Raw genomic sequence first — 57,671 nt, forward strand, 5'->3', positions numbered from 1 at the left:
ATAACCGTATATGTATTATCCATTAAATTTTCTTTACTCATTAAATTTCCTTTGTTTATTATTAATAGTGACCCTACTGTTAAGATAGCTAAAGAGCATAATATAAAGGATTGATTAACGCTCATTAAAGTTTTATTTAAGAATATTGATTTTAAAATAAGTTTCTTCTAAAATAACTTTAGATAGAATTACATAAAAATAATATTATTAACGTGAGGTAAAGGAAACCATGAAGAAAACGTTTAAATTTCTTTGTTCTTTAATTTTTATGCTATTTATCGCAGGATGTGCAAAAGATCTTATCATAAGCAACACTCCAAATTCAAACCTAAACTACCACGGTGACAACGTTCCAGTGACTATCATCGCTTATAAACTAAGAGATGTGGCAAAATTTCAGCAAGCTAACATAGTTGATCTAGCTGAGAAAAATGGTGACATACTTGGTCAAGACAAGATAGACTCGATAAAAACGCAAATTCAGCCAAACACAAACAGATATGCTTTTACAAATGTCGATCCAGACGAAGTTCCATACGTAGGCATTTTGGTGCTTTATGCTGATCAAAGCAAGACAAATATCAAAGCTTACAAATCAACAAAAGAAGCAAAAGAGAAAAATATAGTTTTTGAGATAACTAAAAATGGCATAAATACCATAGACGCTAGCAGCTCTAAGATCCAAGCAAGCAAATAAAATGTCTGATAAACTAAAAGTTGTCTGGTACAACGGAATGAATGTTGATAAGGTTCATTTCGAGCAGCAAGAGAGGTATTTTGAGAGAAATTTAAATCTAAAAACCATCTCGTCTTTATCAAATTTATATGGAGTTTTGGAGCTTGAAATTTCAAGCGAGCTTTTGCTTCAAGGCAAGATAGGGCTAAATAAAATTTCTTGCATCTCACAAGATGGTACGATATTTAACGCCCCAGATCAAGACGACCTACCAGAGCCTCTTGAGATAAGCCCTAGCGAGCTAAATTCTGCTGTCATAGTGCTAAAGCTGCCAGTTAGCTCAGGGCTTGTTGATGTTAGCTTGCAAAACAACCTGCCAAATCTAAAATTTACAGCTAAACAAGCGCTCATTAGCTCAAGAGTGCATGATGAAGCTAGCAACGATATCTTGAACGAGCTAGATGACAAAGACGACTTTGAGCTTTCGTCTGCTTTTACGCAGGATAAAGAAAATTTGATCCTAGCAAGCCAAAGATCGGCTCTAGGAGTGCTTGGCTCAAAGACGCCTTATGAGCTTAGCGTGCCTATTTGCAGGATAAAAAACATTGACCTCAACAAGCAAATAACGCTTGATGAGAAATTTATCCCAACCTGCATCGATATCAGTAAAAATTCTTTCATCACTAGCTTTATAGATGAGTTTAGCTTTGCTACAAAGCAGCACCAAGAGAGCTATACTGGGCTTTTAGGTGGCATAGATCAGGCGAAAAATAGGCTTGATATTTCAACATATTTGACGCTAAATATGCTGAAAAAATGGCACTTGATATTCTCATATCTTTTCAAAAGAGACAAAATTCATCCAGAGTATCTATATGAAAAGCTAGTTGATTTTCAAGCTGATCTGCTAGCCCTAAGTCACGATGATAGTTTTAGCGAATTTATAGCTTATGATCACAACAACTTAAGTCAAACTTTTGTACCGTTAATAAACAATCTTAGGCTTTTATTCTCGCATATCTTGTCGCCAAAATACGTCATGGCACAGATCGTCAAAAACAATCACGGCTTTTTTGACTGCGTCTTTGATAACCCAAGCATCATAGAAAACTCAGAAATTTACTTTGCTATCCATAGCGATACAAAAAATGAGTACCTGCTTAAAAATTTCAAAGAGCAGTGCAAAATCCACACCCAATCAAACATCAAAAGTATCGTCTCATCGCAGCTTCGCGGCATAAACGTAGAGCAAATTTCAGCTATACCTAGCACATTGCCAAAGCTAAATGACTATATCTACTACAAGATCGATAAAAAAGATGAAATTTTCAAAAGCTTCGCAAATCAAAGCGTTATTAGCGTCTATATAACAGCAAATTTATCAAACGCTGACATTAAGATGTGGGCTTTATTATAAGGACAAAAAATGAGCGAAAATCAAAATGACATTTCAGTTTTAAGCCAGACAAAGCTTCTAGGACTTGGCGCAAATCCTGCCCTAGATCACGTGCTACCACTGCTTCTTTTGGCAAACAGAGTATCAAAACTACAAAATTTTTCACAAAGTGAGATGCAAAATTTACGTGAAAAGCTGATAAATGATATATTAAGCACCACTTCAAAGATCTCAAATTTGGGCATTTATGAAGAGGATGACATCATTAGGCTTAGATATTGCCTTTGCGTTTTCATCGATGAGAGCTTGCTTAAAAATGAAATTTTTATGAACAGTTTTTGGGCGAACAACACCTTAACAACAAGATTTTTCAACGAAAATTTAGGTGGCAACAAATTCTTTGGCATCATGGATAAATGGTTTGAAAACGTTGGCAAAAACAAGGACTTTTTAGAGTTTATCTACGCTTGTTTGGTGCTTGGCTACAAGGGCAAGTACGAAGCGCAGGAAGATTGCAACGAGAAAATTTCATACCTTTGTGAAAATATAGCCTCAGCCGTTTCACCACTTATCAAAGCTGATGAAAATGTATTTGAAAAGAGCTATTTAAAAACTAAAAAGAGAAGCTTTTTTGAGATATTTTCACTAAGACATTTGAAATTTTATTTTATCCTTATAGCGCTTGCAGCTATCGCGGCTGCGTTTTTATATAGCACCTACTCGATGGATCAAAACAACGTTAAAAACGACAGCGTTCTAAACAATAAAATAGAAAATTTTATGGACAAAAAGTAAGTGCAAGATAAGTTTTTCAACAAATTTAGCGAAAACTTTTCAGAAAACGAACTCTACATCAGCCTTATAGACGAGATGTCAAAGTATAAGACTTTGACTCACGATACGATAAAATGGGACTTTGTTTTTAGCTCGTCTTTAAAGGCATTAAGCGAATTTAGCCTCGATGTAAAGCTTTTAAATTTCTTAGCGATCTCTGCTATAAATTTAAACGACAAAGATGCTTTTAAAAGTTTAATCAGTGCTTTTTCATTTTTTCTAACTACCCTAAAACAAGAGCCAAGTTTATTAGCCAAAAATGAAAAGCAAGTGCCTGCTAAAAAAAAGATATTTGCCCAAACGATAGAGCTTTTTACGCAAGCCCATAGGGAGGGCTTAAATTTAGACGAAGCGGATGCAAGAGCTTTTAATGAGCTTGTACCTGAGCTCTCACGTGAGCTTAGCACGCACTTTGACACGCTTTATATAGAAGAAAAAAGTGAGCAAACTCAAAAAGTAGAGGAGCCAAAGCAGCAACCGCAAAAGACTGAGCCAAGCTACTCACAAAGTGTCTCTTTTGGCAGTAGCGATATTAGTACATTTAGTGATAGAGAGTTTAGAGAGTATTTTGTAAATTTATCAATTTCGCTTTTAAAAAATGATATAAAAAATTTGACCGCCTACTCGCTTATTTTTGAGGCGATGTGGGGCAGGATCAAGGCTTTGCCAGTTAGCAGCGAGCAAGTGACGCAGATACGCTATCCTGATGAAAATTTGATCTTACTTTTTAAAAATATGAAAGAAGCAAACCTTGGTAATTTAGAGAAATTTATAAGAAATTTAGCTCTTAATCCATTTTGGATAGATGGTGTTAGGATATTTTGTGAGTTTTTAAGATCATCTGGACTAAGCGAGCAAAGCGAGCTAGTTTCTAGTATGACTTTAAATTTCATAGAAAAATTTTCAGATATGAAAAAGCTTAAATTTCAAAGCGAAGAGGCATTTTTCAGTGAAGAGAGTGCTAAATTTTTTAGTAAAAAAGAGAGTGCAAATTTTATCTCTAGTGACGAAATGAAAAAAGATATGAGCTTTGAAGAGCTGATAAAAGCCCTTGATAGAAGCAAATATACAACAAATTCGCAAAGTGAGCTTAGCTTTTTATTAGAGCTTTCTAAAATTTTTACAAGCCAAGGCATGGACAACAATGCAAAAGTTGTATATTCGCAAATAGTTAAATTTATAGAAAACACTGAGCTTAAGGATTATTTGTCAGATATTTATATAAAAGCAAAAACATTTTTGTGATAAAATATGTTTTTTTAAAACTTCTTTAATTTTATTTAATTATAATTCTTAAATCATTTACTCAAAAAAAGGATGTTATTATGGCAGAGAATTCAATCCCACCAAAAGAACGTATAAACATTGTTTATAGAACCAAAACAAACAACCAAGAAGCAGATGTCGAGCTTCCATTAAAGCTGATGGTAGTTTCAAATTTAACCGGTGAAAACCAAACTCCACTTGAAGATCGCGAAGTTGTCTCTATAAATAAGATAAATTTCGATCAAGTTATGAAAAGTTTAGACATTCATACTGAATTTTCAGTGAAAAATAGACTAAATTCTGGTAGCGAAGATCTAAATATCGATCTTAATTTCGAAAGCATTCAAGACTTCAATCCAGACAATATCATCAATCAAGTCCCTGAGCTAAAAAAGCTATTGCAGCTTAGAAAAGCTTTAGTTGCGTTAAAAGGACCTATGGGCAATATGCCTGATTTTAGAAAAGCAGTTTTAGAGGCTATTAAGGATGAAGATAGTAGAAAACAGCTTCTTTTAGAGCTTAAAGACGAAAAAGATAAGGAATAAAGATGTCTGAAACTAAAGTAAAAACTCCTATCATTGAAAGCATAATGCAAAGGAGCAAATATACAAAAGAGGATGAAAGTTATAGCGTAGTAAAGCAAGGAGTTGCTGAGTTTATCTCAAATATCATCACAACAAACAACGCTGAAGAGAAGATAAATAAGCTTGCACTTGATGAGATGATAGCTCATATAGACACGCTTTTATCAGCTCAGATGGATGAAATTTTACACAATAAATCTTTTCAAGAGCTAGAATCTACTTGGCGTGGCATTAGATTTTTAGTTGAGAGAACAAATTTCAACGAAAACGTAAAGATCGATCTTTTAGATGCAACAAAAGAAGAAATTTTAGACGACTTTGAAAACAACCTAGATATAACTCAAAGCACACTTTATAAGCAAATTTACTCAGCTGAGTATGGCCAATTTGGTGGTGAGCCAGTTGGCGCGATAGTTGCTGATTATGAGCTAGATAAGTCAAATCAAGACATGACTTTCTTAAACAAAATGTCATCAATCGCAGCGATGAGCCACTCTCCGCTTCTAACTTCGCTATCTTCTAAATTCTTCGGACTTGATAACTTTGGCGAGCTTGAAAACATAAAAGATCTAAAGAGCCTACTTGAAGGTCCTCAATACACAAGATGGAGAACTTTTAGAGAGAACGAAGATGCAAAATATACAGGTTGTATGGTAAATAGATTTCTTACCAGATCTCCATATATCCCAGAAGATAACCCTATAAAAAGCTTTAACTACCGCGAAAGCGTTGATAAGCACGATGATATGCTTTGGGGCAACGGCGCTTATGCGTTTGCTACAAGACTTACAGAGAGTTTTGCGGACTATAGATGGTGCGGAAACATCATCGGACCAAAAGGTGGTGGCGCTGTAAAAGACCTACCAACTTACACTTATGAAAACTACGGAAGCGTTCAGACAAAAATTCCAACCGAAGTCTTGATCACAGATAGAAGAGAATTTGAGCTTGCAGAAAATGGCTTTATCACGCTTACGCTAAGACGTGATAGCAACAACGCAGCATTTTTCTCTGCAAACTCAGTGCTAAAACCTAAAGTTTTCCCAAATACTCCAGAAGGTAAAGCTGCCGAGACAAATTTTAGACTTGGCACACAGCTTCCATATGTATTTTTGATCTCTCGTTTGGCTCACTATCTAAAAGTACTTCAAAGAGAAGAGATCGGTACTTGGAAAGAGCGCAGTGACGTTGAACGTGGCTTAAATGAGTGGCTAAGACAGTACATCTCAGACCAGGAAAATCCACCAGCTGATGTAAGAAGCAGAAGACCATTTAGAAGCGCAAAAGTCATCGTTAGCGATATAGCTGGCGAGCCAGGCTGGTACAAGATAGAGCTTCTAGCTAGACCTCACTTTAAATTTATGGGGGCAAATTTCGAGCTTTCTTTGGTTGGTAAGCTGGATAAAGAGTAAATTTAAGCATGTCGCTGATAGATAAAATTTTATATGAATTTAGTGATGAGTCAAAATTTCGTCCCTACTTCAAAGACCTAGACAGCGACATCAAAGATCATATCGATACTATCTTAAATTCAAGGCTTGGAAACTACGGCCGTTTAAATGATAGTATCATCGATCTTTGGTCGGTTGGGGTCGAGATAAACGAGCTTGGCCATAGACTTGGTATGGCGATATATGAGCTAATCACCTCAAACGAAAATAGAATAGAGATAACTTCTATCGGCTATGATGACTCGCTAAAGCCTTGGCGTATCATCTTTAACATAAACTATAAGCATAAAAACGACAATTTCAAAGAGTATTTGCTAAAGGTTATTTTTAAGAACAATAGATATTGTGAGATTTTATAATGGATTATAATGAAAATAATTTAGCTTATTTTCAAAAAGAGATGGCGTATCTTGATGAAACAAGAGCACTTTTTATAAAGAATTTCCCTAAAGTTGCACCATTTTTAGATACTAAGAGCAAAGATCCTGATGTTGAGAGTATCATAGAAAATATGGCTATTTTGACATCAAGGATTAGACAAGAGCTAGATGAAAATATCCCCTTAATAGCTGAGTCTTTGATAAATATCTTAATGCCAAGCTACACAAATCCTTTTCCCTCAGTTTGCATGCAAGAATTTGCTCTAAGAGATGACTTTTCAGAAAAAAAAGAATTTATACCAAAGGGCAGCATCATAGAGTCAAAACCAATAAACGGCGTGGCTTGTAAATTTCAGACGATATATGACGTAAATTTGCTTCCTTTAAAGATATCAAAAGCTTTCATGTCAAACAACAAAAGTGACTATCTTTTAAATTTAAACATATCTATCACCAAAGATGAACTTAGTACCAAAGAGCTTGATATAGACTTTTTAAATTTATATCTTGGCGATAACATATACTTCTCTTCAACTCTTTTGATGTGGCTAAAAAACTACTTAAAATTTATAGTCATAAGCTTTGAGGATAGCGATGAGGAGATAAAACTTGGAGCTGATAAGCTTAGCTTGGATGAATTTGATGAAGCTTTGATAAAGAGCGATGAGTTTGGTTTTGAGGCATTTGAGCTTATAAAAGAGCTTTCATATTTTTCATCTAAACTAAATTTCATCCGTATAAATGGACTTGGTTTTTTAAAAAGATTTGACACAAAAAGCTTTAACATCAAATTTGTCTTTTCAAAAGATATGCCAAATGGCTATGTGCCAAGGCTAGAGTATTTTTCTCTCTTTGCCACGCCAGCGATAAATTTGTTTGCAAAAGGCGCTGAGCCTATACAAAATAACAACAAACGCAGCGAGTATAGAATTTTCATAGACCGCTCAAACATAAATGCTTACGAGATAGTATCTATCACAAAGGTCGTCGCTCACAGCAGCAATAATGAAAAAAGGATACTTAAAAACTACAAAAGCTTTGAGAGGTTTGAGTTTTTAAATAGCCAAAGATCAAAGGATTATTACTTTGTAAGCAACAAAATAGATATGAAGCTAAACTCTTACAAAGAAATTTCATTTTTTAAAAATGACACCAAAGAGCAGACCGTGAGCATCGAGACGCTTTGCTGCAACGGCGATCTACCAACAAATCTAAAACTTGGCGAGATAAACAAAATCCAAAATCACCAAGGTGTAGTAACTAAAAATTTAACTATCCCAACTAGCGTAAAACGTGTAAATGTAGATGGAAATTTACTCTGGAGGCTAGTTAGTATCTTGTCATTTAGCTATCAAAGCATACTAAACAAAGGCTCTTTTCTAGCACTGCTTAATGCCTTTATGCTACCTGATGATGAGTTTTTGAAGAAATTTTCTAGCTCACTTCATGAGATAAAGACAAAACAGATACATAGGGTCGATGGCGGCTTTGCAAAAAGAGGAGTGCTTTGTATATTTTATATAGATGAGAGCGAGTTTGAAAGCCTTGGAAATGTCTATGTTTTAGGTATAAATTTGGCTAAGTTTTTATCAAAATTTGCTTCTATCAACTCATTTTGCGAGCTTAAGATAAAGTGCGTAAAGAGTAAAATTTTATTTGATTATGGGTTTTTAAGCGGCACGAAAGAGCTAGTATGAGCGAAGAGATAAGCCAAGCTTCTTTTTTTAAACTGATAAAGAATATCCTAAAAAATAGGGATAGGAGCGAGATATTTTTAAAAAATAGCTCGAGTTTTGCCTATCCGATCAAAGAGCTTGAGAGCTTAGATGAGCAGGAGCTTACAAAGATAATTGTAAATTTTATGGGTCTTTTAGGAAGCGGCTCGCACCTAACAAGCTACATTTTAGAGAAAATTTCAAAGACTAATGACAATAGCTATGAGCTATTTTTTGATTTTTTTGACAACTACTTGCTTTGGCTATTCTTTGACAGCATTAGCCTGAAAAACTACGCAAGATCCTTTGAAGATGAGCTTGATGATAAAATTTCAAAGATCTTACTTGATATGCTTAACATAAAAGAAAAGCAGCTGGCAAAGAAATTTCTGCCATTTTCGCCACTTGCAGTTAGCCAAAGAAGGCCAAAAAAAGAGGTTGAATTTGCGCTTCAGAGCCATTTTGGGCTAAAAGACAAGCTTTTTATACTTGAAAATTTACCAAATCAAATTTTCATAGCTCCATCAAATTTAAACTCTTTAGGCCATAAAAATAGGACACTTGGTAAAAATTTCATCCTTGGCAAAAAGCTTTTTGAAAAACAAACTAAGATCGCAGTCTTTATAAACGGCATAGAGTACGAAGAGGCTGTGAATTTCTTCCCCAAAAAAGATAAATTTAAAGAGCTTCAAGAGACTCTTTCTTATTTTACTAATGATGAATTTGTTTCTGATTTATATTTGAAGATAAATTACTCTCACAAGATGCAGTTTAAGCTCGGGTCAAAATATACAAGTAGTCAAATCGGCTTTGGTTCAAGGCTTAAGAATGATAAAAAAATGTCAAATTTTATAAAATTTAGACTTTGTTCATAAAATTTAACTACAAAATCAAAAAAATCTGATATAATTACATAAAAGAAATATATTTATTTGTAAAAGGATTTGCAGCTATGGCATTTATCGACTACTTACGCAGATTTTTCACATTTTTTAGGTTTAAACACAGTGTTGTTTTAGTAACTTCTATCGCTCTTAGTGTTTTGTTTTGGCTCTATGCCCCGCTTGTAGCATTTAACGATATATACAGCTTTGCTAGTGTCAGCTCACGAGTTAGCGTGCTGGTTGCTTTTTGGGCAGTTATATTGTTTTTTGTCTTGCTTAGACCGCTGATGAACTATTTTGCATCACGCAAAGATGATAAAAACGACAAACTAAAAGAGATCAAAAAAGAGTCATTGGATAGTTTTGGCAAGGCAAAGAGAAATTTCTTACTTTCGCTAAAAGACGCCAAAACGACTTGGAAGAAAGATATAAATTTCAAAAAATTGCCATTAATAATGATAATAGGCAACGAGGGCGCTGGCAAAAGTGCTTTTATAAACTATTCAAATATCGAATTTCCTCTATCTGATAGCCTAGATACTTATAAAAAGATACACCAAAGTACGACAAATTTTAACCTTTATGTATCAAAATTTGGAGCACTATTAGATACTGAGGGCATTCATTTTGCGCAAGAGAGCCTCTATCAGCCAACTGCAACAGAGGAGCTTCCTGAAGATGATGTAGAGAAAAACAGAGACTATCTACTTAAAAAAGGCGTTTGGAACGAGTTTTTACACTTTTTAAAGAGAAATGACTTTAACTCAAGGCTAAGCGGCGCCGTGCTTATCATCGATACTAAAAAATTCCTAGAAGGCACTCAAGAGTATTTTGACGAGCTTATAAGATATATGGTAAAGAGGATAAATGACTGCGAGAAGCACCTTGGTATTAAATTTCCTATTTACGTAGTCTTTAGCAAGCTTGATCTTATAGATGGTATGGGTGATTATTTCAAATTATTTAATGAAGACGTGGCAAATAAAGCTCTTGGTATAAATTTAGACTCAAATTTCACCGCCCAAACACTTGAGACGGAGCTTAAGGGCTTAAGCGACTCACTATTTAAACACCTAATGAGCAAAAACTCGATCTCGCACATGCTAGAAGATAAAAAACGCTCATATTTGTTCTTAAAACAGCTTGAAAATTTCTTCGTGCTGGTAAAAGACTTTGTTACAAAGCTAAGCTCTCAAAATGCTCTTAAAAACACATCTGTTATAAACGGAGTTTATTTTGTAAGTGCATATCAAGAAAATATCCCTATAAACTACCTTACAAATACAATTTGTGATAAATATAGCATCAAAAAACCACTTCTTAGAGCGGTAAATAATTACAGCAAACAAAGCTACTTTGTAAAATCATTTTTAAAAGAGATCGCTTTTAAAGCAAATGTAACTAAATTTGGCGCTCAAAATAGATTTATTAAATTTATAAATTTCGCCCTAGTGGCTGCACTTTGTGTGGGAGTTTATTTTGGCTCTAGTTATATTTTAAATATCAAAAATACAAAAGAGCAAATTGCGGCTAACAACGTAGATAAAATTTCTAACTATCTTGATAACAAAAAGTATAAAGACCTTACCGCTACACAAAAGATCAAGCTTTTAAATCTGCTAAAACAAAGTCTAAACGACTATCCAAGGATCTTTAGCGGTGATACTAAATTTGAGTACATCACCCTTGATACCTCTTATAAGGGTTTTGCACCTGTTAAAGCGCTTTATTATGACCTTAGCGCTGACTTTTTCAAAAATACAGTTTTAACTGAGATGGAAAATATCCTAAAAACAGAGAGCGACCCAGATAAGCTTATAAAAGCCTTTTATATGTATGATTCACTTTTTGATAAAAACTATACAAACGTAGATCTATTTAAAATTTGGATAGCTGCAAACTGGGATAAATTTGAAAAATATGGCGTTGCTAAGGACGAGTTTTTAGCACACATCGAAGCTATTTTAAATGCTAAAAATTTAAGCATTTCAGCAGATCAGAGCGCCCAAAGTGCTGCAAATACTAAACTAACACCTGTTCAAAGAGCAAAAAGGCTCTACTCGATACTTGAGTTTATCTCATTTAAAGATGAAAAATCATTCTACGATATCAAAAAAGAGGTTGAAAATTTAAACCAAGTAGTTCAAGAAAAAGAGGCGTTTAATCCATTTAATAAAATTTATACAAAAGAAAATTTAAGAGACTTCTTGGCAAAACTTAGCTCAAACATCGATGAGACTGCAGGCATAGAGTCATGGCTGATGGATACCAACTCATCTTTAAAAGATATCAGCTCAAATGAGAAAAAAGAGCTAAGTATCGCAGTTGTAGAGCTTTACTTGCAAAACTATGCTGATAAATGGAACCAAATTTTAAGAGCGATCGAGCCAAATGAATTTGCTACTAAAAAAGAGGTCATAGATGAACTTGAAATTTTGTCAAAAAGAGAAAACCCACTAAATTCTCTTATAAAATTAACTAATCAAAATACAAATTTAAATGATGAAAATTTGCTAAAATACATCTACTCTCTAGGGTTTGCTTCAAGCGAGATAAAACGTGTATTTACAGACTTTAGCACTAAATTTACAAACTATCATGCGCTAAATTCTGACGGATCGCTAGATCTTATCAGCAATGACGTCACAAATGTATATAAAAAAGTTAGCGACTATAACTTTGAGATGCTTCAAAGCAGTGACGATAAGATCGTTTATGCGATAAATGGCATAAAAAATGAGAATGATCCATTTATCGTGCTAAACAATGACGCTAAAAAGCTTCCAGATGAGCTAAATGAGTACTATCAAAAGCTATCAAAGCTTGCTTGGAAACAGGTAGAAAACGGAGCTTCATCGCTTTTAGCAACAGCTTATAAAGATGATGTTCTTGATGACTTTGAAAGTCTTATAAAACCTTATTATCCATTTAATGAAAACTCAGCAAAAGCTGTTAGTATCGAAGAATTTAAGAGATTTTTTGGCAAAGATGGAACTTGGAATAGCTTTTATGATAAATATCTAAAACAAATTTTAAGCAAAACTGGCAGTGGCTACAAAGTAAGACCAAAATATGCAAAAGAGCTAAGATTTAATAAAAGTTTCCTTGAAAATATCGCTTATATCGATAGAATTTCAAATTTGATGCTTGACTCAAATGATGAGCTAAAACTAAACTATAACTTAAAAGCAGTTGATCTATCGGCAAATTTCAGCCACATAAATATAGGCTACGGAAATAACTCTTTGGCGTATGATCATACTATCCCATCAAATTTACTTGTCTCAAGTAAAAGCTTTGATATCTCAACACAGTTTAAATTTAATGCAGTTTCAAATGCAGGTAGCGACAAAAAAGAGATCAGCTTTGATGGTGAGTGGGGCTGGTACAAGCTCTTAAAGGCTTCAAATTTCAGTAGCATTGGCGTTAGCACGCTTAACTTTGATGGTAAAAAAGAGTCATATTTTGGCTTTGAAGTTACTCCAAATGGTGGAGAGCTTTTGGAGCTTATGAATATCATACCAACTATTGATTTACCAAGAAAGATGCTTTATTAAGGAAAAGATATGCAAGAGATAGCAGCGGTTATACAAAATTTCGATAAAGCTTCGAGCTTTTTGGCGCAGTATGTCATTTTTGATGAAAACGGCGGAGACATAGGCTCGCTAGATACGGTTAAATTTCCGTGCAGCGATACAAGTGGCTCTATAGCTTCAAAGCACGCTCATATAGGCTTTGAAGAGGGTGTTTTTACCATTTGCGGATACGAAGGATGCGAGATATTTTATAGCGATTCTTATTCGAAGTTGCCTGATGATTATGAAAGCGTGATAAATCCAGGAGATATTTTTAGGATAGGCGAGCTTAAATTTATATTTATAGATCCTTCTAGGATAGACGAATATGTCGGTAAAGCTCACAAGATCATAGAAAATACCAAAAACTTTGATGAGCTTGATAATAAAGAATTTGAGCCAGTTGGAAAAATCTCAAATGTTGATTTTAAAGAAGAGCCAAAGATAAATTCTCTCATAGATGAAGAAAAAGATATCACTTTAAATGAGAATGTTAATGATGTGCCTTTAAATTTAAATGAGAGCGCTCAAAATTTCGATGAAGAAGATATAAATAGTCAAAGGATGCTAACAGCAAAGAGTATGGATGAGCTTTTGATGAATTTGGTTGAGAGCATAAAAGTGCAGCCAAACATGAGCCCTATAAGCGAGCAGAGCAGGACGTTAAATACAAAAGATATGGAAACTATTATAAAAACGCTGCCTCTAAGCGACAACACGACGCTTGTTAATGCTGTTTTGCTTAAGCTTATATGCAAAGAGCTATATAGTCAAATGTACGATATAGTCGAGAATAATTCATTTTTCAAGTATCTCTCTGGTGCTGTAACAAAAAGCACCAGAGAAGATAAAGAGGCGTTTAATTATTTATTGCATAAAGCACTTGAAAGCTATATGTTAAAAAAGTAATGTTTTTAATAAAATAGAAAGTTAATAAAAGTTAAAATAACCAAATTTTTTAATAGGAGTAAATATGTCACAACCAGTGTATATTAAGGTGAAAGGTTCTACTCAAGGACTTATCTCAAGTGGTGCTTCAACAGAAGCTAGTATCGGTAATCGCTATCAATCAGGTCACGAAGATGAGATCATGGCACAAGAGGTTTCTCACATTGTAACTGTTCCAGTAGATCCACAAAGTGGCCAACCATCAGGACAAAGAGTACATAAGCCATTTAGCTTTACAACATCTTTAAACAAAGCTGTTCCACTTCTTTACAACGCATTAACTCAAGGTGAGAGACTTCCAGAGGTTGAGATCCACTGGTATAGAACATCAACTAGCGGTGGCGCTGAGCACTTCTTTACTACAAAACTAGAAGATGCAACTATAACAGATATCACTCTAGTAAGCCCAAATGCTCAAGATAAGCTAAATAGCGACAAAACTGAGCTTTTTAAAGTTTCAATGAACTATAGAAAGATAGTTTGGGAGCACGTAGCTGCAGGTACAAGCGGAAGCGATGACTGGAGAGAAGCTACTAAAAAAGCTTAAAAAATAACCTAGGGATCCTCCCTAGGGATATCAATCTTCTCGTTGGAAGGACACAAATGAGCCCTTTTTATCATTATCTTTTAAAACACCATGATATGTGAAATGCGATATGAAACACTTAGCTATGATCATATTTCTCATAACATCTTTATATTCACACGAAGCAAACTGTACGGATATGTTTGGACTCATTTATAATAAAAATTTAAGCGATATTGAAACGGCTAAGTATATAAAATACTACATAGATGATCTTGGATGCGATGCTAATATGACTATTGAAATTCCAGATCTTTCAATAAGACCAAATTTATTAGAGTATGCTTATGATACAAATAAAACAAAAACTTTTGATACTCTTTTGGCAAAAGGTACAGCCGCTAATGCAAGCTTAGCAACGTCTATAGGTATGAGCTTTGCATTTTTCTTTAGAGAAAATGGTGTCGGTATAGACAACAAAAAAGTAAGCCCTGAGCTACTAGAATTTATAAAAACTCAAAAATATAAAGAATTTAAAGAAGAGAAATTTAAGCTAATCAAAAAGCTTTTAGAACATGGTCAAGATCCGAAAGATTATAAAGTTTTAAAGATTATTCTGAAAATTATAAATGATGAAAAAGATTTAGAGAATTTATTAAATGATAGATCTAAAAGGGAATTAGCACAATGAGGCAATTAGCAATAATCATATTTCTCATAACATCTTTATATTCACATGAAGCAAATTGTTTAAATATGTTTGCTGTGATATTTGATAAAAATACAACCGATGAAAATACTGCTAAATGTATAGAATATTACATAGATGAGCTTGGGTGTGATGCTAATATAGTCCCAAGTTTCGCTAATGATGGCTCCAATTTACTAGATGTTGCTTATGAAAATAATAAGACTAAAACGTTTGACTTACTTTTGAATAAAGATATTACGCCAGATAAATGGCTAACTGCAATTATAGCAACAGAATTCCTAGTCTTTTTTAGAGAAAATAGCGATGGCATAAAAGACAAAAAAGCAAGCCCTGAGCTATTAGAATTTATAAAAACACCGAAATATAAAGAATTTAAAGAAGAGAAATTTAAATTAATCAAAAAACTATTAGATCATGGGCAAGATCCTTATTATTATGGTTATTTGAGAGTTATATTAAAGATAGTAGGAGATGAAAAAGATTTAGATAGGTTGCTAGAGCAATATAAAAAGGATAATAAATGAGCATATTGATTTCATTTATTATTAATATAGCAATCATCAATTTACATTATCTTGGATGCGTAAATTCATTAAACATTGTAGCAAACAAAGATATAAGCGATGAAAAAACAGCAATGTATATGAAAACATATATAGAAGATTTTAAATGTAGCCCAGATATCGGTGTAAAATCAACAAAACTGACATCCACTTGGATTGATTTATTGTATCTTTCTTATGTAGTTGATAAGCCAAAAACTTTTGATTATATTTTGTCTAAAAAACCTACTATAACAAGAGAATTAATCGGTGAAATAATTTCAGATTATATAATTTATTTGGCAAAAAATGGCATTTCAGTGTCTAAGAAAACACCGAATACTTTAAAGTCTTTAGAATTTCTAGAAACAGAGCAATATAAAAGATATAAAGAAGAAAAAATGACTTTAATCAAAAAAATATTAGATAATGGAGCTAAATTGGATCTATTTAAATATTTGCTTGAGACATTAGAATATATAAATGATGAAAAAGATTTAGAGAATTTATTAAATAATGGGAATAAAAAGGAACTAGCACAATGAGACAATTAGCAATAATCATATTTCTCATAACATCTTTATATTCACACGAAGCAAATTGCACGGATATGTTTGGACTTATTTATAATAAAAATTTAAGTGATGTTGAAACGGCTAAGTATATAAAATACTACATAGATGATCTCGGATGTGATGCTAATGCTGGTATAAATTTACCAAATTTAACGATGAAAGCTAGCTTGTTAGAATTTGCTTATAGTGCAAATAAACCAAAAAGCATTGACAAACTTTTAGAAAAAGGTGCGGTACCTAATGCGTGGTTAGCTGGCTCAATAGGATTAGACTTTTTGCTTTTTTTTGAAGAAAATGGCGTTAAGCTAGAAGGGCAGTCGCCAAGTCCTGAGCTACTAGAATTTATAAAAACTCAAAAATATAAAGAATTTAAAGAAGAGAAATTTAAGCTAATAAAAAAACTCCTAGAACATGGACAAGATCCAAAAGGCTATATCCTTTTACAGAAAGTATTAATGCTTGTAAATGATGAAAAAGATTTATTAGAATTGTTAAAAAGAGAGAATAAATAATGGATTTATTTAATATAAGCAAGAAGAAACTAGATATAAAAGATAAAATTTCTAATCCAATAGAAATTGACGATGAAACTACAGCAAATAAAGCTAAAAAAGTTATGGATGATTTCAATAGTTTTTATCCTAAACCACCAATAGTAGGAAAAATTTTTGATGTTGTAACAGAAGTGGCTAAAACAGGAGTTGATAATGATGAAGAAAGAAAATTTAGAATTTACAAGGAAATTAAAGATAAAGGAATATTAGAGGAAACAAAATCGGTATATAAAATTACCGATGCTGATATTAAAGAATTTGAAAAAAGATTACAAGAAGAAGAAAACGAAAAAAGATTGAAAGAGCAACAAATGGACAAAAACATAACATCACCAACATCATCACTAACTAAGCCAGTCATGCTAGCATCTGGCAACTCGGTGGCGACAGACGGCTTTGTAGACTACGGCATATCTAACGATGCCTTCTCTACTCTTCAGATAGCAAACGATAAATTTATAGTCACAAGGGCTGATATAAATGAGAGTTTAGAAGATATATTTAGCATAGAGTGCTTTGCCTATATAAATTTAGTCAAAAACCCGCTTTATGAAAATTTAGAGAGCATATATAATGATAACGCTCAAACTGGTATATATAGGTACCTTGATAAAGGCATGAAGCTAAGCATAAAGAGACCATCTTCTACAAACAAAAGTATCATCCCAAGCAATAATGGCAGCGACTATATCTACTTTAGCGGCATAGTAAGCGATGTCGAGTATCTAGGCGTTGATGACGATAGCAGTACAAATATAGACAAAAAATATTTCTTCAAATTTAAACTCACATCTTCGCTATATAGACTAAGTATAAATAGAGCAAATAGAATTTACACAGACCAAAGCGTGCTTGAAGTAGTAAAAGAAATTTTGTCTTTTAACAAGCAAAGGCTAACCAAAGAGCTAGACTTCTCAAATATCAAAAATAGCTACAATAAAAAAGAATTTATAGCGCAGTACAACGAAAGTGACCTAGCCTTTATAACAAGACTTTGCCATGATAGTGGTATATATTTTTATGAAGATAATGAGAAAATTTACTTTCATGATACCTTTATCCTAGCTTATAGCAACCAAGCTAAAGGTCTAACGCAAAGCGAACCGAGCAAAGGTAAAGAGGCTAAAAAAGTAAGCTTTAATGTAAATTTAAATAACAATCTCGCAAGCGAACACATAAATAAAATCACAAAGAGCGAAACTCTAAAAGCAAACAGCTTCACCCACTCATTTCAAAACACAGCCTATCCAAACGTGCTAGAGAGCAAAAATGAGAAGATATTTGACGAGCAGGTAAATATCTATGATAAGCATATAAATTTAGATGAGTATTCATTTAGTGATACGAGGTTGCTTGAGGTCAGCACCTATCTTAAAAAGCTAAGAAGCGATATGCTTTTGAAAGAATTTGTCGCTAGTTCAAATGTCTTTGCTCTAAATTTAAACGACAATATCTCAGTCGCCATAGATCAAAGTAGCGGCGAGTATGAGTTTAAAATAATAGCTATAAAACACACTTATATAGACGAAAGTGTCTTAGAAAATACTCTAAATTTAGGTGACAATGTCCCTTTAAAAGATAAGAAATTTATAAGCTCATATACAAATGAACTAAGCATCATCCCAAGCAGCGTGAAATTTGTGCCAAGCTATAAACAAAAGCCAAAAGCGCCTGACATCACTCTAGGCCTTGTCGTAGGACAAGATGGGCTAAATAGCCAAACAAACACCATCCATACGGATAGTTACGGCAGAGTAAAGGTAAGACTAAACGCCTTTAGCACGCAAGAGCAGATAGATAAAGACGACACCATAAACGCAAGCTATCATAAAAGTGCCTATCTAAGAGTGATCACACCTATCGCAAGCAACAGCTCTGGCTTCTTTGCGATACCTAGGGTCGGCGATGAGGTGATCATCTCATTTTTGCAAAACGACATAGATAACCCAGTGGTAAGCGGTAGCCTCTATAATGCCTCAAATATGCCACTAGTAAATGTAGATAATAACTACCACCAAACATCGCTTAGCTCAAAAACGATCGGTGCAAACGAGACTGGCATAAACGAGATCACTTTGTCAAACTTAAAAAACAAAGAGCAAATTTATGTAAAAGCCGAGAAAGACTACGACGAGTTAGTAAATAACGATTTTTCTCAAACGATACTAAACGACAAAAGCTCTCAAGTGCATGGTAGCTACACTGAAAGGGTCAAAAAAGCACACATCCAAACGATAGATCTTGCTAAAAACGTAAATGTCGGTGGTGAATATCTAACGACAGTTGGTCTTTCAAAAGATACGGTAGTAGGCGTCTCAAATACACTAAATGTAGCTGTTGATGATACAACTAGAGTTGGTCAAGATAGACACGAGTTTGTCGGCAATGATAAATTTGTCGAGATAAAATCAAACCTCAACACAACCATACACAACGATGAGACTAAAGAGATAAAAGGCACCAAAGAGCAAAACATAGATGGTAGCTACAAGCTAAATTCTCAAAAGGGCATAAATGAGTTTAGTAACGAGCATATCGTGCTTCAGGCAAACAACTACATCGACATAAATGCTAAGTCGAATTTCACAACAAAAACAGCCGCGCAGCACACCGAGATGGCAGACTCAAAGTATAGCGAGATCGAGACGACATACGAGGTTAATGCTAAAAATGAGATCATCCACCAAGTAGGCAGCACCAAAGTAACCATAAATGGCGCAAGTGTTGTGATAGAAGTTGGCGGCATAAAAGCGATATTTGACAGCATGGGACTAAGAGTTATCGGCGGAGATATCAAGGCACTGTAAAATACATAAAACCCGTCAGTAATCGGCGGGTTTTTACAAATTTATTAAAAACGATTTAGCTTTTACATAGAGCTTATATAAAAACTATCAAAATTTTAATAGTATTTATGATTGTTATAAACACTAAAAATTTAACCCAAAACTACAAACAAATTTACATAAAATTTTACCTTTACAATATTTTGTAAATGTCACACGTTTTTGCTAAAATCGCCCCTTTTAATTTACCTAAAAGGGAGAAAATGAAGAGATATTTAGCCGAGTTTTTTGGCACATTTTGGTTAGTTTTTGGAGGTTGCGGTAGCGCGATATTTGCAGCAGCTTTTCCAGAGCTTGGTATTGGATTTGTAGGTGTTGCGTTTGCTTTTGGTCTTACAGTTCTTACGATGGCTTACGCAGTTGGTCACATCAGTGGCGGACACTTCAATCCTGCTGTCTCAGTTGGCTTGCTAGTTGGCGGAAGATTTGATAAAAAAGATCTAGTGCCTTACGTCATCGCACAAGTTATCGGAGCGATCGCAGCTGCTGCTGTGCTATATCTTATCGCTTCAGGCAAGGCTGGATTTGACGCTGCTGCAAGCGGTTTTGCTAGCAACGGATACGGAGAGCACTCACCAAATGGCTACAGTCTAGTCTCAGCGCTTGTTGCAGAGATAGTTCTAACTGCGTTTTTCCTTATCATCATCCTAGGTGCTACTGATGAGCGTGCGCCAAAGGGCTTTGCACCGATCGCTATTGGCCTTGGTTTGACACTTATCCACCTTATCTCGATACCTATCACAAACACATCGGTTAATCCAGCTCGCTCAACTGGTGTTGCGATATTTCAAGGCACTTGGGCGTTAGAGCAGCTTTGGCTTTTCTGGGTTGCACCTATCGTTGGAGCAATCATCGGAGCCATCATCTATAAAATCGTTGGTGGTTCATGCAACTGCTGCAAAAGCGCAAAATAATCAAATTTTATACTTCAAGGGGCGATCTTCGCCCTTTCTACTCTTGCAAATTTAAATAAGTAAAAAGAAATTTATAAGATATTTTTGAGGGGTCATCTAAGAAATTTAATTCTTAGATGAAAAGAGGATTTAGGCCTTTTTTGTCATCGCCCTAATAGGTATAACAAATATCGCTGCGATAAGGTAAAAAACGATACCAAAGACAGCTGCCATCATAAATATCTCGCCGATATCATAAAAGCTTGACTCAAGCCTAATAGTATCCACGTAATTTATCGCAAACCATAATGCTACGCCAAGAGCGATAGCAAAAACAAAAAATCCCCAAGAAAATAAAAAATTTAAAATCTTAGTCATCAACTTTTCTCCTTTTTGAGTTTATTTATCTATCTTAAATCCGCCGCCAAAAGCCCTGTAAACTTCAACCGCGCTATCTACCTCATCAAGCTTTGCCGAGATGTCTTGAAGCTTTGCTGAGAGTAAATTTCTCTGCGCATCAAGAAGCTCTAGGTGTCCGATGTAGCCAGCGTCATACTGATCTTTGGCGAGCGAATAAATTTTTTGCTGCGATTGTAGCAAATTTTTCACCTGATCCAAAGAGAGCTTTGCATTTTGCCTTGATATAAGGGCGTCTCTGACCTCTCCAAGTGCAGTTTTTACCGTGCCTTCATAGGTGATGGCTGCGATTTGTTCGTTTGTCTCTGCGATGCGGACATTGTTTTTTGTTCTGCCGTAGTCAAAGATCTTCTGAACTAAAGAGCCACCTATGCTCCAAGTGTTGGCGTTTCCTACAAATATATTTTCAAAATCAACACTCGTAAAGCCTAAAAGTCCAGTGAGTGAGATCGTAGGAAAATAATCAGCCTTTGCCACGCCCACAAGGGCATTTGTAGCTTTTAGATCTGCTAGCGCCTTTGCCACGTCACTTCTTCTAAGCAAAACATCTGAGCTGATGCCAGCCTTTATCTCAGGCGAGCTTGGTAAATTTTGCGCACTAGCAACGGCTCCTTTTAAAATTTCATCATTGCTCTTGCCAGTTAGGATGGCTAGCGAAGTAAGCGCTTGCGACTTTGAGTTTAGCACTGAAGTTAGGCTAGTTTTTGCCCTTTCAACCTCAGCTTTGCTTTGTAGATAGGTCATCTCATTTATGCCACCAAGATCAAGCTGCGTCTTGCGAAGCGCAAGTGTCGCCTCGTAAGTCTTTAGCGTCTCTTGAAGTACGGCCTCTTGCATATTTAGCGAGACTAGCGTAAAGTAGCTTTTCGCCACACCTGAGCTAAGGCTTAGCCTTGCGCTATCGTAGTCAAATTTGCTAGCATTTAAGCTTTCATTAGCTGCAAGTACGCTATTTCGCACTCTACCCCAAAGATCTATCTCGTAGTTTAGCCCTAAATTTATGCTCGATGTTCGGTAGCGTGTTTGAGGCTGCTTAGTGTATGTTTCGCCACTGCTTTTTGCTTTTGTGTAGCCTACGTTTAAATTTACCCCAGGGAGCAAGCTAGCCTCAGCAACGCCAAGGCTCGCCTTTGCCTTCTCTAAATTTAAATATGCAATGCGTAAATTTGTATTTTTCTCAAGCGCACTTTCAACAAGAATATTTAAATTTTCATCTTTAAATTCCTTCCACCAAAGATCTCTTATATCGCTTGTTTCAAAACTATATGTTGAGGTGAAATTTGTATCCACATTTGGCATATCTGGACGAAACGAGCAACCAGCCAAAAACGCCGCTGTTATAAGTATAAACGCCTTATTTTTCATCTTTTTTTGCTCCCTTTTTCCAGTATTTTTCATTTAAATTTTCAAGCAAATAGTAAAACAACGGCACGAAAAATATCGCTATCGTTGTTGATGCGATCATACCGCCAACCACGCCAGTTCCTAGTGAGTGGCGAGATGCAGCGCCTGCGCCTGTGCTTATAACCATCGGGAAAACACCAAGCGTAAATGCGATCGAGGTCATTACGATAGGTCTAAAGCGAAGTTTGGCCGCGTTTATCGCTGCGTCAAATATACTCTTTCCACTCTCGCGCTCTTGCATCGCAAATTCTACGATCAAAATGGCGTTTTTGGCCGCCAGACCGATAAGTAGCAAGAGTCCGATCTCAAAGTAGATATCATTTGTTAGCCCTCTTATCCAAACAGCTAGCAACGAGCCAAATACCGCAAACGGCACGGCTGTGATAACAGCAAGTGGGATGAGCCATCTTTCGTACTGAGCGGCAAGGATCAAAAAGACAAAGATCATACCAAAGATAAAGGCAGTTGTGCCTGTTCCTTGAGAATTTACCTCTTGATACGCAGTTCCTGCCCAGCTTATAGCGTAGTCGTCGCTACTTAGCGTGTCATTTACGACCTCTTGGATCGCCCTTATCGCATCACCTGATGTGTAGCCAGGTTTTGGATCGCCCATGATCTTAGCCGCTGGAAAGAGGTTAAATCTATCAACGATATCAGGTCCGATCGATCTTGTAAGCGTCGCTACTGAATTTAATGGCACCATCTCGCCCTTATTTGAACGGACGAAAATTTTTCTTAGATCCTCAGGGTTGTTTCTAAAGTTATCGCTCGCCCTTGCGTATACGCGGTAAGATTTACCAGCAAGGTTGAAGTCGTTTATGTAGTAAGAGCCAAAAGTAGCGGCTATCGTGCTAAAAATTTCACTCTCACTTACGCCAAATAGCTTTGCTTTTTCTTTATCAACCGTGATCTTAAACTGGCGGTAGTTTGTCTCAAGCGTCGTTCTTACGCCAGTTAGCTCAGGTCTTGCATTTGCTGCCGCAGTTACCTTTCTAGCGTCCGCTTCTATCTCGTTGTAGCTTTTTCCACTTTTGTTTTGTAGATACATTTCAAAGCCACCAGTCATCGATAAGCCCATTATAGGAGGTAAATTTACAACAAAGGTCATTGAGTTTTTAGAGCCCCAAAGCATGCCGTTAAATTGCCCAGCCAAAGCATCTGCGCTATCTGCAGCGCCTTTTCTCTCGCTCCAGTCTTTTAGTTTAATAAAGCTAATGGCCGAGTTTTCTCTAAGTGAGCCAGCTAGCATATCGTATCCTGCAAAACCCATGTTAAATTCGACATTTGGATTGCTCAAAATGGCATTGCTGATAGAATTTACCTCTTCTTTGGTCTTTAGCATATTTGTTGAAGGTGGAAGTGAGGTGATAACCATCAAAGCGCCTTTGTCCTCTGAAGGCACAAGTCCTTTTGGCACTTTCTGAAATAGCCCATACGTTGCAAATCCCATGATACCAATGACAATAAAGCTAATAAATACATGTTTTAAAATTTTTGCCACGCCTGCTGTGAAAATTTTAGTACTAAAATCAAAGAAGTCGTTAAATTTCTGAACTATCCAAAATGGCTTGCTCTCTTGCCTTTTAAGCATAACACCACAAAGTGCTGGCGTAAGAGTAAGAGCAACAAAGCCAGAGATACAAACAGAGACGACAAGTGTTAGCGCAAACTGCTTTTGTATAACGCCTACAAAGCCCTCCATAAAAGATACTGGCACGAAAACAGCACAAAGTACTAGCACGATAGAGATGACTGGAGTTTGCACCTCCTCCATCGCCTTAAATGTCGCGTCTTTTACGCTTATATTTTTATCTTCGTGCAAAATTCTCTCAACGTTTTCTATAACGATGATGGCGTCATCCACGACGATACCGATGGCAAGAACTAGGGCGAAAAGCGTGATCAAATTTATACTAAAGCCCATGATATAAAGTCCGCCAAATGTACCTATGATAGAGACTGGCACGGCGAGCATCGGTATGATGGTGGCTCTAAAGCTCTTTAAGAAAAAGTACATTACGATAAGAACAAGTAGCATCGCCTCGATGAAAGTTTTGATAACCTCGTTGATAGAGACGGTGATAAATTCAGTTGGGTTGTAGGCTATGGTGTGCTCTAAGCCAACTGGGTAGGTTTTCTTTAGCTCTTCAAGCTTTGCTTTGACCGCTTCAGCAGTTGCAAGTGCGTTTGCGTCGTTTTGCAAAAATAGCAAAAGTGGCACTGCTGGCTTGCCATTTAGCATAGCTTCAGATGCGTAGCTAGCAGCTCCAAGCTCGACTGTGGCGACCTCTTTTAGCTTGACGACTGTGCCGTCATCACTTTTTATCAAAATTTCGCCAAACTGCTTTGGATCTTTAAAACGTCCTTCAGAAACTACCGAATAAACATAAGGATTTTCACCCTTTGATGGCTGCTCGCCGATCTTGCCAGCGGCGTATTGTGAGTTTTGAATTTTTACTTGTGAGATGACGTCGCTTGGAGTTAGTTTAAACTGAGCAAGCTTGTCTGGCTTTAGCCAAATTCTCATCGAATACTCTTTGTTGCCAATTAGCACTGTATCGCCGATGCCATTTACCCTTTTGATCGCGTCAGCGATGTTTAAATTTACGTAGTTATATAGCTCAACTTGGTTCATATTTGGATTTGTAAAGCCAACTACTTGAAGGATCGAGCCGCTTCTTTCACGCACCGTTACGCCCATGCTTTGCACCTCTTGAGGCAATCTTGAAAGGGCAGCTTGCACGCGGTTATTTACATCTATCGTAGCTTGCTTTGCTGATGAGCCGATCTTAAAATATACACTTATATTCATAGTACCAGCTGAGCTTGAGGTGCTTTGCATATAGAGCATATTTTCAACACCGTTTATCTGATCCTCAATAGCATTTGCGACCGAGTCAGCGATAGTCTGCGCATCAGCGCCGCTATATGTCGCAGTTACAGAGACAGTAGGCGGTGTAAGACTTGGATACTCCTCTATTGGAAGCCCTTTGATACCCATAAAACCTGCTATAACTATGATGATAGATATAACAGTTGCAAATATCGGGCGGTTTATGAAAAATCTTGAAAACATCTATCTGCCTTTACTTGCTACTTGTAGCGTTTGCGTCTTTGTTTAAGAAATTTGCGCTTAGGTCTTTGTCAGTTTCAACTGGTGCGCCAACTCCGATTTTAAGGAAGTTATTAACTATTATCTTATCGCCCTCTTCAAGACCCTCAGTCACTACGACCATATCTTTTGTTTGATATCCTGTTTTTACATTTTTTTGGCCTACTTTGCCATCTTTTACGACCAAGACATAAGTGTTTGTAGCGCTTTGTTGAAGGGCAACTTGTGGGATGTTAAAGGCATTTTTTTGAACAAAACCGCTCATCTTTATATGACCAAACGCACCTGGTAAAATTTTACCCTCGCTGTTATCAAAGCTAGCCTTTGCTAAAACGCTGCCAGTTGCAGTATTTACGACATTATCTATAAATGTCACTTTGCCAGTGAAATTTTCATTGTTTAAATTTAAGACAGCCTCGCTATTTAGTTGCTGCCAAGCGCCACTATCTAAATTTGCTTTTCTGCTTAGATTATCCACGTCTGCGATGTAAAAGTCAGCCTCGATCGGATTTATCTTAGTTAGTCTTACAAGCTGAGTTTGGCTTGCTACTACAAGTGAGCCAACATCGACTTTATTATCGCCCACTACACCGTCAAATGGAGCTACTATACTTGTGTAGCCTAGATCTATTTTTGCGCTTTTTAAATTTGCTTTTGCGCTTACTAAATTTGCATTTGCGATATCGTAAGCTGCAACGGCTGCGTCGTAGTCTTTTTGAGAGACTGCATTTTTCTTATAAAGGGCAGAAATTCTTTTAAACTCAGTCTCGGCATTTTTTAAATTTGCATTTGCAACGCCAACAGCTGCATCAAGTGAGTCGTAGCTGGCTTGATATTTCTCTGGATCTATGAGAAATAGCTTCTCTCCAGCCTTGACCTTGTCGCCAGGCTTAAAAAACTGCTTTATGATCGTGCCGCCAACCTTTGGATAGATGATGACATCTTGGTTACTTGTAACTGTGGCTGTGTAGTCAAAGCTAATAGGCACATCCGTCTTTTTAGCCACAAATATATCAACATGAGATGTTGGCATCTGGCGGCCTGCGGCAGCCTTTTTGTCGCCACTTTCAAAGCAGCCAGAAAGCAAAAAAACGGCAGCTGAAAGCACAAGAAAACTTTTAAATTTCAACATAAAAACCCCTCTTAATTTTAAATTTTAATCCCGAATTTAGTTTTGTAATTTTCATTACAAATTATAAAAGTCACTGACTATAACTAAATATAAATTAAAAGTCAAATCAACTTTTAACAATGCCATTTAAAAATAGCTCCACACACAAGGCAACGTGCTCTTCACGCTCCTTTTTGCTTAGTTTTGGCTCCTCGTTTAACATAAGCGAATCATAGTAGCAAAGCCCGATAACACATTGTTTAAAACACTTCGTGATAAATTTGGCTGGGAATTTTGGATTTAGCTGTGATTTTATCTCATCTCTTTCAAAGAAATTTATAAGCACAAGGTCGATCTTGTTTAAAATTTGATCTAAAAATACCCTGCCAAGTTTGCCGCCATTTTTAGGGCCCTCACTCATCATTATCCTGCCAAGTGAGATATTTTTCTTGGTGCAGATGATAGAAAAAATAATGGTTGCAAATTTGGTTAAAAACTCCTCCAAGCTGTGAGAAATTTTAAGATCTATCCTCTCATCGACCTCTTTTATAAGCGCATCTATCTCTTGCTCGATGATCGCTTGAAAAAGCCCCTCTTTGCTCTCAAAAAATGTGTAAATGCTTGCAAGCGAGCCGCCACTTATCGCCACGATATCGCTAAGGCTTGTCTTTTCGTAGCCATTTTTTAAAAATAGCTCAAGCGCTGTTTTTACGATGAGTTCGTATCGTTTTTTGCCTTTTTCTGAGATCGCCATTTCACTTCCCGCTAAATTTTCGCCATTTTATCATCTTTTAGGATAGATAAAGGTGCTAGCCCTTTGCACGCTGATAGTTGGCTCGTCAGTGGCGTAAGCTCTTATATTTATATGTTTTAAAAGATCTTTTTCGCTTGTGTTTTCATTTTTTGATTTTAGCGTGACGATGACCTTTTGCTTTGCGCCAGCTTTTAGCGTAAATGGCTTATTTGGACGAGAAATTTCTATGCTTTTATCATCTATCTCAAAGTAAAATTTATGATCCTTGCTTTGGGTATTTTGCACTAAAAAAACGTAAGAATTTTCAACCTCACCTTGATCTAAAACCTTGTAAAGTTCGCTAGTTCTATTTATATTTAAAAGCATGCTCTCTTTTTTGCCGCTCATCAGCGCTGTAGCTACCAAAACTACGCACAAAATGACAAGATAAGCAACCGTTCTAAATCTAAAAATTTTCACCTTTTTGTTTTCATTTTGAGAATTTATACTTCTCCACTCGATGAGTGAGCTTTCGTTAAAATGCCCCATCACTTTAGTGCACGCGTCACTGCACTCAAGGCAGTTTATGCACTCAAGCTGCATGCCCTTTCTTATATCTATATGCGTCGGACATATCCTCACGCAGGCCTCACATCCAGTGCAAAGTGCGCCTTCTTCTTTTGGCTTTTTAAATTTCTCTTTGCCATCATATATGACGCCACCTCGTTTTTGATTATAAATAACTTGGATCGTGTCGCTATCAAACATAACTGACTGCACCCTCGCATACGGGCAGACATAGACACAGAAATTCTCTTTTAAAATGACCACGTCATAGACTAGCCAAGCCGCTATGCTAAGCCAAAATGCAAGTAAAATTTTATGTTCGCTTGCATCATTTAGATAAGCAAAAAAATCAAGTGGCGGTACAAAATACCACAAGAAATTTGCCGCTATGATAAGTGCTAAAACGCACCAAATTCCAACAGCTAATGCACGCTTAAAAATTTGACCTTGTGGCTCATTTTGTTTGTTTTGGATGTTTTTTCTGATCTTTAAAATTTTAGTCTGCAAGAGGTCACGAAAGAGCGTTCTAAAAATTGTCTGCGGACAGCTCCAACCGCACCAGACACGCCCTGCTAGCGTCGTTAGGAAAAATATGCTTAAAAACAAAGTGATAAACAAAAACGGCATCAAATATAGCTCTTGCATATCAAATTTTGTAAAAAATAGATCGACCCTGCTCTTATCAAAGCTCAGCAAAAATAGCTGCGCGTCATCTATCCTGATAAATGGCAAAACAAAGACAAATATCGTAATACAGGCAAAAAAAATGTAACGCCTCTTGGCGTAGCTAAGATGAGATTCTTTTGACATAAGAGACCTTTTTTCGAAATTTTAAGATTATAAATTTTGGGTTATTAAAAAAGTATTAAATATTTTAAATTTGCCTAAAAGCTTAAATTTATGAAAGTTAAACTATACTCACGGCTTATTTTAATCTGAAAGGTGGTGAGGACGTTGCCTGGTATTAAGGTACATCCTAACGAGTCATTTGACGAGGGTTACAGAAAGTTTAAAAAACAAACAGACCGTAACTTAGTCGTTACTGAAGCAAGAGCTAGACGCTTCTTTGAGCCTAAAACTGAGATCCGCAAGAAACAAAAAATTGCAGCTCGCAAGAAAATGCTTAAACGTCTTTATATGCTTAGACGCTACGAGTCAAGACTCTAAAACCAAGACAAAGAGGGCTTTGCTCTCTTTGTTTAACTCTTCTTTTAGCCTTATTTTTTTATAATCAAAGCAATTTTTTTATTTTATTTTAAACGGAAATCCGATGCAAAAGCTAGCTGTAAATGAAGCTGCAGAAATTTTAGGCATAACAAAAGAAGCAGTCTATAATAGAATTCGCCGAGGCTCGTTAAAAACGGTCATTGAAAATGGCACAAAATTTGTCATCCTTGACGAGGAGCCAACTAGCGAAAAACCTACAAAAACCGCCCCAAAAAGCACAAAAACTAAATCCCAAAACGACGAGTTTGTAAGCTATTTGCTAAATGAGCTAAATGAGCTAAAGAGCTTAAATTTAAATTTGCAAGCTGACAAAGATAGACTTTTTAAAGAAAAAGAGCAGATGCTCATCGAGCGCAAAAATGAAATTTTGCAAATTTACAAGGACAGAGACGAGAAGCTCATGCAGTTTCTAAATGCTATGCAAAGACCACTTTTAGCACCTAAAAACGAAAGTGCCGCAAGCGAAGTGGCGATAGATGCGCAGATAGAGGACGAGTCAAAATGGATAAATTTAAGCGAATATCTAAAGGAGTTAAATTTAAAACCAAAAGCGACAAAAAAGATCAGTGAAAAGATAATAAAAGCGATACATCACTCCAAATTTATCAAATTTAAACGCGGCGTGATACTTGTTAGAAGATATAAAAATTTAAAAGAGTTGATAGGAGAGATATGAAACACATTAAAAAGATAGCTACTTATGCTGCGGTTGGGGGATTTGGTGCCATTATCATGGCTGGACTTGCTGGTTGTGGAAGCGACGATGGCGGTAACGAAAACGCACTAAACGAAGTTGCACAAAAAAACGGTGCCTTTGTCATCATCGAAGAGAGCGCGCCTGGCGTTTATAAAATCTTAGAAGAGTACCCAAGCACCGAAACTAGGGTCGTGCTAAAAGATATGAACGGCACTGAGCGTGTGCTTAGCAAAGATGAGATCGATAAGCTTCTAGCGCAAGCAAACGCAAAGATCGATAATAACACTTCAAATTTGACAAGAACTAGCGACGCACAGCTAAGTAGTGGGGGTCTAAGCCTTGGTGAGACGATCCTTGCCTCAGCAGCTGGCGCGATACTTGGTAGCTGGATAGGCAGTAAGCTCTTTGGTAACCAAAATTTCCAAGCAAATCGCCAAAGCACATATAAAAATCCAAGTGCCTACACAAGAAGTGTGGATAGCTTTAATAAGCAAAAAGCGGCAAATTCTGCTGCAAGAAGCAGCGGCGGTAAGAGCGGATTTTTTGGTGGTGGCTCAAAGTCAGGCTCTAGCTCATCAAGCTTTGGAGGATAAAAATGATAAATTTAAGAAAAATCACCCCGTTAAATAACGAATTTATGGAGAAGATCGGCTTTGCATGGCATACAGATAACGACAACAGCTCGTATATCGCAGATGAGATCGTGCAAGTAAGCGAAAAAGAGGCAAATGCCTACTATGAGGCGGCAAACGAGCTATATGATATGTATGTAAATGCCGCTCAACACGTGATCGACAACAACCTTTTTCACGAGATAGGCATACCATTTAACCTTGTCGATATCATAAAAAATAGCTGGGAAAATGACGTTCATTGGCACCTTTACGGCAGGTTTGACCTGGCGGGCGGGCTTGATGGTAAGCCTATAAAGCTCATTGAGTTTAACGCCGACACGCCAACGGCAGTTTTTGAGACGGCGATCATCCAGTGGGCGATGCTAAAGCTAAATCACATGGACGAAGCAGCCCAGTTTAACGACCTTTACGAGTCGCTAAAGCAAAATTTCAAACGCCTTATCACGCTTGGTGACGAGGATGCGGACTTTGACGAGCTTTACGAGGGCTGGGGGATACTCTTTAGCAGCATCGCTGGCAGTATCGAGGACGAGCAAACCGTAAAACTACTGCAATACATCGCAAAAGAGGTTGGCTTTTTAACAGACTTTGCCTACGTTGATGAGGTCGTTTTTAACGATGATGAGGGCATTTTTAAAGGCGATGCAAATTTTGAGTACTGGTTCAAGCTTGTTCCTTGGGAGAGCATAGCGATCGATGAGGGTGAGCTGGCACTCATACTTTCAAACATCGTCAAAAATCAAAAAGCTATCATCATAAATCCAGCCTACACGCTACTTTTTCAAAGCAAAGGGATCTTAAAAATCCTTTGGGATCTATATCCTAATCACCCGCTCTTGCTTGAAACCTCAAATGAGCCACTAAAAGGCAAAAAATATGTGAAAAAACCAGTATTTGGCAGAGAAGGTGCAAACGTCTCGATATACGATGAAAATGGCGCACAAATAGCTAGCAGTGATGGCGAATACGACTCAAACAAAGCCATCTATCAAGAATTTTACGAGTTTAACCAAGATGAGAGGGGCGAGAGCTACCAAGCAGGGGTATTTTACGCTTATGAGGCGTGCGCGCTTGGATATAGAAAGGGCGGCAAAATTCTAAATAACTACTCTAAATTTGTAGGACATTTCATTAAGGACTAAAGATGAAGATTGTTTGTTTAGACGCGGCAACGCTTGGAGAAAACGTTGATCTTAGTGTTTTTAAGAAATTTGGCGAATTTATAAGCTACCAAAAAACCAAAAGCGATGAGGTCGTGCCTCGTCTAAAGGGCGTTGATGTCGTCATCACAAACAAGGTTGTCATCGATAAAGCCGTGATGGACGCGCTAAATTTAAAGCTTATCTGCATAAGCGCAACTGGGATGAATAATGTCGATCTAGAGCACGCAAAAGCTAAAAACATAGCTGTTAAAAACGTCGCTGGCTACTCAACAGCAAGCGTCGTGCAGCACACATTTGCCTTGCTTTTTGAGCTAACAAATCGCATCAAATTTTATGATCGCTACGTAAAAAGTGGCGAGTGGGTGAAGAGTGAAATTTTCACCTATCTTGGCGCAGATATAAGCGAGATCGCTGGCAAAGAATTTGGCATCATCGGACTTGGCGAGATAGGACGCGGCGTGGCGGCAGTAGCACGTGCATTTGGCGCAAACGTGAGCTACTACTCGACAAGCGGAGCAAATAAAAATAGCGAGTTTGCGCAAAAAAACCTAGACGAGCTACTAAGAAGCAGCGACATCATCAGCATCCATGCACCGCTAAATGAAAAGACTAGAAATTTACTGGGTACAAACGAGATAAATTTGCTAAAAGATGATGCGATAGTGCTAAATTTAGGGCGTGGCGGCATAGTGGATGAAGCTGCTATGGCAAGGGCGATAGATGAGAGAAATTTACGCTTTGGCACCGACGTTTTAGAAAGCGAGCCAATGAGCAAAAATAGCCTATTTTTAAATGTAAAAAACAAAGAAAATTTACTCATCACGCCACACGTGGCATGGGGCAGCTTGGAGGCTAGAAAACGGCTGATCTCACTCATAGTTAAAAATATAGAAGAATTTATAAAAGGATAGAAAATGGCAAGCGAACATAGCTTTGATATAAGCGCAGAGGTCGATATGATGGAGGTTAAAAACGCTCTTGAGACGGCTAAAAAAGAGATCGCTGCGAGGTATGACTTTAAGGGGCTTGCGGCTGAAGTTGAGCTAAATGAAAAGGAGAAATTTATCACGCTTCTTAGCTCAAGTGACAACAAGATCGACGCGCTAAAAGACATCGTGATCTCAAAGCTCATCAAGCGCAACATCCCACCAGTAGCGATCACAGAGACAAAAAGAGAGCCAGCAAGCGGGGGAAATTTAAAGGCGATGCTAAAGCTAAACGACACGCTTGACGGCGAAAACTCAAAAAAGATCACCAAGGCTATCAAAGACTCAAAGATAAAAGTAAGCGCGCAGATCAGGGGTGAAGAGATCAGAGTGACAAGCAAAAGCATAGACGATCTGCAGGAGTGTATAAAGCTGGTTAGGGGGTTAAATTTAGAGCTTCCGATAAGCTTTAAAAACCTAAAATAATGGCTTCTCGTGAGCGCCTTTAAATGGGCTAGAAAAATTCTCGCTCCGCAGGCTATATCGCATATTTTCGCTTTATTATGCGTCGTTGATTTAAATTTTTGCTCGGTCATTACCAACTCGGTAACTCCCGTCACAAAAATTTAAATCGCCTCGCCTAATTTTGCGAAATAATCGTATGGTTTTTATAGTGAAATAGCTGCGTGACTTTTACATTTAAAATTTCGCAGGGTTTTGGGCTAAATTTGCGAAATTTTGCATGGTTTTTGTATCTAAAATTTGGTGTATTCGTGGATGAAATTTCGCCTTATCATTTGATCTATCTAAATTCTAAAAAGGGGTAAAAATGGGCTTTTTTGAGAAAATACTTGGCAAACAAATAGACCTTGGCGAGCAGATGCCGATCTATTTTGTAAGTAGCGACGAAGACTATATGCAGCGCGCATTTGAGCAAGCTCGTGAGAGCTTTAAGTATTTTTGGCGTGAGCTTTACTGGGAGCGCCGCAGGATCGCACCTATGCTTGATTATGCGATGGTAAAAATTTGCTTTTTAGACGTCATAAACGGCGAAGAGGTGGGCGAGCACATGTGGGTAAATGATGTTGAATTTGACGGAGAGACGATATATGGCACGCTCGTAAATGAGCCTGATAGCGTGCAAAACGTCAAAGTTGGTGATCAAATAAGTGCAAAATTTACCGATATGAGCGACTGGCTTTTTGCCATTGGCGGACGTGCTTATGGCGGCTTTAGCGTGCAGGCGATGCGCTCACGCATGCAAAAAGATGAGCTAGCCGAGCATGATGCGGCTTGGGGGCTTGATTTTGGCGATTTTAAAGATATTTTGGTGGTTTTCGAGCAAAAAGAGCATCCAGAAAATTTGATAGAGCATCCGATGAGCAAAAATATGCGCGGCCAGGTGGAGCAGTATATAAAAGCGCATCCAAGCATGGTCGCAGACACCGACGAGCTTGGTTTTACGCAGCTTCACCATGAGGCACTTGCTGGGAATTTAACGATCGTAAATCTCTTGCTAGAAAACGGCGCTAGCAAAAACGCCCGCACAAAAAGTGGCAAAACCGCAGCTGAACTTGCTGGGCAAATAGGCTGGATCGAAATCGCAAAGGTGCTTAAATAGCATTTCGTGTAAATTTTTAGGATTTAAATTTGAGTTATCAAGACATTTTGGATGAAAAAGATGAGAGCGTAAAAGAGGCTAGTAAATTTATAAATTTTATTAAGGCTAGGTTTTTAAACTCTCATATCATAAGCAGCAAACAAGGTAGGCTAATAGCACTTTTAGAAAGCGAGTGTGAGCTTTATTTAAAGCTAAATAGGACAAATTTTGCTGAAGTTTCAAAAAGGCTCGGCGAGATAAAAGAGCAGATCACTCTTGTCATTTTGGATATCAAAGATGAGATTATAAAGGACTTTGGCAAGCAAAACTATGAAATTTACAAAAAGGCGCTCTCAAGAGATCCAGAGGAGCTTGAAAAGGTCAAAAATGAGCTGCTTTTTAATTCGTATTTTGAGAGCCGTCTTGGCGAGCACTCGGCAAATTTAAAGGCAAATTTTATAAAAGAGTGCGCTACAAATTTCTTTAAGCACTCAAATTTCATCGTCCCAGTCGTCAGCATGCTTTGCTACTTTTTGTATTTTGGCTTTGAGATCGGCTATTTTCCGAGTTTAGATAGCTCAGAGATGATATTTACAGGCATCTTGCTATTTTGTGCGACCGCGATCGTGACGGCTTTTGAGATCGCTATCTTGGTCTTTGTCTCCTACCTTTACCAAAATGACGATAAAAAATATAAATTTAAAAAGCCGAAATTTCTATTTTTTTATAGCTCAAATTTCATCTATTTTTTAACGCTCATCTCATTTGCCATTTTAGCCTTTGCAGCATTCAAGCTAAACTACAGCTGGGGCGCCATTTTATCGCTACTTTTGCTCTCTTATGCTGGGGTAAATTTGGCAGTTTTCTTTAAAGATAGATCAAATTTCATCATCTATCTTTTATCGCTTATCATGCTTTTGCTCTTTATCATTTCGGTTGTCGTCTCAGAAAATGGCGGATTTTTGGCACTTTGGATACTCTTTTGCTCGTTTATGCTCTCTTTTATGCTGGGCGTTGCGAGCATCAAAGAGACAAAGGACTTTTCATTTGTTTTTTACGCTGCGCTTTCGCTTATGATCGTTTCAAACTCGCTTTTGTTTATCAAATACACAGCAAAAACCTTTAACATAGGCGATGTGGATTATAAATTTTTGCTTGTGGATAAAAGTGCGTTAAAGGCGCTACCTAGCTCACTTTGCGAGGCAAAAGACAAAGAGCAAACGCCTTGCGAGATAGATGAAAAGGCGGTTAAAATTTATGACGTGAAGTCACTTTGCAATATCGGTAAATTTTACTACTTGCAGACAAAAGACGGAGTGAAATTTGAGCTTGACTCAAGCAAGGTCATTTCAAGAAAAAAATATGAAAGATAAAAACTTAGACAATAAGATCCTTTTAATTAAGAAAAGATGAGAAGATAAAAATGTTAAGAAATTGTAAATTTATTAAAGGTAAATTTTTAAACTGAGATTAATAAATATAAATTGTTTGAAAGAGTGCATAAATTATTGTAAGGGCAAGTAAGCCCAAAATACTTAATAGGCTTGAGAGATTTTAAGTAGATTTTAAAAGTTATTTTCTAACTTTAGCAGCTAAATTTAATTAAAAAAGGCTTTTTATGAGTAATCAAAATGTAAGTTCTAGCGATATAAAACTAAAATTTTTAAAAGAATTATATAGCGTTTGTTTAAAACACGTTAAAATTATAATTCCAACAATTTCTATCTGTGCCTTTATATTATTTGCAGCTACACATGAGGTAGAAATTGCAAGTATTAGTGATGCTTTGAATTTGGGTGGTTTAGTTTTAGCGGTAACTGCTTCTATAATGGTAATAATTTCTCTGCTTATAATTGGTCTTGGTGTTCTTTTTGATGATGAGGATAAAAATGGTCTTTTGCAAAAAAAATACCCAGGATTTTATTGTACGTTTTTTAGCGTATCTGCTAGCATGACATTATTTACATTATCTTTACCGCTTTTAAAAATTTTTGTTATTCGTTTTTCAAATTTACGATATTTTTTATTAGCGGATATATTGCTAAGCTTTATAATTATCAATTTCCTTATATACTTTAGAAAAAATGAACGAGTGCAGATTATATTTATGATATTGTTTGTATCATTTTCTTTTATACTATGTAATATTTTTTTAGATACAGCCATAAAAGGCTTGGCTGCCTGGTTTTTTATAATGTCACTCTTAATAATATTTTTATTAACTATTTCAAATGTAAAAAGCATTAAAGATATTAAATGGATATTTTATTTTTCCTTAATTTTATTTTTTTCTTGTGGTTTTATTGTTTTTGCTGACTTTGGTGTAAAACTACTTAATATTGGCAACATAGACTACAAACAAATTATTCTGAGTTATGAAGCAAAGTTTACATTGCCTGAAGATATAACCTGCGATATAAATAATAAATTTGATGAGAATAAAACAACTTGCCAGTTTTTTGACAACAAAGTTATAAAAATTTATAATGTTAAAACAAATTTTATATCAAGCAAGACATATTTTTTAGAAACTAAAAATGGTAAAAAATTTCAAATAAGCAACGAGTTTTACAAGGGTTCTGAAAAATTTTAGTGAAAAGTAAATTAATTTTAAGAATGCTTTGAAATTTATTAGTTTGCAATTTCTAGCATTACGGCAAAGATAAAATTTATCAAATTTTAGCTATCCTAGTGCATTATTTTAAGACCAACTTACAAAAGGCGATTAATTATGATTTTTAAAAATATTGTTGAGAGTTTTGCTGTAAATTACGCTCATAATTCTATACAAAAATCGCTATATAACGAATTTAACATAGACATTTTAAACACGACTTACACCAAAACTCCAAAAAAAGACAAAAAATATATGCTCTACGCGCACGTGCCATTTTGTCACACATTTTGCCCGTATTGCTCGTTTCACAAGTACCACTACGAGCAGGAGCTTGCGAAAATTTACTTTGAAAATTTACGCGAGGAGATGAGGCAGATAAAAGAGGCTGGCTTTGACTTTACATCGCTTTATGTGGGTGGCGGCACGACGCTTATAAACGAGCCAGAGCTTGAAAAAACGCTAAAACTCGCAAAAGATCTCTTTAGCATCGAAGAAATTTCAGCAGAGAGCGACCCAAATCACATCTCGCCAGAGAGCCTAAGCCGTTTTGATGGGCTCATCAACCGCTTAAGCGTAGGCGTGCAAAGCTTTGATGATGAGACTTTAAAAAGAGTTGGTAGATATGATAAATTTGGCTCGGCCGAGGAGACAAAAAGAAAGATAGAGCAGGCTCTTGGCAAGATCCCAGTTATCAGCCTAGATCTCATCTTTAACCTGCCAAATCAAACAAAAGAGCAGTTAATAAACGACATAAACGTCGCAAAATCAATATCTCCGCAGCAGATCACCTTCTATCCGCTCATGAAATCAGAGCTAACAAGAGAGAACATCGCTCGCGCACTTGGCGTCTCAAACGTTGATAATGAGCGCGAATTTTACGAGATCATCGTGAGCGAATTTGCTAAGGGTGGCTACAGGCAAAGCAATGCCTGGGCATTTTCAAATGAAAAAAGCGCAGACCTTCGCGACGAATATGTAGGCTCAAATTTAGAGTACGTGGGCGTTGGTAGTGGCGCGTTTAGCTTCCTTGACGGTGAGCTTGTGATAAATGCCTTTAACCTACTTGACTACGGCAGAAAGGTCAAAGAAAGACAAAGCCCAGTCATCGCAAAATGCGCATTTAGCAAAAAAGAGAGACTAAAATATACATTTTTAACAAGGCTTTTTGACGGTGCTGTGGATATCAAAACCTACAACGAGCAAAACGATGCAAACATCAACAAAGACCTATTTGTCGAGCTTAGCTTGCTAAAACTTGTAAATGCGATCTACGAAGAAAATGGCGTTATCAAGCCAACATTTTTTGGCAAATACATCTGCGTCGTGCTCATGCGTGACTTCTACGCTGGCATGGACAAGGTGCGCGCGATATTTAAGGATGACGCGAAGATCAAACGCAGCAAGGTGCTTCACATCATGAGTGAAAATACCGAGCAAAAATTTGATCAAAACATCATCCAGCCACGTGCTGCCATGTAATGCTTGCAAATTTAATAAAAAGCAATCTTTTTTCAATAATCAAAATAGTGATCCTGACGCTTGCCTTTAGCGGGCTTGGCGTCTGGACGCTCTCTTTTATCAACAATGAACTTGTAAATTTAAAAGAATTTGACGCCTTTGTGGCGGTTAAATTTATAGCTATCTTGGTCTTATTTTTCATAAGCGCCATCGCTGCAAACATCTCACTCACAAATTTTGGACATAAATTTATCTATGAGCTTAGATATCAAAGCGTAAAGCAAATTTTAGACACGCCAAATAGCGTGATAAACGAGATCGGCAAGGCAAAGATTATAGCAAGTCTAAACAACGACATAAAAACGATCACATTTGCCTTTATGAGCGCTACTGGCTTTATACAAAGCCTAGTTTTCATCATCTGCGCAAGCATCTATCTTTGCGTGATCGCGCCAAAAGTTTTTATATTTCTAGCCGTTTGGATCGGCGCAACACTCGTTATAAACACGCTTTTGATGAAAAAGATCCACTTTTACTTCAAAGAGTCCAGGACGCAAGATGACGCGCTGCAAAAGCACTATGACGACATCGTCGAGGGGCACAGAGAGCTAAGTCTAAATAGAGTAAGAGCAAGTGTCTGCTTTGATGAACTAAATTTGACAGGCGACAAAAAGCGCCAAAGCATGGTAAAAGCTGACGTATTTCACGCGCTAAGTGATAATTTCACAAATGTGATGCTCCTTGGTTCAGTCGGACTTTGCGTATTTTTGTGCGTGGCATTTGGCTGGGCGAGCCTGCAAACGGCGCTTAGCATAAGCCTTACGATACTATTTTTAAGAGGCTCATTTATGAGTATGGTTGGCTCCATACCAGCCGCACTTAGCGCAAAAGTGAGCTTAGAGAAGATAATGAACTTAAATTTAAATGAATTTAAAGAAGGCTTTAAATTTGATGATAGCCTAAGCGATGAGTGGCAAAGTATCAGGCTAAAGGATATAAATTTTAGCTACGACCACGGCAAATTTAGCTTAAATGATGTAAATTTAGAGATCAAACGCGGCGAGATAACATTTATCATCGGTAAAAATGGCAGTGGTAAAAGCACGCTTATAAACATTCTTTGCGGACTTATCCGCCCAAGTAGCGGTGAAATTTACCTTGATAGCACAAAGATAGATGAGGCAAATTTACAAAGCTATCAGGCAAAGATAAGCGCTATTTTTGCTGATTTTTATCTATTTTCGCAAACACTCTCTCGTGATGGCTTTGCCAGCCAAAGCGATATAGAGGAGCTCTTGGCTCTGCTTGAGATCGATAAAAAGGTAAGTGTTGTTGATAATAAGCTTAGCACCACGCAGCTCTCAACCGGCCAGCGAAAGCGCCTAAGCCTGCTAATAGCCATCTTAGAGCACCGCTCTATCCTTATCCTTGATGAGTGGGCGGCCGATCAAGAGCCGCTATTTAAGCGTAAATTTTACAAAGAAATTTTGCCATTTTTGCAAAGCAAGGGCATAAGCGTTATTGCCGTGAGCCACGATGATAGCTACTTTGACGTGGCAACTAGGATCATTTTAGTAAAAGATGGCTTTGTGTGCGAGCTTGATGAGGCAGAGCGTGCCAGCGCCGCAAAAGATGCCGTCGAAAAGATAAAATAAAGAGTAATTTTTACACAAAAATATAATACCTTCGTCACTCTTGAGCTATTTCAAGCTCAAATAAATTTAAATTTAGTAGAATTTTGAAAATTTCATAAAGGCAGAGGCATGTCACACTCAGAGCTTGGTAGCAGTTATCTTGGCGCTTTCATCATACTTTTGCTAGCTACTTGTTCGTTTAGTTTGATAACATTTTTATCTTCAAAGATAGGCAAAAAGCTAGCCAACCGCAACACCGAGCGCCTAAAAGTGGGCTTTTACGAGTGCGGACCGACAACCGTAAAACAGCCAAATAAGATAAATATTCACTATTTTTTTTATGGAATTTTATTTATTTTATTTGACGTTGAGGTCATTTTTATGTATCCGTGGGCGGTGGATTTTAGGCTGCTTGGGCTATTTGGGCTCATTGAGATGCTGCTTTTTGTGGCGATCTTACTTATCGGCTTTGCTTACGCTTGGCAAAAAGGGGTCTTTAAATGGCAAAGCATCAGATAAACTACGCTGCAAATGGCGGTCTGCCAGTGGTTTTGACAACCGTTGATAAGCTCGTGCAGTGGGGCAGGAGCAACTCGCTATGGGCTCTTAGCTATGGGCTTGCTTGCTGTGCGATCGAGATGATGGCAAGTGGCGCTAGTAGGTATGATTTTGATAGATTTGGCACCATTTTTAGGGCTAGCCCAAGGCACTCGGAGGTGATGATCATAGCTGGCACACTAACTAAAAAGCACGCTGAATTTACAAGGCGCCTTTATGATCAGATGCCTGAGCCAAAGTGGGTCATCTCGATGGGTAGCTGTGCAAACACTGGAGGCATGTTTAACACCTACTCAACCGTTCAAGGCGTAGATCGCATAATACCTGTTGATATCTACATCCCAGGCTGTGCCCCGCGTCCAGAGACGCTTCAGTACGCACTTATGATGCTTCAAAAAAAGATAAGAAAACAAAGTGCATTTAGGGCGCAAAAGCCAAGAAAGCTTGAGATATGAGAGAGTATAAGCCAAAAAACGACTTGCAAAAAAAGCAGTATTACAGCGAGAAATTTTATATCGCCAAGCAGACGCCAAAAGAGGCAGCAAGTGGCTCTAAATTTGACGAAGAGCTAGCTGTTTTAGAGCAAAGCGGAGTGGAAATTTTATCTAGCTACGTGGAGTTTGAGCAGCTTGTTCTCTACGTAAATTCAAGTGAAAATTTTAAAGCACTTGAAACGTTAAAGAAATTCGGATATGAACAGCTTTGCGAGCTTGCGGCGGTTGATCTTATAGCACAAAAAGGTGGATATGAGGTCTTTTATCAGCTTCTTAGCATCACTAAAAATAGGCGCACACGAGTAAAGTGCTTTGTTAAAAAGGACGAAATGCTAAAAAGCGTTTGCGAGCTTTATAAAAGCGCAAACTGGGCGGAGCGCGAGATGTATGATCTAAGTGGCGTTCTTATCAAAGATCATCCAAATTTAAAGCGCCTCATCATGCCAGATGACTGGCATTCGCACCCACTACTAAAAAGCTATCCGCTAGTTGGCGACGAGGCTGCTAAATGGTACGAGGTGGATAAAATTTTTGGGCGTGAATTTAGAGAGCAGATCGGCGAAGAGAACCGTGATCCAGCCTTTGTGGACGAGAAAGATACCTTCGGATTTTCACGTGTGTTTGATGAAAATGAAGACTACGAGTATCAAGAAGAAGGCGGTGTGAAATTTGTCAAAAAGGCTAAATTTAACCAAAGCCAGATAGTAAAGGAACGACCTTGAGCCAAGCACCAAACCGCTTAAAACCATTTTTTGAAAATTTAGAATTTGAGCAAAATGACGGCAAGATGATACTAAATTTTGGCCCGCAGCACCCAAGCGCACATGGACAGCTAAAGCTCGTGCTTGAGCTTGACGGAGAAAAGGTCGTGCGCGCTATGCCAGAGGTTGGCTTTATGCACCGAGGCGTTGAAAAGATGGCTGAAAATATGACCTATCAGGAGTTTATCCCAGTAACTGACAGGGTGGATTACATCGCCTCAAGTGCGAATAACTACGCATTTTGCGCGGCTGTGGAGAAGCTTTGCGCCATAGAAGTGCCTCGCCGTGCGCAGATCATTAGAGTGATGCTTTTGGAGCTAAACCGCATCAGCTCGCACCTTTTGTTTTTAGCCACACACGCCCTTGACGTGGGGGCAATGAGCGTCTTTTTATACGCATTTAGAGAGCGCGAATACGTCCTTGATCTCATAGAAAAATACTGCGGCGCAAGGCTAACTCATAGCTCCATAAGGATCGGTGGCGTGCCGCTTGATCTGCCTGATGGCTGGTGCGAGGAGCTACTTAAATTTTGCGAGAAATTTCCAAGCGACATCACGCTTTATGAAGATCTGCTAAGTGAAAATAGAATTTGGCAAGCAAGACTTATTGACGTGGGCGTAGTTAGCAAAGAACTAGCCCTTAGTAGCGGCTGCTCTGGCGTCATGCTAAGAGCAAGTGGCATCGCGCGCGACATCAGAAAAGAAGAGCCATATCTCATCTATGACGAGCTAGAATTTGACGTGCCTTACGCCACCAAGGGCGACTGCTACGCGAGATACCTACTTTATATGAAAGAGATGCGAGAATGCGTGAAAATTTTAAAGCAGTGCGTTAGTAAGTATCAGACAAGTAGCCCCGCTATCATCGCCGACGCGCCAGAGTATGTTAGCGCCTCAAAAGAGCAGATAATGAGCCAAAATTACTCATTAATGCAGCATTTTGTGCTGATAACTCAGGGGCTAAAGCCACCAAAGGGTGAAATTTACTTTGCTAGTGAGTCGCCAAAGGGCGAGCTTGGAATTTATATAAACTCAGACGGCAGCGCAAGCCCGTACCGCCTAAAAATTCGCACTCCAAGCTTTTGGCACTGCGCTATTTATGAAGATATGCTAGTTGGGCAGTATGTGGCAGATGTCGCTGCGATAATAGGCAGCACAAATATCATCTTAGGCGAGGTTGATAGATGAGAAGGGTCGATCTTAGGCATCTAAAGGGCGAGTTTTTGAGCACTCTTGGGCAGCAGATAAAGGCTAGCGAGCCAGGCGAAGTGGTGATATTTTTGTTTGAGATAGGCGATTACAGCGGCGTGGAGAAGGCTGTAAATTTGGCTTATAACCTAAACTGTGAGGTGATGAACTCGCTTAAATTTAACCAAGTTGATTGGGCATTAACGATAAAAAAGGGCAAGATATGAAATTTAATGATCTAATAGCAGGCAAGAGCCTAAGTATCGCAAATTTACTAAGTTTGAGCGACGAAAATTTAGCAAAAAAGATAAAAGAACACGAGTTTAAATACATCTCATGCTTTGAAGATAACGAGCTTGGCGGCGAAAATTTGATCCGCTGCGAGATAGGATCGATCAGCTACGTCTTAGCGCTTCTTTGTAAGTATGCAAATTTGGTGCAAAATGAGTTTTTTGACGAGCTTGATGATGGGCTGATAAGTGGCGAGTGCAACGTGGGCGAGGAGGAGTTTGAGGAGCTTGGCGAGTGGATAAAGGACGTTAAAAACGTGATCATCGATGACTCGCTCTTTACTCATCCAGATAAAGATGCGATATTTTGGTTACTTGAAATTTTAGGTAAAAATGTCGTCTTAGCAGGCAGCGAGGTCAAAGAATTTGTGAGCGTCAAAGAAGTAAGCGAGCTAAGAGAGCTTGAAAATTTTGACGGAGCGGTCGTTTATCTAAACAAAAACGCAAGCGATGAGATCATTGGTGGCGTGCAGTTTGGCATCGTGGCAAAGGCAAAGGATGGCGAAACCTTAAATTTAAAGGCAAAAGACTTTAGGGTGAGTGCTAAATTTAGGCTTAATCCGTCGCTAAAAGGCACGGTTGCCCTGCTTGGCGCAAAAGAGTTTGATGGATATGCATTTAAACAAGTAGTAGTTAGCAAATGAAAATCACCATAAACGATCAAATTTTAGAGGCAAACGAGGGCGAGAGCATCCTAAACATCGCAAGGGCAAATGGCATCTACATCCCTGCGCTTTGCTACCTTAGCGGCTGTTCGCCAACGCTTGCTTGCAGGCTTTGCATGGTCGAAGCAAACGGCAAAGTGGTCTATAGCTGCAACGCCAAAGCCAAAGAGGATATGCAAATTTACACAAATACGCCAGAGATCGCTGCCGAGCGAAATGCGATCATGCAGACCTACTGCGTCAATCACCCCCTTCAATGCGGCGTTTGCGATAAAAGTGGCGAGTGTGAGCTGCAAAATTTGACAACGCATTTAAATGTAAATGAGCAAAAATTTGCCATAGAGGACACGCATAAACCGCACAAAAAATGGGGGCTCATAAACTACGACCCAGCCCTTTGCGTGGTCTGCGAGAGGTGCGTGACGGTTTGCAAAGATAAGATCGGAGAAAGTGCGCTAAAAACGGTGCCAAGAGGCGTTGAAGTGCCAAAAGAGCTAAAAGATAGCATGCCAAAAGATGCCTACGCCGTATTTAGCAAGATGCAAAAGAGCCTAATTGGCCCAAGCGTTGGCGCAAATTTGGACTGCTCGTTTTGTGGCGAATGTATAAGCGTTTGCCCTGTTGGAGCGCTTGTTAGCTCAAATTTTCAGTACAGCTCAAACATCTGGGAGCTAAGCCGTGTCCCAGCGGCAAATCCGCACCAAAGCGACTGCGAGCTCATTTTTTATGACGTAAAAGAAAAAAGCACTAGCGATAGAAGCAAGCAAATTTACCGCGTTAGCAACGACTTTCACTTTGGCGAGATAAGTGGGGCTGCTAGGTTTGCCTACGACTTTCACAACGAAAATGCCCGTAAAAATGAGACGAAATTTAACGAGCTCATCTCAAATTTTAAAAACGGCAATATAAAAAATATAAAATTTAATAGCTTCATAACAAACGAAGAGGCACTTATTTTGGAGCGCTTGAGGGAGAAATTTGACCTAAATTTACTAAACGATGAGGCTTTTAAATTTCAAAATTTCTTAAATATTTTTAGCGAATTTAGCGGTCTTAGCTCATATAACGCAGACTATGAGAGCCTAAAAAATAGCGACTTTATCATTTCTGCTGGTAGCTTCTTACGCCACGAGAGCCCAGTAACAAGCTATAAGCTAAATAACGCCCTTAAGATGAATAAAGCTAGTGGAATTTACTTTCATCACATCGCTGATGAGGTCGTGAAGAAATTTTCAAAGAATTTCGCCTGTGTGAGTCATGAGGCTGGGGATTTGGAGCAAATTTTACTCTTTGTGCTTAAAAACTGGGGCAAAAATTTACCAGCAGCACTTCAGACTAGACTTGAAAATTTTGAAGAGTGCTTTGGCTTAGAGATAGCCGCCTTGATCGAGGGCAAGACTAAATTTACGCTCATTTTGGGTAGCGACTTTTACGCTCATGAAAATACAAATTTACTTGCAGCCCTTGCTGGAGTGATCGCAAGAGCTACGCCTTTTGCTGTGATGCTCATACCACCTCGCACAAATTCGCTTGGCGTGGCTAAAATTTGTACGCTCTCAAGCGAGAAAAAGCCTGGCAAGACGCTAGGATACAATGAAATGGGTGAGTTTAAATTTAGCATTTTTGAGGGCGACCTTGACGCTGGTGCGCTAAATCAGCAAGAGGGCACATTTACAAGCATAAATAACGAAGTAGTGCCGACAAATGCGGCTTTGGCTCATAATGGCTACTTCTTAAACGATATCGCAAATGCGCTTGGGCTAGTGGCTAAAAATACGATCGACTATACAGCCCAGCTACCAAAAGAGAAGGGTTACAATGGCGTTAAATTTGATGTTTTAGAAAATTTTTACGCAAATGACGGCGCAAGCCACAGAGGCTACAAGCTTGAAATTTCAAATTTCACGCCAAAAGATGATGTAGAGCTACTTTTTAAAGAGCAAAGTGAGCTAAATTTAAAAGAAGACGAGGCGCTAATAAGCTTTGCAAATCCTATAAATTTGCCTTCATTTTTTTCAAACTATGCCAGTCAGACCGCAAAGCGCGCGAAACTTTACGCAAGTAGCGAGTTTATGGCTAAATTTGAAATTTCACAAAACGAAGCTGTCATTTTAGAAAAAAATGGGCAAAAGCTTGCCATTTGCGTGGAGCTTGATAGCGAGCTAGGAGGCGTGGCAGCCTATCTTGGCGACTACGACGAGAAGCTTGATGTAAGCGCCATTTTTGAGAGCAATTGCTACGCAAGCGTAAAAATAATAAAGGCAGAGAATGAGTGAAATGCTATTTTTTGTGATAACAACTATTGTTAAAGCAGTCGTCATCTTGGCCGTCATGGCTAGCCTCGCTGGGCTTGCGACCTACGCCGAAAGAAAGGTGCTAGCCTACATGCAGCGCCGTGTGGGACCTGATATGGTGGGACCTGCTGGCGTGCTTCAGATCGTGGCTGACATGATAAAGCTCTTTACAAAAGAGGACATCGTCCCAGCAAATGCAAATAAATTTATATTTCTTATCGCCCCTCTAATCTCTGCTATCGCGGCATTTGCAGCGCTTGCGCCTGTGCCATTTTTGCCGGAGTTTGAGGTTTTTGGGCATACGATTAGACCGATACTTGCAGATATAAACGTGGGCGTTTTATATATCGCTGGCGTGGCAGCAGTTTGTGTCTTTTCGCCACTTGCAGCAGGTCTTGCAAGCTATAATAAATTTGCACTAATCAGCGCCGCTCGTGCAGTCGTGGCGCTGATTAGCTTCGAAGTGGTCGCTGGCATGGCACTTTTAAGCGTTGTCATGGTGACTAGCTCACTCTCGCTAGTTGATATAAATAACTACCAAAAAGGCATCTTTAACTGGCTCATCTTCAAGCAACCCCTTGCTTTCGTGCTTTTTGTGATGGCAAGCTTTGTTGAGTGCAACAGAACGCCATTTTGCCTAACAGAAAACGAGACCGAGATCGTAGCAGGCTATGGCACTGAGTATAGCGGCATGAGATGGGCGATGTTTTTTATCGGCGAATACACCAACATGATCGCAGCAAGCATCATTATCACGCTTTTGTTTTTGGGCGGTTTTAATGAGTTTTTATTTATCCCAGGTGCTTTGATGATCATCTTAAAATCAAGCCTAGTATTTTTCTTTTTTCTTTGGACGAGGGCGTCGTGGCCGCATCTAAGGGTCGATCAGCTTAGCATGCTTTGCTGGAAAATTTTACTTCCGCTTGGCATCTTAAATGTCGTAATCACCGGCTTTGCACTACTTATCTAAGGCGTAAAATGAGCGAGAAAAGATATATTTTGATAGACGAAAAGATAGAGCCAAAAGGGGCATTTGATAAATTTAAGCACTTCATCGCCGCTACTTTTAAGCTTGATCTTTTGGTGGGGCTAAAGATCACGCTAAAGCAGATGCTCTTTAGCAAGTCGCACACTCTAAAGTACCCTATGCAAAAGATGGAGCTAAACGCCAGATATAGGGGGATTCACAGGCTTTTAAAATTTGTTGAAAGCGAAAATGAGCGCTGCATAGGCTGTGGATTATGTGAGAAAATTTGCGTTAGCAACTGCATCTCGATGAAGACTTCGCTTGGCGAGGATGGTCGTAAAAAGGTCGCAAGCTACACGATAAATTTAAGCAGGTGTGTCTATTGCGGATTTTGCGCTGATGTCTGCCCTGAGCTTGCCATAGTTTGCGGGCAAGAGTATGAGGTCGCAAGTAAAAATAAAATCCTTTTTGGCACAAAGGCTGAGTTTTTAACAGATGATAAATTTTTAAAAGATCAAACCGAGTTTGAGGGCTATGGCGCACTACCTAAAAATGCCAATAGTCTAGTGAAAAAGACGCCAAATGCGCTTACAAATGAAGATAAGGCAGAAGTGATGGATATAAATTTAAAAGGGTCAAGCGATGTATGAGAGCTTTGCATTTTATCTTTTTAGCGCCCTTATATTAGTTAGTTTTTCTTTTAGCGTGCTTTGCAAGAACGCCCTAAATGCGGTCTCTGCGCTAGCTGCTGGCATGGTTTTTATCTCGGCTATATTTTTCTTGCTTGGGGCTGAGTTTTTAGGCGTGGTGCAAATCGTCGTCTATACAGGTGCGGTGGTCGTTTTATACGCATTTGCGATGATGTTTTTTGACACCAGCAAGGAGTGCGAGCCAAAAAGTAGCAAAAAAGCAAAGATCATCGTCTATCTTCTAAGCAGCTTCATAGCGCTTCTTTTGATATTTATCTTTTTAGCGCCGATCTATAGCGCTAAGCAAGAGGTGGTAAATTCTACCCTCGCTAATCTTGGCAACATCGAAGCGGTTGGAATTTTACTCTTTAGCAAGTATCTGCTGGCCTTTGAGATGTGCGCTATCATGCTACTTGTGGCGATGGTGGCTGGCATCATCTTGATACATAAAGACCTAGACGCGCAAAGCAAATTTGAGGAGATGCTATGATAGGCCTTACTCACTACCTCATCCTAGCAAGTCTAGTCTTTGTCATAGGGCTTGTTGGCATAATGAGAAGAAGAAATTTGATAATGCTATTTTTCTCAAGCGAAATTTTACTAAACTCAGCAAACATCGCACTTGCAGCCATCTCAAAATACTACTTTGACCTAACTGGGCAGATCATCGCTTTTTTCATAGTAGCTATCGCCGCTAGCGAGGTCGCTGTTGGACTAGGTCTTCTCGTGCTTTGGTATAAAAAGACTGGCAGTATCAGTTTAGATTCGATGACAAATATGAAAGGCTAAGAGATGATTTTATTTTGTATTTCGCTATTTTTCCCGCTTCTTAGCTTCATCATAGCTGGTATCTTTTCGCATAATAGTAGTAAAAATTTATTTATCGGTCTTTTTTGCTCGCTTCTCATGATCGTTAGCGCCACAGCTTCACTCATGCTAACGGCTAGTCTTAGCGTAGATGAGCCACTAAATTTAACCCTAAAAGAGTTTATAAACTTAGGCTCGCTCGATCTTAGCTTTAGCTTCTACCTTGATGCGATCAGCCTTGTGATGCTTAGCACCGTGGGCGTGGTCGCTAGCATCGTGCATATCTACTCCATTGGCTACATGAGAGATGACGCGAGTTTTAACCGCTTTTTTAGCTACTTGGGGCTCTTTGTCTTTTGCATGAACGTCCTTGTCTCAAGCGATAACTTCATAGGGCTCTTTATCGGCTGGGAGGGCGTTGGACTTTGCTCGTGGCTGCTCATTGGCTTTTGGTATAAAAGACCTAGCGCAAACGTCGCTGCAAACGAGGCTTTCGTGATGAACAGAGTGGCTGATCTTGCCATGCTTGTTGGCATCTTTTATATATTTTATAGCTTTGGCTCGCTTAAATTTAGCGAGGTTTTTAACGCTAGAAGCGACCTTTCTGGGCTAAATTTGGGCATCATCGCCACACTTCTTTTTATAGGCGCCATGGGTAAAAGCGCGCAGTTTCCATTTCACACATGGCTTGCAAATGCCATGGAGGGACCAACTCCGGTTTCTGCACTCATCCACGCTGCGACCATGGTAACAGCTGGCGTCTATCTAGTCATACGCGCAAATTTCATCTTTGCAAATGTGCCCGAAGTATCGCACTTTATCGCCTGCCTTGGCGCATTTGTAGCGATTTTTGCCGCAAGCATCGCGCTAGTGCATAATGACCTTAAAAAGATAGTCGCCTACTCGACGCTTTCGCAGCTTGGCTATATGTTTGTAGCGGCTGGTCTAGGCGCTTACAAGATCGCACTTTTTCACCTTGTCACGCATGCATTTTTCAAGTCGCTTCTCTTTTTATGCGCTGGCAACGTTATGCACGCGATGAATGATGAGCTAAATATCAAAAAGATGGGCGGACTTTATAAATTTATGAAGCCAACAGCACTACTTTCTATCATCGCAAGCTGCGCACTGGCTGGATTTTATCCATTTGCTGGCTTTTTTTCAAAAGATAAAATTTTAGAGGTCGCCTTTAGTGAAGATCAAATTTTGTGGGTCGTCTTGCTCTTTGGCGCGGTGCTTACGGCATTTTATAGCTTTAGACTTGTCATGCTAGTCTTTTTTGCAAGGCCAAAGAGTGATGAACACGCACATGAAGCCAAAAGCTACATGCTTGTTGGCATGAGCGTACTTGGTGTGCTCTCAGTCATCAGTGGCTTTTTTTGGAGCAACTTTAGTGAGTTTTTAAGTAACAGCCTTGGTGATTTTAAGCTAAATTTATCTCACAGCAGTGAAATTTTCTTACTCGTTTTAACACTTGGCTTAGTTCTTGCAAGCGCTGGCTTTGCTGTGTTTGCTTATAAAAAAGAAATTTTTAAAGAGAGCATTTGCGAAAGTAGAGTTTATAAAATTTTGCAAAATGCCTACTTTATACCAAAATTTTATGAGAAATTTTTTATAAATGGCTACGCTTTAATCTCTAAAATTTGTAAGAAATTTGATGAAATGATAATCGACCAAAGTGTCGATTTTGTCGCACTTTTGGTTACTAAATTTGCATATCTTGCAAACAAGATGCAAAGCGGAGATCTAAGCGTCATGCTTAGGTTTATGGTCGCAGGATTTGCCTTGCTTTTAAGCTTTATATTTTTATTAAACGGAGCCAAATAATGCTAAGTGTCATCATATTTTTCCCAGCAATAAGCGCAATACTTGGCTTTTTGATAGAAAATAAAAGCATCAAATTTTATGGAGCAAGCATTGCGCTAATCGAGCTTTTGCTTGCCATTTTTATCTGCTTAAATGTCGATTTTCAGGGTTATGACTTTGTTTTAACGCATCAAGTCTCGCTCATACCAAGCCTAAATATCAGCTATTTTGTGGGCATCGACACCATTTCGCTTGTGCTTATAGTCCTTAGCGCATTTATGAGCTTCATCTCTATCGCAGCCCTTAGTGATGATGGAAATTTAAAGCACCTTGTTATTAGTGTACTCTTTTTAGAGAGCACGATGATGGGCGTCTTTAGCGCGCTTGATATGATCTTGTTTTACAGCTTTTGGGAGCTTAGCCTCATACCACTTCTTTACATCATCGGCGCATTTGGCAGTAAAAATAGAATTTACGCTGCGATTAAATTTTTCATCTACACATTTTTAGGCTCTGTCTTTATGCTAGTGGCGATCATTTTTATCGGCTATCTGTGCTATCAAAAAAGCGGCGTATTTAGCTTTAACTTGCTTGATTGGTACAAGCTTGGCATCGGAGAAAATGCTCAAATTTGGCTATTTTTAGCATTTTTCTTCGCTTTTGGCGTGAAAACTCCGCTATTTCCATTTCACACGTGGCTACCTTACGCGCACGGACAGGCTCCGACTATCGGCTCGGTGCTGCTTGCTAGCGTGCTTTTAAAGATGGGCACTTACGGCTTTGTGAGATTTTCACTTCCACTTTTTCCAGACGCGAGCCTACTTTTAAGTGGCTTTGTCTGCGTCATAGCTATCATCATGATCATCTACGCAGCCCTAGTTGCCTACGCGCAAAGCGATATGAAGCAAGTGATCGCTTATAGCTCCATTTCACACATGGGCGTCATCATGCTTGGCATCTTTTCACTAAATTTAATAGGCCTTGGCGGCTCAATATTTTTAATGATAAGCCACGGCATCGTTAGTGGCGCTTTGTTCTTGTTAGTTGGCGTCATCTACGAGAGAGCTCACACAAAAGAAATTTGCGAATTTGGCGGCCTTGCCAAGGTGATGCCAAAATACGCGCTTGTGTTTTTTATAGCAACGCTTGCAAGTATCGGCCTGCCACTAACGATTGGCTTTGTGGGCGAGTTTTTGAGCCTGCTTGGCGTATTTAAGCTAAACAAGCTCTTTGCGCTACTTGGTGGCTTTAGCATCATCGTGGGCGCTGTTTATATGCTAGTACTTTATAAAAGGGTCTTTTTTGGCGAATGCAAGGAGAAAAATTTAAGCCTAAAAGATCTAAATTTTAAAGAGTTAGCCGCTCTTGTGCCACTTTGCTTGCTCATAATCGCTCTTGGTATCGCACCAAATTTGATACTAAAACCGCTTGAGCCAAGCGTGCAAAATATCATAAGCAAAATGCAAACTAGAGCTGTAAATAGCGGCACAAAGGATAAAATTTCATCTTTAAACGGCGGGAGCAAACTATGAACGAAATAGCCTTTTTAGACCTCAACGAGATCTCTTTGCAATCACTCTCGCCGATGCTTAGCATGATGGTTTTTGCGCTTTTTATCCTCATAGTTGGAGCGATAAAAAAGGATCTTTCGAGGAATTTCTACTGCGTATTTTGCATCATCGCTATATTTGTAAATTTAGGCATTACGCTTGATTTTAACGGGCTTAGCCTAAGCTTTTGGGATATGCTTTTAGTCGATGGAATTTCTATCATCTCGCAGATCATTATCCTAATCGCCTCAGCCCTTTTTATCCCTCTTGCACTTAGCACAAAAGAGTATTTTGAGTATAAAATTTACGAGTATTACGCGCTATTTTTGTTTATGATCGCTGGATTTTTGTTTATGGTGAGCTCAAACAACCTACTAATCATCTTTCTAGGCCTTGAGATCAGCTCGCTTTGCCTCTACACCCTAATCGCCCTTCACAACAAGGCAAAAAGCGTCGAGGCTGCCATCAAATACTTCGCGATGGGCTCGCTCTCGGCTGGTTTTTTTGCGATGGCGATAGCGATGTTTTATCTGGCAACAAACTCAATAGACATCGCTCGTATCGGCGTTGTCATAAAAGATCTTAGCCTAAATCAAAATTTAATAATCCTTCTTGGCTGCGTTTTCATCGCTTCAGCCATTGGTTTTAAGCTCTCGCTCATACCATTTCACACATGGATACCAGACGTTTATGAGGGCTCAAATGCCCCGCTAGCAGGCTATATGTCGATCGTGCCAAAGGTTGCTGGATTTATCGTCGCGTTAAGAATTTTTGCGATGCTTGAGGGCTCTGGAATTTCATGGATAAAAGATATGCTCTACATCATCGCCGTGCTTACGATGAGCCTTGCAAACATCATGGCGCTAGTGCAAAAAGATGTCAAAAGGATGCTCGCCTTTAGCTCGATAGCTCACGCTGGTGTCGTGCTTTGTGCGCTTGTAGCAAATTCTCACGAGGCAAATGTCGCCTTGTTTTTCTACTGGATCATGTTTTTGTTTGCAAATTTGGGCGCATTTTCTATGCTCTGGGTGGCAAGGTGCGATGACGTCGTCTGCTGGGACAAGCGCTTTAAACATCCGTATGAGAAATTTTCAGGGCTTATTAAAATTTTGCCAAGTTATGCCGTGATAATGGGAATTTTCATGATCGCCCTTGCTGGCATACCACCTTTTAGCGTATTTTGGGGCAAGATGGTGCTTATCTCATCGCTCATAAAGTCTGATTACGTCGTGCTTAGCCTCATCATCATGATAAACTCTGCGATTGCGATTTATTACTACCTAAAGCTCATCGTCTTTATGTTTTTAAAAGAGCCTATCGTAAAAGATAAAAATATCTACATCTCAAATGTCTCGATGGCGCTAAAAGTGATCGTTGGAGTTGCCGTTGCTGGCACGGTCTTTGCCTTTTTATTTTCTGGAGCGATTTTGGAATTTATCGAGCATTTTGTCTTTGCTTCAGGATTTTAGAAAATTTAACTATAATGGCGGCATGAAAAAGCTCTTAACCATCTTATTTTTACCGCTTTATCTAACTGCTTTTAGCCTTAGCCTAAACAGTGGCGCAAACGCAAATAAGCCTTATAGCGTCCTTCAGCTAAGCGATGAGAAAGAATTTGAATGTGTGGAGCAAATTTTAGCCTATGATACGAAGCGCTACGTTTGTATGCTCGATGATGGGATATTGCCAAAGATCGAAGATACGACGCTACCTTTAATGGACATAAAATATAAAAAGCAAGACGGCAAGCTCTTCATCGTCATCATGCCAAAAGCGCCTTCAAAACTTCTAAATGTTCAAACTGAGCTTTACAGCAGTCCAAGCGTGCAAGATACGCCAAAGACAACCATTTCAAAGCACTTTAGCATCATCATCGACACTTCGCTTAGCGAAAATAACAAAAGAGTATCTGGGCTAAATTTTTCGCCTGATTTTAGAGATATGCTAAGTCCAAGCATCGGAGCGCTCGATCTTAACAAAGCGCCTATCGCTGGGCTTGATAGCAACGACATAGACATCTACATAAATATAAAAAGAGCTTACGAAAAGGGCGCTTATGAAAGCGTGGTAAAAGATACGCAAACAGCGATGAAAAGGCACCCAACCAGTCTTTTCTCAAGCGAGTTTTTGCTTTTTAGGCTAAGAGCGCTTGATAAAATTTTTGAGACAAAGAGTGAGTTTGAAGGGCTTGAGCCAAAAGATATCGTAAGCGAGGGCAGAGCCTGGATAAGGAAATTCCCTTCTGATGAGAACTATCCAGAGGTGCTATATCTCATCGCCAGAGCTTACCTCAAAGATAGCATCGCAAGTGATGCAAAATATATGCTTGACATACTAAGTGAAGAGCACGCAGAGTCTAAATTTACAAAGCTTGCCACGCTTGATTATGCTGACTACCTATATAAAATAGGCAGGCAAAAAGAGGCGCTAAGCGACTATGAAAAGGTGCTCTACTCGACAAATGACATCGACCTTGCAAGTAGAGCTGCACTAAGCCTAGCAGATGCAAATATCGATAAAGAGAAATTTGACGAGGCGAAGAAATTTGTACTAAAGATCGCAAATGCAAATGAAAAATTTTTCATGAACGATCCGACAAAATCGATGAATTTAGCCTATACATTTGCCAGCAAAGATATGCCAGATGTGGCTGCTAAAATTTATGAAATTTTGGTAAATAATAGCGATAGGACAAAGGATTTTTACGAGGCAGCATTAAAAAATTTAGCGCTAAATTTAGCCAAAACCAAAGATGAAAAAAGGGCGTATGAGTATCTAAACAGATACGAAAAAGAGTTTAAATATGGCGATTATATCGATGAGGTCGCTAAGGCAAAGGATGGGCTATTTTTTGAAGAGGACGACAAAAATGCCACCGCACTTCACGCAAGATATAAAGAGCTCATCGAAAAATACGCAGGCACAAATATCAGCCAAAAAGCGCTCATTAGCGAGCTCGAGCTTGATCTAAAAGAGCGTAAATTTGCCGATGCGCTAGCTTATAACAACCTCGCAAAAGATGAAAATTTAAGCCGGGCAATGGAGTTAGTAAATGAGGCTGCGCTTGAGCTAACAAAAGAGTTTTTCATCAAAGATGACTGCACGGCGGTTGTAAATTTACTCGAAAACTACGATGTGAGCAAGGTCTCTTTGCCACAGTTCAAGCTATTTAATTGCTACTTTAGAACGGCACGTTACAACGATGCGCTAGAGCTTGCCAAGGCGCATGTAAAGGATGAAAATTTAGAAGATAGAGTCGAGTGGCTGGTAAATTTGAGCAAAATTTTATATAAAAATAAAGACTACGAGCATGCGATCACTGCGGCAAATGACGCGCTCTCGCTTGGCTCAGCAGTCGAGTACTCGGATCCTACGCCATCGCTTTTTGATAGATTTTACTCGCTGCTTGCGCTAAAGCGCTTTACTGAGGCGGTCTCAACGATCAGTGCGATCGAGCAGCTAAGGGGGCAGGACTTTAAGATCATCGAGGCGTATGCGGCTATAAGTGACTATGCGATGAAGAGCAACGACTATGCTATCGCTGCAACCTACGCTAAAAAGGCGCTTGAGCTGCAAACTAGAGCTAAGATAAATACCTTTTCACCAAAGCTAAATTTTGACTACTCGGAGGCTTCACTAAAGACAGATAACCTTGACGAGGCGCTTGATGAGGCGAAATTTATACTAAATATGAAACTTGAGCCAGAAGACCGCTTGCATGCTCTAAATTTGGCAAGTGAAATTTACATCAGGCAAAAGCAGTATAAACTAGCTAAGGGCTATTTGGACGAGTGCGTTGGCTCAAATTTCACAAGCGCTTACAAAGATGCCTGCAAAGCCAAACTTGAGATGATAAAGTAAAACTTAGTGCTAAGTTTAAATGATCTTGAAAAAGAGTATCTGGGGCTTAAAAATATTTTATTTTTCTTTTAGCAAAAATTGTTATTCCTGCAATTTGTTATGATCGTAAGTACGATTTTAAGAATATTTTTTTAGGAGAAGATTATGGATAGCGGCGCAACGAAAAGTAGCGAGAATTTAGAAACGATAGCCTAAGTGGCGGTATGAAAAAAGGATATGTAGTATGAACGTTTTTTTAAATTTATGGTCATGAAAGGATAGGGATGATAGCACTGACATGGTTAACAAAATTTTGGTTTCTTTTATTGATAGCAGGTGTTATACTTTTGAACTCAGTTTATCTAAAAGGAAACTATTTAAAACATTTTTTTGATTTTGGAGAATTAAAAAGAATTGCTCAAAAGATAAAAGATGAATCTAATTATTTGGGGAAATCTGTTTATTGCTTTTTTGGTGCAATCGCATTATTTGCCTATGTATGTATTTATTTGGGATTGGTGGGTTTAACCCTAATGATTATTATTAAATAATGAGATAGAAATGAGTGATCAAAACAGAGCCGAAAAGATAGAAAAAGCTAGAAAAATGGCGGTAAGATTTTTAGGCAAGAATTAAATTTGCCACTAAGCAGATTGTGTACTTGATTGTGTTTTGCTTGTTGGGCTACAAAGTAAAAATGATTTGAATTTCTAAGAAATTTTGGCTTTAAATTTATAAGATTTAAAAATAAAATTTTATATTTTTTGCTTAGAAATAGCGGACAAAATAGCTTTAATTTGATTTAAAATTTAATTTTTTCTTGACATATAATAATGTTTTTTGTATAATCTCAATTCTTTTTTAAATAACTATGTCTTGCTAGCTCAGTCGGTAGAGCATCTCACTTTTAATGAGGGGGCCGTTGGTTCGAATCCAACGCAGGACACCATTTTTTGGGTTTATGACCCTTTCGTCTAGTGGCTCAGGACTCTACTTTCTCTGTGTAGAAACAGAGGTTCAAATCCTCTAAGGGTCGCCAGATATTTTAAATTTAGGTCGCTTAGCTCAGTTGGTAGAGCGCCACCCTTACAAGGTGGATGTCATAAGTTCGAGTCTTATAGCGACCACCATACTTTTAGGTGCAGCGGTAGTTCAGTTGGTTAGAATGCCGCCCTGTCACGGCGGAGGTCGCGGGTTCGAGCCCCGTCCGCTGCGCCATCTACTAAACCTTAGGTTAAGGTTCTTGATTCTATTTTTTCTTGTTTTTTTGAGTGATCAAATTAAATTTTAAGATTATAAGTTCTAAGATAACACTTTGTTATTGATATTTAATCTTGCCTCGTTAGCTCAGTTGGTAGAGCATATCACTCTTAATGATGGGGTCGTAGGTTCGAGACCTACACGGGGCACCATCTTTTGGCCCATTCGTCTAGCGGTTAGGACACCAGCCTCTCACGTTGGTAACACGAGTTCGAGTCTCGTATGGGTCACCATTTTTCTTATAAATTTAACTCAAATTTTGAAAAATTGACTAAATTTGAACAATAAATATTTTAAGTTTTAATAAGCTGCACGTATTTTGCTGTCTAAATTCTAAAAATTTGCAAAAAGTCATTTTTATGAAAAGGTAAATTTGTGCTAAAAACTACCAGAGTTGCCCACATATAAAGCAATGAAGCACTCGTTTTTTTGCAGTAAAATGAATTTTGTAAAAGGTTTTAGACAAAATAGATCAGTAAATTTAAAAAAATAGAGATTGTAAATAACGATGAAATTATGACCGCTGGAGTTTATCGTTTCTATTAAATCTTTTAAAAATATACAAATTTTAAAATTTAGCTGCAACATAAATTTGCTGATTTTGTCTTGATAAATTTGACTTATAAGATAAAAAGAGTAGGGCGCATTTGACTACGCCCTTTGGTAAATTTTAAATTTAATCTATTTTAGCTCAAACGCAAGCGTTGCAGCGATCGTCTCATCGTCGCAAATTTTTGAGTTAGCAAATGGCATTTTGTGCACTGTTTGTAGCAGCCATTTACCAGGTTTAAGCGCAAGTACTTCTATCGTACCATCTGGCTCAGTTTCTCCGTGAAATGCGCTTT

General features: G+C 38.3%; 53 protein-coding genes and 6 tRNA genes (1 of these 59 running past the window's edge). 52 read left to right on the forward strand and 7 right to left on the reverse strand.

Translation table 11 applies throughout. The features are described from left to right. Nucleotides 1–229: 229 nt before the first annotated feature. From tssJ to aqpZ, 18 genes are all read left to right on the forward strand, one after another. Nucleotides 230–697: a type VI secretion system lipoprotein TssJ gene (tssJ, locus tag F3G91_RS07530; protein ID WP_149701171.1), complete on the forward strand. Its 468-nt coding sequence runs from the start codon at nucleotides 230–232 to the stop codon at nucleotides 695–697. A gap of 1 nt (nucleotide 698) precedes the next feature. Continuing rightward, on the forward strand, nucleotides 699–2,093 hold the full coding sequence (gene tssK / locus F3G91_RS07535) for a type VI secretion system baseplate subunit TssK (protein ID WP_149701172.1): 1,395 nt from the start codon (nucleotides 699–701) through the stop codon (nucleotides 2,091–2,093). 9 nt (nucleotides 2,094–2,102) lie between these two features. After that, nucleotides 2,103–2,867 carry a type IVB secretion system protein IcmH/DotU gene (gene icmH, locus F3G91_RS07540; RefSeq protein ID WP_021086306.1) on the forward strand — a complete coding sequence of 255 codons (765 nt, stop codon included), beginning with the start codon at nucleotides 2,103–2,105 and terminating at the stop codon, nucleotides 2,865–2,867. Further along, a complete protein-coding gene (locus F3G91_RS07545) occupies nucleotides 2,868–4,151 on the forward strand; it encodes a type VI secretion system domain-containing protein (protein ID WP_149701173.1) in 1,284 nt (427 codons plus the stop codon). It begins immediately after the preceding gene. 80 nt (nucleotides 4,152–4,231) lie between these two features. Further along, entirely contained in the window at nucleotides 4,232–4,717 is a 486-nt protein-coding gene (gene tssB / locus F3G91_RS07550; protein ID WP_012001089.1) for a type VI secretion system contractile sheath small subunit, read from the forward strand. Between the two features lie 2 nt (nucleotides 4,718–4,719). Next, nucleotides 4,720–6,168 carry a type VI secretion system contractile sheath large subunit gene (tssC, locus tag F3G91_RS07555; RefSeq protein ID WP_103650061.1) on the forward strand — a complete coding sequence of 483 codons (1,449 nt, stop codon included), beginning with the start codon at nucleotides 4,720–4,722 and terminating at the stop codon, nucleotides 6,166–6,168. An 8-nt stretch (nucleotides 6,169–6,176) separates the two neighbouring features. Continuing rightward, entirely contained in the window at nucleotides 6,177–6,566 is a 390-nt protein-coding gene (locus F3G91_RS07560; protein WP_012001091.1) for a hypothetical protein, read from the forward strand. Further along, a complete protein-coding gene (gene tssF / locus F3G91_RS07565) occupies nucleotides 6,566–8,284 on the forward strand; it encodes a type VI secretion system baseplate subunit TssF (RefSeq protein WP_103575933.1) in 1,719 nt (572 codons plus the stop codon). Before F3G91_RS07560 ends, tssF begins: the two co-directional genes overlap by 1 nt. Then, complete coding sequence (locus F3G91_RS07570) at nucleotides 8,281–9,177, forward strand: type VI secretion system baseplate subunit TssG (protein WP_103617742.1); 897 nt, start codon at nucleotides 8,281–8,283, stop codon at nucleotides 9,175–9,177. The genes tssF and F3G91_RS07570 overlap by 4 nt, the downstream gene beginning before the upstream one ends. 77 nt (nucleotides 9,178–9,254) lie before the next feature. After that, entirely contained in the window at nucleotides 9,255–12,743 is a 3,489-nt protein-coding gene (gene tssM / locus F3G91_RS07575) for a type VI secretion system membrane subunit TssM (RefSeq protein WP_149701174.1), read from the forward strand. 9 nt (nucleotides 12,744–12,752) lie between these two features. Continuing rightward, nucleotides 12,753–13,670, forward strand: a complete 918-nt coding sequence (locus F3G91_RS07580) for a hypothetical protein (protein ID WP_103569546.1) — start codon at nucleotides 12,753–12,755, stop codon at nucleotides 13,668–13,670. Nucleotides 13,671–13,734: 64 nt separating this feature from the next. Then, entirely contained in the window at nucleotides 13,735–14,256 is a 522-nt protein-coding gene (locus tag F3G91_RS07585) for an Hcp family type VI secretion system effector (RefSeq protein ID WP_012001093.1), read from the forward strand. A gap of 178 nt (nucleotides 14,257–14,434) precedes the next feature. After that, entirely contained in the window at nucleotides 14,435–14,926 is a 492-nt protein-coding gene (locus F3G91_RS07590) for a hypothetical protein (RefSeq protein WP_223227842.1), read from the forward strand. Next, on the forward strand, nucleotides 14,923–15,471 hold the full coding sequence (locus F3G91_RS07595) for a hypothetical protein (protein WP_223227843.1): 549 nt from the start codon (nucleotides 14,923–14,925) through the stop codon (nucleotides 15,469–15,471). The genes F3G91_RS07590 and F3G91_RS07595 overlap by 4 nt, the downstream gene beginning before the upstream one ends. Beyond that, a complete protein-coding gene (locus F3G91_RS07600; protein ID WP_103617780.1) occupies nucleotides 15,468–16,034 on the forward strand; it encodes a hypothetical protein in 567 nt (188 codons plus the stop codon). Before F3G91_RS07595 ends, F3G91_RS07600 begins: the two co-directional genes overlap by 4 nt. Next, nucleotides 16,031–16,576, forward strand: a complete 546-nt coding sequence (locus F3G91_RS07605) for a hypothetical protein (protein ID WP_223227844.1) — start codon at nucleotides 16,031–16,033, stop codon at nucleotides 16,574–16,576. Before F3G91_RS07600 ends, F3G91_RS07605 begins: the two co-directional genes overlap by 4 nt. After that, nucleotides 16,576–19,425, forward strand: coding sequence for a type VI secretion system Vgr family protein (locus tag F3G91_RS07610; RefSeq protein ID WP_188116814.1), 2,850 nt, complete (start codon nucleotides 16,576–16,578; stop codon nucleotides 19,423–19,425). The genes F3G91_RS07605 and F3G91_RS07610 overlap by 1 nt, the downstream gene beginning before the upstream one ends. 242 nt (nucleotides 19,426–19,667) lie before the next feature. Then, on the forward strand, nucleotides 19,668–20,378 hold the full coding sequence (gene aqpZ / locus F3G91_RS07615; RefSeq protein ID WP_149701176.1) for an aquaporin Z: 711 nt from the start codon (nucleotides 19,668–19,670) through the stop codon (nucleotides 20,376–20,378). 129 nt (nucleotides 20,379–20,507) lie between these two features. Here the strand turns inward: aqpZ and F3G91_RS07620 are convergent, their stop codons facing one another. The 6 genes from F3G91_RS07620 to ccoG form a co-directional block, all read right to left on the reverse strand. Then, nucleotides 20,508–20,738, reverse strand: a complete 231-nt coding sequence (locus F3G91_RS07620; protein WP_180995481.1) for a hypothetical protein — start codon at nucleotides 20,736–20,738, stop codon at nucleotides 20,508–20,510. Nucleotides 20,739–20,756: 18 nt separating this feature from the next. Then, nucleotides 20,757–22,139 (reverse strand): efflux transporter outer membrane subunit, encoded by a 1,383-nt coding sequence (locus tag F3G91_RS07625; RefSeq protein WP_149701177.1) that lies wholly within the window; start codon nucleotides 22,137–22,139, stop codon nucleotides 20,757–20,759. Continuing rightward, nucleotides 22,129–25,254, reverse strand: a complete 3,126-nt coding sequence (locus F3G91_RS07630) for an efflux RND transporter permease subunit (protein ID WP_149701178.1) — start codon at nucleotides 25,252–25,254, stop codon at nucleotides 22,129–22,131. Before F3G91_RS07630 ends, F3G91_RS07625 begins: the two co-directional genes overlap by 11 nt. A gap of 10 nt (nucleotides 25,255–25,264) precedes the next feature. Then, complete coding sequence (locus F3G91_RS07635) at nucleotides 25,265–26,422, reverse strand: efflux RND transporter periplasmic adaptor subunit (RefSeq protein WP_149701179.1); 1,158 nt, start codon at nucleotides 26,420–26,422, stop codon at nucleotides 25,265–25,267. Nucleotides 26,423–26,528: 106 nt separating this feature from the next. Beyond that, on the reverse strand, nucleotides 26,529–27,155 hold the full coding sequence (locus F3G91_RS07640; protein WP_149701180.1) for a TetR/AcrR family transcriptional regulator: 627 nt from the start codon (nucleotides 27,153–27,155) through the stop codon (nucleotides 26,529–26,531). A gap of 30 nt (nucleotides 27,156–27,185) precedes the next feature. Next, nucleotides 27,186–28,511 (reverse strand): cytochrome c oxidase accessory protein CcoG, encoded by a 1,326-nt coding sequence (ccoG, locus tag F3G91_RS07645; protein WP_149701181.1) that lies wholly within the window; start codon nucleotides 28,509–28,511, stop codon nucleotides 27,186–27,188. 144 nt (nucleotides 28,512–28,655) lie between these two features. Here ccoG and rpsU point away from each other — a divergent pair, with 144 nt between their 5' ends. From rpsU to F3G91_RS07810, 34 genes are all read left to right on the forward strand, one after another. Further along, nucleotides 28,656–28,868, forward strand: a complete 213-nt coding sequence (gene rpsU, locus F3G91_RS07650; RefSeq protein ID WP_009294994.1) for a 30S ribosomal protein S21 — start codon at nucleotides 28,656–28,658, stop codon at nucleotides 28,866–28,868. A 103-nt stretch (nucleotides 28,869–28,971) separates the two neighbouring features. Beyond that, entirely contained in the window at nucleotides 28,972–29,604 is a 633-nt protein-coding gene (locus tag F3G91_RS07655) for a DNA-binding protein (protein WP_149701182.1), read from the forward strand. Further along, entirely contained in the window at nucleotides 29,601–30,218 is a 618-nt protein-coding gene (locus F3G91_RS07660) for a UPF0323 family lipoprotein (protein ID WP_004318051.1), read from the forward strand. The genes F3G91_RS07655 and F3G91_RS07660 overlap by 4 nt, the downstream gene beginning before the upstream one ends. A gap of 2 nt (nucleotides 30,219–30,220) precedes the next feature. Continuing rightward, entirely contained in the window at nucleotides 30,221–31,402 is a 1,182-nt protein-coding gene (locus F3G91_RS07665; protein WP_021092808.1) for a glutathionylspermidine synthase family protein, read from the forward strand. Nucleotides 31,403–31,404: 2 nt separating this feature from the next. Further along, on the forward strand, nucleotides 31,405–32,334 hold the full coding sequence (locus tag F3G91_RS07670) for a D-2-hydroxyacid dehydrogenase (protein WP_149701183.1): 930 nt from the start codon (nucleotides 31,405–31,407) through the stop codon (nucleotides 32,332–32,334). A 3-nt stretch (nucleotides 32,335–32,337) separates the two neighbouring features. After that, nucleotides 32,338–32,835 carry a YajQ family cyclic di-GMP-binding protein gene (locus F3G91_RS07675; RefSeq protein ID WP_149701184.1) on the forward strand — a complete coding sequence of 166 codons (498 nt, stop codon included), beginning with the start codon at nucleotides 32,338–32,340 and terminating at the stop codon, nucleotides 32,833–32,835. A gap of 200 nt (nucleotides 32,836–33,035) precedes the next feature. Continuing rightward, nucleotides 33,036–33,176, forward strand: a complete 141-nt coding sequence (locus tag F3G91_RS10280; protein ID WP_188116815.1) for a hypothetical protein — start codon at nucleotides 33,036–33,038, stop codon at nucleotides 33,174–33,176. A 2-nt stretch (nucleotides 33,177–33,178) separates the two neighbouring features. After that, complete coding sequence (locus F3G91_RS07680; protein ID WP_149701185.1) at nucleotides 33,179–33,970, forward strand: DUF2314 domain-containing protein; 792 nt, start codon at nucleotides 33,179–33,181, stop codon at nucleotides 33,968–33,970. A gap of 29 nt (nucleotides 33,971–33,999) precedes the next feature. After that, on the forward strand, nucleotides 34,000–35,322 hold the full coding sequence (locus tag F3G91_RS07685; RefSeq protein ID WP_149701186.1) for a hypothetical protein: 1,323 nt from the start codon (nucleotides 34,000–34,002) through the stop codon (nucleotides 35,320–35,322). Between the two features lie 245 nt (nucleotides 35,323–35,567). Next, on the forward strand, nucleotides 35,568–36,542 hold the full coding sequence (locus F3G91_RS07690; RefSeq protein WP_149701187.1) for a hypothetical protein: 975 nt from the start codon (nucleotides 35,568–35,570) through the stop codon (nucleotides 36,540–36,542). Nucleotides 36,543–36,680: 138 nt separating this feature from the next. Further along, the gene (locus F3G91_RS07695) at nucleotides 36,681–38,045 is read left to right on the forward strand and encodes a coproporphyrinogen III oxidase family protein (protein ID WP_149701188.1); all 1,365 of its coding nucleotides are present in this window, start codon (nucleotides 36,681–36,683) and stop codon (nucleotides 38,043–38,045) included. Then, nucleotides 38,045–39,679, forward strand: a complete 1,635-nt coding sequence (locus F3G91_RS07700) for a multidrug ABC transporter permease/ATP-binding protein (RefSeq protein WP_149701189.1) — start codon at nucleotides 38,045–38,047, stop codon at nucleotides 39,677–39,679. Before F3G91_RS07695 ends, F3G91_RS07700 begins: the two co-directional genes overlap by 1 nt. 108 nt (nucleotides 39,680–39,787) lie before the next feature. Then, the gene (locus F3G91_RS07705; protein WP_149701190.1) at nucleotides 39,788–40,177 is read left to right on the forward strand and encodes an NAD(P)H-quinone oxidoreductase subunit 3; all 390 of its coding nucleotides are present in this window, start codon (nucleotides 39,788–39,790) and stop codon (nucleotides 40,175–40,177) included. Further along, entirely contained in the window at nucleotides 40,159–40,671 is a 513-nt protein-coding gene (locus F3G91_RS07710) for a NuoB/complex I 20 kDa subunit family protein (RefSeq protein ID WP_012001120.1), read from the forward strand. The genes F3G91_RS07705 and F3G91_RS07710 overlap by 19 nt, the downstream gene beginning before the upstream one ends. Further along, entirely contained in the window at nucleotides 40,668–41,432 is a 765-nt protein-coding gene (locus tag F3G91_RS07715) for an NADH-quinone oxidoreductase subunit C (RefSeq protein WP_149701191.1), read from the forward strand. The genes F3G91_RS07710 and F3G91_RS07715 overlap by 4 nt, the downstream gene beginning before the upstream one ends. After that, entirely contained in the window at nucleotides 41,429–42,658 is a 1,230-nt protein-coding gene (gene nuoD, locus F3G91_RS07720; protein WP_002942445.1) for an NADH dehydrogenase (quinone) subunit D, read from the forward strand. The genes F3G91_RS07715 and nuoD overlap by 4 nt, the downstream gene beginning before the upstream one ends. Next, nucleotides 42,655–42,885, forward strand: coding sequence for an NADH-ubiquinone oxidoreductase subunit E family protein (locus F3G91_RS07725; protein ID WP_107965677.1), 231 nt, complete (start codon nucleotides 42,655–42,657; stop codon nucleotides 42,883–42,885). Before nuoD ends, F3G91_RS07725 begins: the two co-directional genes overlap by 4 nt. Further along, complete coding sequence (locus tag F3G91_RS07730) at nucleotides 42,882–43,592, forward strand: hypothetical protein (RefSeq protein WP_149701192.1); 711 nt, start codon at nucleotides 42,882–42,884, stop codon at nucleotides 43,590–43,592. Before F3G91_RS07725 ends, F3G91_RS07730 begins: the two co-directional genes overlap by 4 nt. After that, on the forward strand, nucleotides 43,589–45,889 hold the full coding sequence (locus F3G91_RS07735; protein WP_149701193.1) for an NADH-quinone oxidoreductase subunit G: 2,301 nt from the start codon (nucleotides 43,589–43,591) through the stop codon (nucleotides 45,887–45,889). Before F3G91_RS07730 ends, F3G91_RS07735 begins: the two co-directional genes overlap by 4 nt. Then, on the forward strand, nucleotides 45,882–46,877 hold the full coding sequence (gene nuoH / locus F3G91_RS07740; protein WP_149701194.1) for an NADH-quinone oxidoreductase subunit NuoH: 996 nt from the start codon (nucleotides 45,882–45,884) through the stop codon (nucleotides 46,875–46,877). The genes F3G91_RS07735 and nuoH overlap by 8 nt, the downstream gene beginning before the upstream one ends. Before the next feature lie 8 nt (nucleotides 46,878–46,885). Beyond that, complete coding sequence (nuoI, locus tag F3G91_RS07745; RefSeq protein ID WP_149701195.1) at nucleotides 46,886–47,524, forward strand: NADH-quinone oxidoreductase subunit NuoI; 639 nt, start codon at nucleotides 46,886–46,888, stop codon at nucleotides 47,522–47,524. Continuing rightward, a complete protein-coding gene (locus tag F3G91_RS07750) occupies nucleotides 47,517–48,053 on the forward strand; it encodes an NADH-quinone oxidoreductase subunit J (RefSeq protein WP_087583018.1) in 537 nt (178 codons plus the stop codon). Before nuoI ends, F3G91_RS07750 begins: the two co-directional genes overlap by 8 nt. Then, nucleotides 48,050–48,352, forward strand: a complete 303-nt coding sequence (gene nuoK, locus F3G91_RS07755; protein WP_004317991.1) for an NADH-quinone oxidoreductase subunit NuoK — start codon at nucleotides 48,050–48,052, stop codon at nucleotides 48,350–48,352. Before F3G91_RS07750 ends, nuoK begins: the two co-directional genes overlap by 4 nt. Before the next feature lie 3 nt (nucleotides 48,353–48,355). Continuing rightward, the gene (nuoL, locus tag F3G91_RS07760; protein ID WP_149701196.1) at nucleotides 48,356–50,197 is read left to right on the forward strand and encodes an NADH-quinone oxidoreductase subunit L; all 1,842 of its coding nucleotides are present in this window, start codon (nucleotides 48,356–48,358) and stop codon (nucleotides 50,195–50,197) included. Continuing rightward, nucleotides 50,197–51,708 (forward strand): NADH-quinone oxidoreductase subunit M, encoded by a 1,512-nt coding sequence (locus F3G91_RS07765; RefSeq protein WP_149701197.1) that lies wholly within the window; start codon nucleotides 50,197–50,199, stop codon nucleotides 51,706–51,708. Before nuoL ends, F3G91_RS07765 begins: the two co-directional genes overlap by 1 nt. Then, nucleotides 51,705–53,195 (forward strand): NADH-quinone oxidoreductase subunit NuoN, encoded by a 1,491-nt coding sequence (nuoN, locus tag F3G91_RS07770; protein ID WP_004317979.1) that lies wholly within the window; start codon nucleotides 51,705–51,707, stop codon nucleotides 53,193–53,195. The genes F3G91_RS07765 and nuoN overlap by 4 nt, the downstream gene beginning before the upstream one ends. Nucleotides 53,196–53,217: 22 nt before the next feature. Continuing rightward, entirely contained in the window at nucleotides 53,218–55,587 is a 2,370-nt protein-coding gene (locus tag F3G91_RS07775; RefSeq protein WP_149701198.1) for a tetratricopeptide repeat protein, read from the forward strand. Nucleotides 55,588–55,850: 263 nt separating this feature from the next. Then, entirely contained in the window at nucleotides 55,851–56,117 is a 267-nt protein-coding gene (locus tag F3G91_RS07780) for a hypothetical protein (protein ID WP_148789900.1), read from the forward strand. Between the two features lie 322 nt (nucleotides 56,118–56,439). Continuing rightward, nucleotides 56,440–56,515: transfer RNA gene (locus F3G91_RS07785), tRNA-Lys, on the forward strand. Between the two features lie 14 nt (nucleotides 56,516–56,529). Next, nucleotides 56,530–56,605: transfer RNA gene (locus tag F3G91_RS07790), tRNA-Glu, on the forward strand. A gap of 15 nt (nucleotides 56,606–56,620) precedes the next feature. Then, a tRNA-Val gene (locus tag F3G91_RS07795) sits at nucleotides 56,621–56,696 on the forward strand. An 11-nt stretch (nucleotides 56,697–56,707) separates the two neighbouring features. Then, nucleotides 56,708–56,784, forward strand: a tRNA-Asp gene (locus F3G91_RS07800). A gap of 118 nt (nucleotides 56,785–56,902) precedes the next feature. Continuing rightward, nucleotides 56,903–56,978: transfer RNA gene (locus tag F3G91_RS07805), tRNA-Lys, on the forward strand. Between the two features lie 6 nt (nucleotides 56,979–56,984). Next, nucleotides 56,985–57,059 (forward strand) — tRNA-Glu (locus F3G91_RS07810). Nucleotides 57,060–57,507: 448 nt separating this feature from the next. Here the strand turns inward: F3G91_RS07810 and F3G91_RS07815 are convergent. Beyond that, nucleotides 57,508–57,671 carry the final stretch of a DUF4198 domain-containing protein gene (locus tag F3G91_RS07815; protein ID WP_149701199.1) on the reverse strand. 589 nt of this gene lie beyond the right edge of the window, so 164 of the gene's 753 nt are visible here — the last part of the coding sequence; the start codon falls outside the window, past its right edge — the gene reads right to left on this strand; its stop codon occupies nucleotides 57,508–57,510.

It is taken from the genome of Campylobacter concisus, from assembly GCF_902460715.1.
In the GTDB taxonomy this organism is placed as follows: Bacteria; Campylobacterota; Campylobacteria; order Campylobacterales; family Campylobacteraceae; genus Campylobacter_A; species Campylobacter_A concisus_AK.

Coding starts and splice junctions, on each gene's coding strand:
- tssJ (WP_149701171.1), top strand. CDS start 230: ATGAAGAAAACGTTTAAATTTCTTTGTTCTTTAATTTTTATGCTATTT.
- tssK (WP_149701172.1), top strand. CDS start 699: ATGTCTGATAAACTAAAAGTTGTCTGGTACAACGGAATGAATGTTGAT.
- icmH (WP_021086306.1), top strand. CDS start 2,103: ATGAGCGAAAATCAAAATGACATTTCAGTTTTAAGCCAGACAAAGCTT.
- tssB (WP_012001089.1), top strand. CDS start 4,232: ATGGCAGAGAATTCAATCCCACCAAAAGAACGTATAAACATTGTTTAT.
- tssC (WP_103650061.1), top strand. CDS start 4,720: ATGTCTGAAACTAAAGTAAAAACTCCTATCATTGAAAGCATAATGCAA.
- F3G91_RS07560 (WP_012001091.1), top strand. CDS start 6,177: ATGTCGCTGATAGATAAAATTTTATATGAATTTAGTGATGAGTCAAAA.
- tssF (WP_103575933.1), top strand. CDS start 6,566: ATGGATTATAATGAAAATAATTTAGCTTATTTTCAAAAAGAGATGGCG.
- F3G91_RS07570 (WP_103617742.1), top strand. CDS start 8,281: ATGAGCGAAGAGATAAGCCAAGCTTCTTTTTTTAAACTGATAAAGAAT.
- tssM (WP_149701174.1), top strand. CDS start 9,255: ATGGCATTTATCGACTACTTACGCAGATTTTTCACATTTTTTAGGTTT.
- F3G91_RS07580 (WP_103569546.1), top strand. CDS start 12,753: ATGCAAGAGATAGCAGCGGTTATACAAAATTTCGATAAAGCTTCGAGC.
- F3G91_RS07585 (WP_012001093.1), top strand. CDS start 13,735: ATGTCACAACCAGTGTATATTAAGGTGAAAGGTTCTACTCAAGGACTT.
- F3G91_RS07590 (WP_223227842.1), top strand. CDS start 14,435: ATGTTTGGACTCATTTATAATAAAAATTTAAGCGATATTGAAACGGCT.
- F3G91_RS07595 (WP_223227843.1), top strand. CDS start 14,923: ATGAGGCAATTAGCAATAATCATATTTCTCATAACATCTTTATATTCA.
- F3G91_RS07600 (WP_103617780.1), top strand. CDS start 15,468: ATGAGCATATTGATTTCATTTATTATTAATATAGCAATCATCAATTTA.
- F3G91_RS07605 (WP_223227844.1), top strand. CDS start 16,031: ATGAGACAATTAGCAATAATCATATTTCTCATAACATCTTTATATTCA.
- F3G91_RS07610 (WP_188116814.1), top strand. CDS start 16,576: ATGGATTTATTTAATATAAGCAAGAAGAAACTAGATATAAAAGATAAA.
- aqpZ (WP_149701176.1), top strand. CDS start 19,668: ATGAAGAGATATTTAGCCGAGTTTTTTGGCACATTTTGGTTAGTTTTT.
- F3G91_RS07625 (WP_149701177.1), bottom strand. CDS start 22,139: ATGAAAAATAAGGCGTTTATACTTATAACAGCGGCGTTTTTGGCTGGT.
- F3G91_RS07630 (WP_149701178.1), bottom strand. CDS start 25,254: ATGTTTTCAAGATTTTTCATAAACCGCCCGATATTTGCAACTGTTATA.
- F3G91_RS07635 (WP_149701179.1), bottom strand. CDS start 26,422: ATGTTGAAATTTAAAAGTTTTCTTGTGCTTTCAGCTGCCGTTTTTTTG.
- F3G91_RS07640 (WP_149701180.1), bottom strand. CDS start 27,155: ATGGCGATCTCAGAAAAAGGCAAAAAACGATACGAACTCATCGTAAAA.
- ccoG (WP_149701181.1), bottom strand. CDS start 28,511: ATGTCAAAAGAATCTCATCTTAGCTACGCCAAGAGGCGTTACATTTTT.
- F3G91_RS07655 (WP_149701182.1), top strand. CDS start 28,972: ATGCAAAAGCTAGCTGTAAATGAAGCTGCAGAAATTTTAGGCATAACA.
- F3G91_RS07660 (WP_004318051.1), top strand. CDS start 29,601: ATGAAACACATTAAAAAGATAGCTACTTATGCTGCGGTTGGGGGATTT.
- F3G91_RS07665 (WP_021092808.1), top strand. CDS start 30,221: ATGATAAATTTAAGAAAAATCACCCCGTTAAATAACGAATTTATGGAG.
- F3G91_RS07670 (WP_149701183.1), top strand. CDS start 31,405: ATGAAGATTGTTTGTTTAGACGCGGCAACGCTTGGAGAAAACGTTGAT.
- F3G91_RS07675 (WP_149701184.1), top strand. CDS start 32,338: ATGGCAAGCGAACATAGCTTTGATATAAGCGCAGAGGTCGATATGATG.
- F3G91_RS07680 (WP_149701185.1), top strand. CDS start 33,179: ATGGGCTTTTTTGAGAAAATACTTGGCAAACAAATAGACCTTGGCGAG.
- F3G91_RS07690 (WP_149701187.1), top strand. CDS start 35,568: ATGAGTAATCAAAATGTAAGTTCTAGCGATATAAAACTAAAATTTTTA.
- F3G91_RS07695 (WP_149701188.1), top strand. CDS start 36,681: ATGATTTTTAAAAATATTGTTGAGAGTTTTGCTGTAAATTACGCTCAT.
- F3G91_RS07700 (WP_149701189.1), top strand. CDS start 38,045: ATGCTTGCAAATTTAATAAAAAGCAATCTTTTTTCAATAATCAAAATA.
- F3G91_RS07705 (WP_149701190.1), top strand. CDS start 39,788: ATGTCACACTCAGAGCTTGGTAGCAGTTATCTTGGCGCTTTCATCATA.
- F3G91_RS07710 (WP_012001120.1), top strand. CDS start 40,159: ATGGCAAAGCATCAGATAAACTACGCTGCAAATGGCGGTCTGCCAGTG.
- F3G91_RS07715 (WP_149701191.1), top strand. CDS start 40,668: ATGAGAGAGTATAAGCCAAAAAACGACTTGCAAAAAAAGCAGTATTAC.
- F3G91_RS07725 (WP_107965677.1), top strand. CDS start 42,655: ATGAGAAGGGTCGATCTTAGGCATCTAAAGGGCGAGTTTTTGAGCACT.
- F3G91_RS07730 (WP_149701192.1), top strand. CDS start 42,882: ATGAAATTTAATGATCTAATAGCAGGCAAGAGCCTAAGTATCGCAAAT.
- F3G91_RS07735 (WP_149701193.1), top strand. CDS start 43,589: ATGAAAATCACCATAAACGATCAAATTTTAGAGGCAAACGAGGGCGAG.
- nuoH (WP_149701194.1), top strand. CDS start 45,882: ATGAGTGAAATGCTATTTTTTGTGATAACAACTATTGTTAAAGCAGTC.
- nuoI (WP_149701195.1), top strand. CDS start 46,886: ATGAGCGAGAAAAGATATATTTTGATAGACGAAAAGATAGAGCCAAAA.
- F3G91_RS07750 (WP_087583018.1), top strand. CDS start 47,517: ATGTATGAGAGCTTTGCATTTTATCTTTTTAGCGCCCTTATATTAGTT.
- nuoK (WP_004317991.1), top strand. CDS start 48,050: ATGATAGGCCTTACTCACTACCTCATCCTAGCAAGTCTAGTCTTTGTC.
- nuoL (WP_149701196.1), top strand. CDS start 48,356: ATGATTTTATTTTGTATTTCGCTATTTTTCCCGCTTCTTAGCTTCATC.
- F3G91_RS07765 (WP_149701197.1), top strand. CDS start 50,197: ATGCTAAGTGTCATCATATTTTTCCCAGCAATAAGCGCAATACTTGGC.
- nuoN (WP_004317979.1), top strand. CDS start 51,705: ATGAACGAAATAGCCTTTTTAGACCTCAACGAGATCTCTTTGCAATCA.
- F3G91_RS07775 (WP_149701198.1), top strand. CDS start 53,218: ATGAAAAAGCTCTTAACCATCTTATTTTTACCGCTTTATCTAACTGCT.
- F3G91_RS07780 (WP_148789900.1), top strand. CDS start 55,851: ATGATAGCACTGACATGGTTAACAAAATTTTGGTTTCTTTTATTGATA.